The organism is Xanthomonas sp. NCPPB 1128 (assembly GCF_001043115.1).
Classification (GTDB): Bacteria; Pseudomonadota; Gammaproteobacteria; order Xanthomonadales; family Xanthomonadaceae; genus Xanthomonas_A.
In genome coordinates this window covers 1-56,494 of the sequence record NZ_LFME01000008.1, presented here as the reverse complement: position 1 = coordinate 56,494, position 56,494 = coordinate 1, and the positions used below count along the sequence as shown (strand labels likewise).

The 56,494-nt window shown below is 68.6% G+C and carries 48 protein-coding genes, 9 tRNA genes and 2 pseudogenes (1 of these 59 cut by a window edge); 17 read left to right on the top strand and 42 right to left on the bottom strand.

Features of this window, described 5'->3' with window-relative positions; translation table 11 throughout:
• Together ACP93_RS07765 and ACP93_RS07760 are read left to right on the top strand one after the other, a co-directional pair.
• A protein-coding gene (locus ACP93_RS07765; protein WP_048490135.1) for a glycosyltransferase family 9 protein crosses the window boundary here: on the top strand, positions 1–1,020 show its 3' portion. 30 nt of this gene lie to the left of the window's left edge; 1,020 of the gene's 1,050 nt are visible here — the last part of the coding sequence; the start codon falls outside the window, past its left edge; the stop codon is at positions 1,018–1,020.
• A 200-nt stretch (positions 1,021–1,220) separates the two neighbouring features.
• Complete coding sequence (locus ACP93_RS07760) at positions 1,221–1,475, top strand: DUF2798 domain-containing protein (RefSeq protein ID WP_048490134.1); 255 nt, start codon at positions 1,221–1,223, stop codon at positions 1,473–1,475.
• 48 nt (positions 1,476–1,523) lie between these two features.
• On the opposite strand, the gene ACP93_RS07755 is transcribed toward ACP93_RS07760, so the two are convergent.
• Both ACP93_RS07755 and ACP93_RS07750 read right to left on the bottom strand, forming a co-directional pair.
• Positions 1,524–1,928: a DUF6165 family protein gene (locus tag ACP93_RS07755; protein WP_048490133.1), complete on the bottom strand. Its 405-nt coding sequence runs from the start codon at positions 1,926–1,928 to the stop codon at positions 1,524–1,526.
• Positions 1,929–2,044: 116 nt separating this feature from the next.
• Positions 2,045–2,135: transfer RNA gene (locus ACP93_RS07750), tRNA-Ser, on the bottom strand.
• Between the two features lie 208 nt (positions 2,136–2,343).
• Here ACP93_RS07750 and ACP93_RS07745 point away from each other — a divergent pair.
• Entirely contained in the window at positions 2,344–3,048 is a 705-nt protein-coding gene (locus tag ACP93_RS07745; protein WP_048490132.1) for a PP2C family protein-serine/threonine phosphatase, read from the top strand.
• 187 nt (positions 3,049–3,235) lie between these two features.
• Here the strand turns inward: ACP93_RS07745 and dnaQ are convergent, their stop codons facing one another.
• Genes dnaQ through ACP93_RS07730 form a run of 3 tightly spaced genes read right to left on the bottom strand, consistent with a single transcriptional unit; the run spans position 3,236 to position 5,134 of the window.
• On the bottom strand, positions 3,236–3,973 hold the full coding sequence (dnaQ, locus tag ACP93_RS07740; protein WP_048490131.1) for a DNA polymerase III subunit epsilon: 738 nt from the start codon (positions 3,971–3,973) through the stop codon (positions 3,236–3,238).
• A gap of 29 nt (positions 3,974–4,002) precedes the next feature.
• Positions 4,003–4,461 (bottom strand): ribonuclease HI, encoded by a 459-nt coding sequence (gene rnhA / locus ACP93_RS07735; protein ID WP_017907823.1) that lies wholly within the window; start codon positions 4,459–4,461, stop codon positions 4,003–4,005.
• A gap of 13 nt (positions 4,462–4,474) precedes the next feature.
• A complete protein-coding gene (locus tag ACP93_RS07730) occupies positions 4,475–5,134 on the bottom strand; it encodes a class I SAM-dependent methyltransferase (protein ID WP_048490130.1) in 660 nt (219 codons plus the stop codon).
• A 12-nt stretch (positions 5,135–5,146) separates the two neighbouring features.
• Between ACP93_RS07730 and gloB the strand changes: the two genes are divergently transcribed.
• Entirely contained in the window at positions 5,147–5,914 is a 768-nt protein-coding gene (gloB, locus tag ACP93_RS07725; protein ID WP_048490129.1) for a hydroxyacylglutathione hydrolase, read from the top strand.
• On the top strand, positions 5,911–7,122 hold the full coding sequence (locus ACP93_RS07720; protein WP_048490128.1) for a lytic transglycosylase domain-containing protein: 1,212 nt from the start codon (positions 5,911–5,913) through the stop codon (positions 7,120–7,122). The genes gloB and ACP93_RS07720 overlap by 4 nt, the downstream gene beginning before the upstream one ends.
• Before the next feature lie 439 nt (positions 7,123–7,561).
• Here ACP93_RS07720 and ACP93_RS07715 read toward each other — a convergent pair whose 3' ends face one another.
• From ACP93_RS07715 to ACP93_RS07645, 15 genes are all read right to left on the bottom strand, one after another.
• On the bottom strand, positions 7,562–9,550 hold the full coding sequence (locus ACP93_RS07715) for a peptidylprolyl isomerase (protein ID WP_048490127.1): 1,989 nt from the start codon (positions 9,548–9,550) through the stop codon (positions 7,562–7,564).
• 175 nt (positions 9,551–9,725) lie between these two features.
• Positions 9,726–9,802: transfer RNA gene (locus ACP93_RS07710), tRNA-Asp, on the bottom strand.
• A 117-nt stretch (positions 9,803–9,919) separates the two neighbouring features.
• Positions 9,920–9,996 (bottom strand) — tRNA-Asp (locus ACP93_RS07705).
• A gap of 27 nt (positions 9,997–10,023) precedes the next feature.
• Positions 10,024–10,098, bottom strand: a tRNA-Val gene (locus ACP93_RS07700).
• Positions 10,099–10,109: 11 nt separating this feature from the next.
• Entirely contained in the window at positions 10,110–10,427 is a 318-nt protein-coding gene (locus ACP93_RS07695) for an HU family DNA-binding protein (RefSeq protein WP_228135976.1), read from the bottom strand.
• A gap of 183 nt (positions 10,428–10,610) precedes the next feature.
• Positions 10,611–13,079, bottom strand: a complete 2,469-nt coding sequence (gene lon, locus ACP93_RS07690) for an endopeptidase La (RefSeq protein ID WP_048490126.1) — start codon at positions 13,077–13,079, stop codon at positions 10,611–10,613.
• A 178-nt stretch (positions 13,080–13,257) separates the two neighbouring features.
• The gene (gene clpX, locus ACP93_RS07685; RefSeq protein ID WP_017907830.1) at positions 13,258–14,544 is read right to left on the bottom strand and encodes an ATP-dependent Clp protease ATP-binding subunit ClpX; all 1,287 of its coding nucleotides are present in this window, start codon (positions 14,542–14,544) and stop codon (positions 13,258–13,260) included.
• 128 nt (positions 14,545–14,672) lie between these two features.
• A complete protein-coding gene (gene clpP, locus ACP93_RS07680) occupies positions 14,673–15,299 on the bottom strand; it encodes an ATP-dependent Clp endopeptidase proteolytic subunit ClpP (protein WP_048490125.1) in 627 nt (208 codons plus the stop codon).
• A 141-nt stretch (positions 15,300–15,440) separates the two neighbouring features.
• Positions 15,441–16,736: a trigger factor gene (tig, locus tag ACP93_RS07675; RefSeq protein ID WP_048490124.1), complete on the bottom strand. Its 1,296-nt coding sequence runs from the start codon at positions 16,734–16,736 to the stop codon at positions 15,441–15,443.
• Between the two features lie 190 nt (positions 16,737–16,926).
• Positions 16,927–17,011, bottom strand: a tRNA-Leu gene (locus ACP93_RS07670).
• 195 nt (positions 17,012–17,206) lie between these two features.
• Positions 17,207–17,680 carry a hypothetical protein gene (locus tag ACP93_RS07665; protein WP_053069706.1) on the bottom strand — a complete coding sequence of 158 codons (474 nt, stop codon included), beginning with the start codon at positions 17,678–17,680 and terminating at the stop codon, positions 17,207–17,209.
• A gap of 495 nt (positions 17,681–18,175) precedes the next feature.
• Positions 18,176–18,251, bottom strand: a tRNA-Lys gene (locus ACP93_RS07660).
• A gap of 76 nt (positions 18,252–18,327) precedes the next feature.
• Positions 18,328–18,404 (bottom strand) — tRNA-His (locus ACP93_RS07655).
• Positions 18,405–18,438: 34 nt separating this feature from the next.
• Positions 18,439–18,515: transfer RNA gene (locus ACP93_RS07650), tRNA-Arg, on the bottom strand.
• Between the two features lie 44 nt (positions 18,516–18,559).
• Positions 18,560–18,636, bottom strand: a tRNA-Pro gene (locus ACP93_RS07645).
• 153 nt (positions 18,637–18,789) lie between these two features.
• Here ACP93_RS07645 and ACP93_RS07640 point away from each other — a divergent pair.
• The gene (locus ACP93_RS07640; protein WP_048490123.1) at positions 18,790–19,590 is read left to right on the top strand and encodes a Bax inhibitor-1/YccA family protein; all 801 of its coding nucleotides are present in this window, start codon (positions 18,790–18,792) and stop codon (positions 19,588–19,590) included.
• Positions 19,591–19,732: 142 nt separating this feature from the next.
• On the opposite strand, the gene ACP93_RS07635 is transcribed toward ACP93_RS07640, so the two are convergent.
• From ACP93_RS07635 to grxC, 3 genes are all read right to left on the bottom strand, one after another.
• Positions 19,733–20,740: an isocitrate dehydrogenase gene (locus ACP93_RS07635; protein WP_048490122.1), complete on the bottom strand. Its 1,008-nt coding sequence runs from the start codon at positions 20,738–20,740 to the stop codon at positions 19,733–19,735.
• Positions 20,741–20,906: 166 nt separating this feature from the next.
• Positions 20,907–21,320: a carboxymuconolactone decarboxylase family protein gene (locus tag ACP93_RS07630; protein WP_048490121.1), complete on the bottom strand. Its 414-nt coding sequence runs from the start codon at positions 21,318–21,320 to the stop codon at positions 20,907–20,909.
• Positions 21,317–21,628, bottom strand: coding sequence for a glutaredoxin 3 (grxC, locus tag ACP93_RS07625; RefSeq protein WP_048490120.1), 312 nt, complete (start codon positions 21,626–21,628; stop codon positions 21,317–21,319). The genes ACP93_RS07630 and grxC overlap by 4 nt, the downstream gene beginning before the upstream one ends.
• A gap of 148 nt (positions 21,629–21,776) precedes the next feature.
• Here grxC and ACP93_RS07620 point away from each other — a divergent pair, with 148 nt between their 5' ends.
• From ACP93_RS07620 to lpxH, 8 genes and pseudogenes are all read left to right on the top strand, one after another.
• Positions 21,777–23,420 (top strand): M48 family metalloprotease, encoded by a 1,644-nt coding sequence (locus ACP93_RS07620; protein WP_048490119.1) that lies wholly within the window; start codon positions 21,777–21,779, stop codon positions 23,418–23,420.
• 83 nt (positions 23,421–23,503) lie between these two features.
• Positions 23,504–24,193: a phosphate regulon transcriptional regulator PhoB gene (phoB, locus tag ACP93_RS07615; RefSeq protein WP_048490118.1), complete on the top strand. Its 690-nt coding sequence runs from the start codon at positions 23,504–23,506 to the stop codon at positions 24,191–24,193.
• Between the two features lie 64 nt (positions 24,194–24,257).
• Positions 24,258–25,583: a phosphate regulon sensor histidine kinase PhoR gene (phoR, locus tag ACP93_RS07610; protein ID WP_048490117.1), complete on the top strand. Its 1,326-nt coding sequence runs from the start codon at positions 24,258–24,260 to the stop codon at positions 25,581–25,583.
• Positions 25,584–25,594: 11 nt separating this feature from the next.
• Entirely contained in the window at positions 25,595–27,694 is a 2,100-nt protein-coding gene (ppk1, locus tag ACP93_RS07605; protein ID WP_048490116.1) for a polyphosphate kinase 1, read from the top strand.
• Positions 27,695–27,749: 55 nt separating this feature from the next.
• The gene (gene ppx, locus ACP93_RS07600; protein ID WP_048490115.1) at positions 27,750–29,276 is read left to right on the top strand and encodes an exopolyphosphatase; all 1,527 of its coding nucleotides are present in this window, start codon (positions 27,750–27,752) and stop codon (positions 29,274–29,276) included.
• 412 nt (positions 29,277–29,688) lie between these two features.
• Positions 29,689–30,822, top strand: a pseudogene (locus ACP93_RS07595) (glycosyltransferase family 1 protein).
• Positions 30,806–31,330 (top strand): phosphatase PAP2 family protein, encoded by a 525-nt coding sequence (locus tag ACP93_RS07590; RefSeq protein WP_048490114.1) that lies wholly within the window; start codon positions 30,806–30,808, stop codon positions 31,328–31,330. The pseudogene ACP93_RS07595 and the gene ACP93_RS07590 overlap by 17 nt, the downstream one beginning before the upstream one ends.
• 206 nt (positions 31,331–31,536) lie before the next feature.
• Positions 31,537–32,274: a UDP-2,3-diacylglucosamine diphosphatase gene (gene lpxH, locus ACP93_RS07585; RefSeq protein ID WP_048490113.1), complete on the top strand. Its 738-nt coding sequence runs from the start codon at positions 31,537–31,539 to the stop codon at positions 32,272–32,274.
• A 313-nt stretch (positions 32,275–32,587) separates the two neighbouring features.
• Here lpxH and ACP93_RS07580 read toward each other — a convergent pair whose 3' ends face one another.
• From ACP93_RS07580 to ACP93_RS07535, 10 genes are all read right to left on the bottom strand, one after another.
• Positions 32,588–33,088, bottom strand: coding sequence for a hypothetical protein (locus ACP93_RS07580; protein ID WP_048490199.1), 501 nt, complete (start codon positions 33,086–33,088; stop codon positions 32,588–32,590).
• A gap of 141 nt (positions 33,089–33,229) precedes the next feature.
• Positions 33,230–34,474, bottom strand: coding sequence for a zinc-dependent metalloprotease (locus ACP93_RS07575; RefSeq protein WP_048490112.1), 1,245 nt, complete (start codon positions 34,472–34,474; stop codon positions 33,230–33,232).
• 235 nt (positions 34,475–34,709) lie between these two features.
• Positions 34,710–35,561, bottom strand: a complete 852-nt coding sequence (locus tag ACP93_RS07570; RefSeq protein ID WP_048490111.1) for a ferritin-like domain-containing protein — start codon at positions 35,559–35,561, stop codon at positions 34,710–34,712.
• Complete coding sequence (locus tag ACP93_RS07565; RefSeq protein ID WP_228135974.1) at positions 35,513–36,100, bottom strand: hypothetical protein; 588 nt, start codon at positions 36,098–36,100, stop codon at positions 35,513–35,515. Before ACP93_RS07565 ends, ACP93_RS07570 begins: the two co-directional genes overlap by 49 nt.
• A complete protein-coding gene (purF, locus tag ACP93_RS07560; RefSeq protein WP_017913998.1) occupies positions 36,093–37,559 on the bottom strand; it encodes an amidophosphoribosyltransferase in 1,467 nt (488 codons plus the stop codon). The genes ACP93_RS07565 and purF overlap by 8 nt, the downstream gene beginning before the upstream one ends.
• Positions 37,560–37,587: 28 nt before the next feature.
• The gene (locus ACP93_RS07555) at positions 37,588–38,349 is read right to left on the bottom strand and encodes a CvpA family protein (RefSeq protein ID WP_048490110.1); all 762 of its coding nucleotides are present in this window, start codon (positions 38,347–38,349) and stop codon (positions 37,588–37,590) included.
• 95 nt (positions 38,350–38,444) lie between these two features.
• A complete protein-coding gene (locus tag ACP93_RS07550; protein ID WP_048490109.1) occupies positions 38,445–39,527 on the bottom strand; it encodes an SPOR domain-containing protein in 1,083 nt (360 codons plus the stop codon).
• 69 nt (positions 39,528–39,596) lie between these two features.
• Entirely contained in the window at positions 39,597–40,856 is a 1,260-nt protein-coding gene (folC, locus tag ACP93_RS07545; RefSeq protein WP_048490108.1) for a bifunctional tetrahydrofolate synthase/dihydrofolate synthase, read from the bottom strand.
• 430 nt (positions 40,857–41,286) lie between these two features.
• The gene (locus ACP93_RS07540) at positions 41,287–41,931 is read right to left on the bottom strand and encodes a histidine phosphatase family protein (protein ID WP_048490107.1); all 645 of its coding nucleotides are present in this window, start codon (positions 41,929–41,931) and stop codon (positions 41,287–41,289) included.
• Positions 41,932–42,095: 164 nt separating this feature from the next.
• Positions 42,096–44,255, bottom strand: coding sequence for a S46 family peptidase (locus ACP93_RS07535; RefSeq protein WP_048490106.1), 2,160 nt, complete (start codon positions 44,253–44,255; stop codon positions 42,096–42,098).
• Positions 44,256–44,406: 151 nt separating this feature from the next.
• On the opposite strand from ACP93_RS07535, the gene tdh reads away from it, so the two are divergent.
• Positions 44,407–45,438 (top strand): L-threonine 3-dehydrogenase, encoded by a 1,032-nt coding sequence (gene tdh, locus ACP93_RS07530; protein ID WP_026144724.1) that lies wholly within the window; start codon positions 44,407–44,409, stop codon positions 45,436–45,438.
• Between the two features lie 82 nt (positions 45,439–45,520).
• Here tdh and ACP93_RS07525 read toward each other — a convergent pair whose 3' ends face one another.
• The 5 genes from ACP93_RS07525 to ACP93_RS07505 form a co-directional block, all read right to left on the bottom strand.
• On the bottom strand, positions 45,521–46,219 hold the full coding sequence (locus ACP93_RS07525; protein ID WP_048490105.1) for a TorF family putative porin: 699 nt from the start codon (positions 46,217–46,219) through the stop codon (positions 45,521–45,523).
• Between the two features lie 302 nt (positions 46,220–46,521).
• Positions 46,522–47,562 (bottom strand): sulfate/molybdate ABC transporter ATP-binding protein, encoded by a 1,041-nt coding sequence (locus ACP93_RS07520; protein ID WP_048490104.1) that lies wholly within the window; start codon positions 47,560–47,562, stop codon positions 46,522–46,524.
• A gap of 7 nt (positions 47,563–47,569) precedes the next feature.
• Positions 47,570–48,526 carry a sulfate ABC transporter permease subunit CysW gene (gene cysW / locus ACP93_RS07515; protein WP_048490103.1) on the bottom strand — a complete coding sequence of 319 codons (957 nt, stop codon included), beginning with the start codon at positions 48,524–48,526 and terminating at the stop codon, positions 47,570–47,572.
• Entirely contained in the window at positions 48,526–49,626 is a 1,101-nt protein-coding gene (locus ACP93_RS22485) for an ABC transporter permease subunit (protein ID WP_048490102.1), read from the bottom strand. The genes cysW and ACP93_RS22485 overlap by 1 nt, the downstream gene beginning before the upstream one ends.
• Before the next feature lie 4 nt (positions 49,627–49,630).
• A complete protein-coding gene (locus tag ACP93_RS07505) occupies positions 49,631–50,653 on the bottom strand; it encodes a sulfate ABC transporter substrate-binding protein (RefSeq protein WP_048490101.1) in 1,023 nt (340 codons plus the stop codon).
• A gap of 194 nt (positions 50,654–50,847) precedes the next feature.
• Between ACP93_RS07505 and kbl the strand changes: the two genes are divergently transcribed.
• Together kbl and ACP93_RS07495 are read left to right on the top strand one after the other, a co-directional pair.
• A complete protein-coding gene (kbl, locus tag ACP93_RS07500; RefSeq protein ID WP_048490100.1) occupies positions 50,848–52,050 on the top strand; it encodes a glycine C-acetyltransferase in 1,203 nt (400 codons plus the stop codon).
• Between the two features lies 1 nt (position 52,051).
• Positions 52,052–52,444 carry a hypothetical protein gene (locus ACP93_RS07495; RefSeq protein WP_048490099.1) on the top strand — a complete coding sequence of 131 codons (393 nt, stop codon included), beginning with the start codon at positions 52,052–52,054 and terminating at the stop codon, positions 52,442–52,444.
• Here the strand turns inward: ACP93_RS07495 and ACP93_RS07490 are convergent.
• From ACP93_RS07490 to ACP93_RS07475, 4 genes and pseudogenes are all read right to left on the bottom strand, one after another.
• A pseudogene (locus ACP93_RS07490) lies at positions 52,395–53,141 on the bottom strand (pseudouridine synthase); the annotation flags it as partial. The gene ACP93_RS07495 and the pseudogene ACP93_RS07490 sit on opposite strands and share 50 nt — an antisense overlap.
• Before the next feature lie 133 nt (positions 53,142–53,274).
• Positions 53,275–53,775, bottom strand: coding sequence for a hypothetical protein (locus ACP93_RS07485; RefSeq protein ID WP_048490097.1), 501 nt, complete (start codon positions 53,773–53,775; stop codon positions 53,275–53,277).
• Between the two features lie 303 nt (positions 53,776–54,078).
• A complete protein-coding gene (locus ACP93_RS07480) occupies positions 54,079–55,176 on the bottom strand; it encodes an OmpA family protein (protein ID WP_048490096.1) in 1,098 nt (365 codons plus the stop codon).
• Between the two features lie 277 nt (positions 55,177–55,453).
• Positions 55,454–56,365 carry a LysR family transcriptional regulator gene (locus tag ACP93_RS07475; protein ID WP_048490095.1) on the bottom strand — a complete coding sequence of 304 codons (912 nt, stop codon included), beginning with the start codon at positions 56,363–56,365 and terminating at the stop codon, positions 55,454–55,456.
• Positions 56,366–56,494: the final 129 nt, after the last annotated feature.

The following is a 56,494-nucleotide window of genomic DNA, read 5'->3' as shown; positions in this document are numbered from 1 at the left end:
TTGCGCCTGTCGGCGCTGGGGGACGTGACCCACGTGGTGCCACTGGTGCGAACCCTACAGCGCGCCTGGCCGCAGGCGCCGGCCCTGCACTGGATCATCGACAAGGCCGGGCACAAGCTGCTGGAAGGCCTGCCGGGCGTGGTGTTCCACCCCTACGACAAGCGCAGCGGCGTGGCCGGCATGCGCGCATTGCGCCGTGACCTGCCGGCACAAGGTTTCGACGCGCTGCTGCAGATGCAGGTGGCGCTGCGCGCCAACGTGCTGTCGGCGTTCGTGCCGGCGCGCCGCCGCATCGGCTACGACCGCAGCCGCTCCAAGGACCTGCACGGGCTGTTCGTCAACGAACGCATCCCCGACCGCCCCGGCATCCACGTGCTGGACGCGATCGGCAGCTTCTGCGAGCCGCTGGGTCTGCGCCAGACCGAGGTGCACTGGGACCTGCCGGTACCCGAGGACGCCCATGCCTGGGCGCGCGCGCAATGGCCCGAGGATGGCCGCCCGGCGCTGCTGATCTCGCCCTGCTCCAGCCACCAGCGCCGCAACTGGTATGCCGATCGCTACGCCGCGGTGGCCGACCATGCGGCCGCGCAGGGCTGGCGGGTGGTGCTGTGCGGTGGGCGCAGCGATCTGGAGCGCAGTACCGCCGACGCCATCGTCGCGGCGGCACGCACGCCGGTGCTCGACCTGGTCGGCCGCGACACGCTCAAGCAACTGCCGGCGCTGCTGCAGCGGGCGGCACTGGTGCTGACTCCGGACTCTGGCCCCATGCACATCGCCAACGCGATGGGCACCAAGGTGCTGGGTCTGCACGCGGCCAGCAACCCGCGCCGCAGCGGCCCGTATTCGGACATCCGCTACTGCGTGGACAAGTACGACGCCGCCGCGCGTAAGTATCTCGGCAAGCCGGCCGCGCAGGTGAAGTGGGGCAGCAAGATCGAGTTCGACGGCGTGATGGACCTGATCGGCGTGGACGACGCGATCGCCGCGTTCGAACGTTACCGCGCCGACCACGGCCACTGAGCCCGGTTGCGGCGCGCCCGGCGCCGCTCTACCATCCGCCGCGCGTCCTGCCGCCGACCTGGCCTGCAGGAGCCGCCGTAAGCGTTTACGTCAATCAACGCGCCAACTGCGCCGGATCCGTCCGGGGCTGTTTCCCGCCCGGGCCTGGCAGGCCGCTGGTGGGTGGCGCCTTCGATCGACCGGCTTACGGAGAGTCCGCAATGTCACGTTCCCCGCTGTTTTCCCGCAAGCTGTCCGCGCGCCATGTCGCCTGGGTGACCCCGTTGCTGCTGTCGGTGCTGATGACCTGCATCGTCTCGATGATCAGCACCCTGCGCAGCGTCGGGCTGGCGCCCGGCGTTGGCACGCTCTGGCTCGGTGCCTGGGCGCTGTCCTGGCTGGTCGCCTTCCCTACCCTGCTGCTGGTCCTGCCACTGGTACGGCGCCTCACCGGCCTGCTGGTCGCGCGCGACTGAGGTGTGCGCGGCGTTCCGGGAGACGGCAACGTCTCCCGGTCAACGCGCTCACGCCGAGGCGTTGCGGTAGTCCTGGTAGGACTTCTCTTCCACGTAGCTGGAGCCCAGGGCCAGGTTGATGTCCTTCTTGAGCCGTGCGCGTTCGTCGTTTTCGTAGTACACGCTGCGCGCCAGCTTGATGAACTCCTCGTCGAAGGCCTGCGCCTTCTCCTTGATCCGGATCTCGTCTTCGATCACCCACAGGCGCTCGTTGACCGCCTTCAGCTCCGCACGCAGGCGCGCTACGTCGCCGCCGGCGGCCGGATGCGCCATCCAGGTCTTTTCCAGCGCCGACAATTCCGCGCGCACGTTGGCGAGCTTGCCCGGATCCTCGATACGCTCGGACTTGATCTGCAGGATGGCGATCTTGTCGAGCAATTCGCCGAAGGACACGGGCACCAGGATTTCGGACATGGCAGACACCACAAACAGGAGAAGGGGAAGTGTAACGGCCGCGTCTTAAAGCGGTGTCGGCACGCTGTCGCGATCGCCGAAAAACAAAAGGCCCCTGACGGGGCCTGATGCGAAACTGGCGGGAAGGGGGGGATTCGAACCCCCGAGGCGCTATAAACGCCTGCCTGATTTCGAGTCAGGTACATTCAACCACTCTGCCACCTTCCCGGGTGGTCCCCGGCGGACCGGGGGCGTGCATCATACGGTCCCCGCCGCGCGCGGACAAGCGGCACGGCGCAGAGGCCGTGCACGTGCCCGGCGGCGTAGGGCGATGAACCCCGCCTGCTGCGCGCCGCGCGCGGCGATTGCCTGATCTGCGCGCGACCGCGATGATGCCCGTCGACCCCAGAAAATACCGGCCGGCCGCAGGCGCGCAATGATCGAATTCGGACACCTCACCCACGTCGGCCTGCGCCGCGACCTCAACGAGGACACCTACTACGGCGACCACGAACTGGGGCTGTGGCTGGTGGCCGACGGCATGGGCGGCCACGCCTGTGGCGAGGTCGCCAGCGCCCTGGCGCGCGAGGCCATCGTGCGCGAAGTGCGCGGCGGCACCGCGCTGGCGCAGGCCATCCGCATCGCCGACGAGGAGATCATCCGCGCCTCGCAACGCCGCAACGACACCCTGCCGATGGGCACCACGGTGGTAGCCGCACGGGTACAGGGCAACCGCTTCGAGGTCGCCTGGGTCGGCGACAGTCGCGCTTACCTGTGGCGCGACGGCAAGCTGGCCCAGCTCAGCCAGGACCACAGCTACGTGCAGGAACTGATCGCGCAGGGCGCGCTCACCGCCGAGCAGGCGCGCGCGCATCCGCACCGCAACGTGGTCACCCAGGCGCTGGGCGTGACCGATCCACAGCACTTGAACGTGGCCACGATGACCGGCGAGCTGCGCCCGGGCATGCGCCTGCTGCTGTGCAGCGACGGGCTGACCGAGGAAGTGGACGATGCCGGTCTGGCCAGCGCGCTGGGCCACGACGACTGCAGCGCGCAGGAATGCGTGGACATGCTGGTCGCTGCCGCGCTCGACGAAGGCGGCTCTGACAACATCACCGCGATCCTGGTGCGCTGCCACTGAGGACGGTGCCGCTCCCGTGCGCGCAAACAGCTTCAGGGCACCGCTGGGCACTTGCATTCTTCACGCTCAAGCCAGCCGGGCTGCCCTGTAGGAGCGGCTTCAGCCGCGATGGGGCTTTACCGGGAACGCCCCATCGCGGCTGAAGCCGCTCCTACGACATAGGTCCCGTCGTCTTTCGAGACGCCCTTCAGCCGGCCACCGCTTCCGCCGCGACCGGTTCGGCGTCGTCCCACAGCGCGCGGCCGGCCTTCTTGCGCAGCTTCTCCAGCCGCGCCTGGTGCGCCTCCAGCTCCGACGCCGTCGGCAACACCCGCGGCCGTGGCAGCAGCATCGACATGTCAAACGCCGGCCCCTGCGCCGCCGCACGTGCGGCGCCGTTATCGGCCAGGGCGAAGCCGATCTCCTCCTGGCCGGAGGTCAGCGCGATGTACACGTCGCTGAGGATCTGCGCATCGAGCAGCGCGCCGTGCAGTTGCCGGTGCGAGTTGTCCACGCCCAGCCGCTTGCACAGCGCGTCCAGCGAATTGCGCTGGCCGGGGAAGCGCTCGCGCGCCAGCAGCAGGGTGTCGATCACCGTGGCGCGGTCGAGAATGCGGCCGTAGGACGCGCCCAGCCGCGACAGTTCGTAGTCGAGGAAGCCCAGGTCGAACGAGGCGTTGTGGATGATCAGCTCGGCGCCGTCGATGAACTCCAGGAATTCGTCGACCACCTCGTGGAACTCCGGCTTGTCGGCGAGGAAGTCCAGGGTCAGGCCGGTGACTTCCTGCGCGCCGGGTTCGAAATCGCAGTCCGGGCGCAGGTAGCGATGGAAATTGCGCCCGCTGGGGCGGCGCTCGAGCAGTTCCACCGCGCCGATTTCGACGACGCGGTTGCCCTTCTTCCATTCCAGGCCGGTGGTTTCGGTATCGAGGATGATCTGACGCATGGGACTCGCAGCGGAAAAGGAAGACAAGATCAGGTCGCGACCGCGGCGCCGCCGGCGCGCACGTGCAAGGCCTGGTTGCGCGCCAGCTGGTCGACCCGCTCGTTGTCCGGATCGCCGTTGTGGCCCTTGACCCAGCGCCAGTCGATCGTATGCCGCTGTGCCGCGGCGTGCAGCCGTTCCCACAGGTCGCGGTTCTTGACCGGATCGCCGCCGGCGGTCTTCCACTGCCGGCGCACCCAGCCCGGCATCCATTCGGTGATGCCCTGGCGCACGTACTGCGAGTCGGTGTGCAGCACGATCTGGCACGGCTCGTTGAGCGTTTCCAGCGCCATGATCGCGGCCATCAACTCCATGCGGTTGTTGGTGGTGTGCGCCTCGGCGCCGGCCACCTCGCGCTCCAGTCCCTTGTAGCGCAGCAGCGCGGCCCAGCCGCCGGGGCCGGGGTTGCCGAGGCAGGCGCCATCGGTATGGATGTCGACAGTTTTCATGAAACTCCGCGAATCAAATGGAAGCGACCGAGCCGCGCCAGCGGACCGGCGCGCGCAACGGAACGGGGCCGATGCCGGCGGCGGTGCGTTTCTCCGCCTGCAGCAGGCAGACCGCACGCAGCGGTGCGGTGGACGTGGCCGGGCCGACGCCGCCGCGGGTCGGCCATACCGGCCCGAGATAGCGCAGTTGCTCCACGCACGGCAGGCCGACCTGCTCCAGCAGGCCGCGCCAGCTGCCCGGCGGGCGCGCCACCAGACCCTGGCGTCGCCAGCGCAGCCGGTACGGGCTCATCGCGTTGAGCGCGAACAGCCACAGCCTCCCGCCCGGCATCAGGATGCGCTCGCATTCCTCCAGCAGTGCCGCTGCATCGGCGGCGAGCACGTGCTGCAGGACGATCGCGTTGACACTCTCCGACGGCAGCGGCAGCGGCAGCGTGCACACCAGGTCACCGGCATAGCCGCAGGCGCTGCGGTGCAGGCGCACGCCCCGCCCGGGCAGCTCGCGTCCCGGGGGCGGCAGCGGGACCGGCGCCAGCCATAGCCAGGGCTGCGCAGGACGCTTGAGCAAGGCATCGAGGATCAGAGGCTGCTCGGCCTGCAGCAGGGCCTGCGCCCCGGCCGTATCAAACCAGGATGAGACGTTGGCTTGACGAGGGAGCGACACGGCAGGCATGGTGCCAATTCTATGCGACTGATCGCCCTGCCCGCATTCCAGGATAACTACATCTGGGCGATCGCCACGGACGACGGGCGTGCGTTGCTGGTCGACCCGGGCCAGGCCGAACCGGTGCTGGAGGCCGCCGCGCAGGGCCTGCAGCCCGCCGCCATCCTGCTGACCCATCACCACGACGACCATATCGGCGGCGTCGCCGCGTTGTGCGAGCGCTGGCCGGGCATCCCGGTGTATGCGCCGGACGATCCGCGGATCGCTGGATTTTCGTGCGAGCGGGTCGGCGACGGCGATGTCGTGAAGGTGCTGGACTGGCAGTTCGATATCCTGGCCGTCCCTGGCCACACCCGCTCCCACCTGGCCTACGTCGGCCACGGCCACCTGTTCAGCGGCGATACGCTGTTCAGCCTGGGCTGTGGGCGCATGTTCGAAGGTACGCCCTCCCAGATGTTGGGTTCGCTGCAGCGCCTGTCCGCCCTCCCGGGGCAGACGCTGGTCTGCTGCGGACACGAATACACCTTGGCCAATGCGGCATTCGCCGTCACGGTCGATCCCACCAACGCTGCCCTGCGGCAGCGCCATCAGGAAGCCCAGGCCATGCGTCACGCTGCCCGCCCCACCGTTCCCGTCACTCTCGCCAGCGAACTGGCGACCAATCCGTTCCTGCGCACCGCTTCGGCGGCGATCCAGCAGGCGATCGGCGCCCGGCTCGGCCGGGGGGTGTCCGACGAGGTGGAAGTCTTCGCCGAATTGAGGCGCTGGAAAGACGATTTCCGCGCATGAGGGCGCTGGCGTTGACGGCGGCGCTGACGCTGGCGATGGCGTCGGCGGCGCCCCCCGCGGCGGCTTCTACCCCGCTCGCGGCGGCCCTCGAGCAGACCGTGGCCGGCCTGAACGGACTGCCGACGGACGCGGCGGCACTGCCGCCGCCGACCACCCGTAACGGACACGACATCCTCGCCCGCTTCCGGGATGGCCTGGCCGACGCGCGCTGCGACGCCGGCGCCACCGATGCGCGCTGGCAGCAGCAGTTCTCGCGCGCGCCTTCGCGCCTGGCCGACGAGGACGAGGACGTGCTGCCGCTGTTCGGTTACGTGGTCGACGAACTGCGCGCGGCCAACCTGCCGACCGAGTTCGCGCTGATCCCGTTCGTGGAAAGCGGCTACCGCCCGGCCGCGCGCAACAGCAGCGGCCCTGCCGGCCTGTGGCAGTTCATCCCCGGCACCGCACGCAACCACGATGTCCCGCTGGAGAACGGCTACGACGGCCGCCTGTCCGCGGTGGACTCCACCCGCGCCGCGGTGCGCTACCTGAAGACCTTGCACGGCATGTTCGGCGGCGACTGGCGCCTGGCGATCATGGCCTACAACGCCGGCGAGTACCGCGTGCTGCAGTCGATGCGCCGCGCCGGCATGAACGCGCAGAACGCGCAGCCGGACAAGCTGCCCGGGCTGTCCTCGGTCACCTACGCCTATGTCGAGAAACTGCACGCGCTGGCCTGCGTGCTGGAGCAGGCGCAGACCCGCGACGAATGGATGGCCTCGCTGGACCGCGACGTGCCGATCCTGCAGGCGCAGACCCTGCCGGCCGGCATGGCGCTGGACGAATGGGCCCGGCGCCAGGCGCTGCAGGGCAACCAGCTCGCACGGCTGAATCCGGCCCTGGGCAGCGGGCGCAGCACCAAGCGTGCGCTGCCGGTGCTGGCGCCGCGCAGCCTCGGCGGCCCCGTGCTGGCCCAAGACACGGCGTTGTCGGCGCAGGACGACACCCCGGTCGTCGCGACCGTGGCCAGCGCCGACGACGCTCCCGCACCGAACCGCGCCAAGCGTGCCGGCGTACGCTCCCGCCACACCCACACCGTGCGCGACGGCGACACCGCCTGGAACATCGCCAAGCGCTACGGCATCACCGTACAGGCGCTGCTGGTGAAGAACGGCCTGTCCGCGCGCAGCGTGCTGCGTCCCGGCATGGTGCTGAGCTACGAGGACTGATCGCGCTCCCGCTGCGGCGGGACAAAGGTCCGGCCCATGCTGCAACGTCCGCGGATGTGCAGCCACGCCGCGGGATGACCATCGTCTCCTCGGCCCGAATGGGCACCTACGATCAGCATGAGCGCCTGGAAGGCAGGCGTATCGCCACGTCCAGCACCTAGCGCAACTGCGCGCACGCGCCACTGGCAACAGGCTCTGTTTCGATGGCCGCCAGCACGCACAGCGCATCGCGCCGGCCAAGGTAGCGACGTAACTCGCTTGCCGCCCATTCGCGCCACCGGCCACCGGCAGGCGCGCGTGTGCACTTGCGCCACCATTGCGCGCCTCTCCCATTACGAATCGCGCACACCGATAAGACACGCACGTCGGGACCCTGAAACGCAACAGGCCCGGCGATGCCGGGCCTGTTGCGTGCCGCTTTGCGCTGACGACGCAGCCGTTACAGCTGCGATTCCTGCACGCTGATCTTGAAGTGCTTGCGCATCGCATCGACGTAGGCCTTGGCATCGGCCTCGCCCTCGATCCGCGCCAGCTGCTGCTGGAACATCGTCTGCTGTTCGGCGGGCACCTTGCTCAGGTCGCCCGGCGTCACCTTGGTGACCGCGAACAGCGCATAGCGCTTGCCCACCGTGCCCGGCGCTGCAGGCAGTTCGACCTTGCCCACAGACGGCTTGCCGTCGGCCGGCTGCGGCGCGCTGAAGATCGCCTGGCTGGCCTGCGCGCTCGGCATCGGCACGTTGCGCGGCAGACCCGGCATCGGGTTGATCTGCAGCTTTTCCGGACCTGCCAGGGCCTGCAGGGTCTCGCCCTTGCGCAAGCGCGCCAGCAGCGCGTCGGCCTTGGCGGCGGCGGCCTTGGCGGTGCGGTCGGCATGCACCGCGGCCACCACCTGCTCGTGCACCTTGGCCAGCGGCTGGATCTGCTCCGGCTGGTGCTGGGTCACGCGGATCAGCACGCTGTGATTCGGCCCCAGGTTGATCGGGTCGCTGACCGTGCCGTCCTGCACCAGGGTGTCGGAGAACGCGGCACGCAGCACCGCCGGCTGTGCGGCGATGCCGCTGGCGGTGGCGCGCGAGAACGGCCCCAGCGTCTGCACCGGCAGGCCCACTTCCTTCGCCGCCGAAGCCAGCGCGGTCGGGTTCTTGTAGACCAGGTCCACCAGCTTGCCGCTCAGCTCGCTGAAGGCCTTCTCGCTGTCGGCCTTCAGTTGCTCGCTGGCGAGCTGGTCGCGCACCTGCTCGAACGACTTGCCTTCGCCGCCCTTGACCTGGCGCAGTTGGATCACGTGATAGCCGAATTCGCTCTTGATCGGGCCAACGATCTCGCCGGGCTTCATCGCGAACAGTGCGTCCTCGAACGGCTTCACCATCACGCCCTTCTCCACCCAGCCCAGGTCGCCGCCGGCGTTCTTGGAGCCGGGGTCGTCGGAGTTGGCGCGGGCCAGCGCGGCGAAGTCGGCGCCTGGCTGCTTGGCTTCGGCCGCCAGCTTGGCCGCCTTGGCCTCGGCCGCCTTCTGCGAGGCCGCATCCTTGCCGGCGCTGATCAGGATGTGCGAAGCCAGCCGCTGGTCGGGCTCGACGAAGCGTGCCTTCTCGTCGTCGTAGCGCTTGCGCAGCGTCGCCTCGTCGGCCGGCTTGACCGGCGGCAGGTTGGCCGCATTGAGGTCGACATACTCGATCGTCACGGTTTCCGGCTGCTTGAAGTCGGACTTGTGCGCGTCGTACCACTGCTGCACCTGTGCGTCGCTGACCGGCGCGGTGTCGGCCGGCGTCTCCGGCAACAGGGCCATCTCCACGTCGCGGGTCTCGCCCAGCATCTTCAGCAGGCGCTCGGTCTCCTGCTTGGTGGCGAACGCCGATTCTGCGATGCCGGACGGAATCACCGACTGCTGCAGCGCGTCGCGCACCAGCTGCTGGAACATGGTCGGCGTACGCGGCGGCGTGCCCGAGGCCAGGGCCAGGCGGTAGCGCTCCGGGTCGAACTTGCCGTCGTTCTGGAACGCGGGCATGGAACTGATGTAGTCGCGCACCGCGGCGTCGCCGATGACCACGCCGGCGCGCTCGGCCGACAGCTTCGCCACCTGCTCGTCGATCAGCTGATCGAGCAGCTTGCGCTTGTTGTCGATGCTTTCGAACGCGCGCGGATCGAAATCCTCGCCCTGCTGCTCGCGCGCCTGGATGCGCGCCTGCTCGAAGCGGGTACGGAACTGCTCCGTGCTCACTTCGTGGTGCTGCCACAGCAGCGACACCGGCCACCACGACGGCGCCGACGACCACCACGACGGCGGCGCCTGCACCTTGGCGACGTTGTTGGCACCGACGCCACCGAGGTAGCTGTTGTCGATGACGAACAGGAACGGAATCATCAACAGACCGATGATCGCGGTGGCGATCCAGCCCGAGGTCTTTTCGCGAAGTTTCTGCAGCATTGGGAACCGACGGCCTATTGGCGAGCCGCGCAGTTTAACCCGCTTCACGCCTTGCGGCAGAACCGGCGGCCCGGCCGCCCGCGCCGCTCATGCGCCGCGGCGGCGAATCGGGGGACAAACCATCGCACTGCGGAAAAAAAGAAACCCCCGATCGCTCGGGGGTTTCGCGTACAAATGGCGGAGTGGACGGGACTCGAACCCGCGACCTCCGGCGTGACAGGCCAGCATTCTAACCGACTGAACTACCACTCCGCGTTTGAACGGAGGCGGGCGCGAGGCCCGCTTTCCCGAAGCGGCCGGGCCGACGCTGGCGCGTGGCGGCGACTGCGAGAAACGAAACCCCCGATCGCTCGGGGGCTTCGGTACAACTGGCGGAGTGGACGGGACTCGAACCCGCGACCTCCGGCGTGACAGGCCAGCATTCTAACCGACTGAACTACCACTCCGCTTTTGAAACTTGTCGCTTGGTGCTCTGGTGGGTGCTGAGGGTTTCGAACCCCCGACCCTCTCCGTGTAAAGGAGACGCTCTACCGCTGAGCTAAGCACCCTAGCGAGTCGATTAGTTTACGGCATCCTTCAGCGCTTTACCAGCCTTGAACGTCGGATTCTTCGACGCCGCGATCTTGATGGAGTCGCCGGTCTTCGGGTTGCGGCCGGTGCGCTCGGCACGGTCGCGCACCTGGAAGGTGCCGAAGCCCACGAGCGTGACGCTGTCGCCCTTCTTCAGGGCCTTGGTCACTTCCGACACGAAGGCGTCGATGGCACGACCGGCTTCGGCCTTGGAGATATCGGCGGCAGCGGCGATCGCGTCGTTCAGTTCGGCTTTATTCATTTCTTGATGACTCCATGTGCGGCAGAAGACCGCGGAATTGAGGATCGGGTGTCGGCGTGGCCTGTCCCGCGTTGGCGAGACCCCGATGGATGATTTGCACTACCAAGCACGCCCGTTCGCGGTGCTCGCAAGCGCTGCATTTATACCAGCGGGCCCATACCCGCGCAAGCCGAAAAGCCAGCAACGGCGCGGGTTTGAGCCGTTTGCGCGGGGACGGTTCAGCGCGCGTCAGTGCTTGACGCGCGGGTTCGAGGATGCTTTCTGCTTGCGCCGCGACGGTGCCTGTTCGGCCTCGGCGGCGGGCTTGGGCGTGAGCGGGCGCTCCAGGGCCAGATCCAGCACTTCGTCGATCCACTTCACCGGCACGATCTTCAGATCGCGGGTGACGTTCTCCGGGATGTCGGCCAGATCCTTGCGGTTTTCCTCGGGGATCAGCACGGTGCGGATGCCGCCGCGCAGCGCGGCCAGCAGCTTCTCCTTGAGTCCGCCGATCGCCGAGACACGGCCGCGCAGGGTGATCTCGCCGGTCATCGCCACCTCCGACCTGACCGGCACCTTGGTCAGCATCGACACCAGCGAAGTCACCATCGCGATGCCGGCGCTGGGGCCGTCCTTCGGCGTCGCGCCATCGGGCACGTGCAGGTGCACGTCGTGCTTCTGCAGGAAGTCCGCCTCGATGCCGAGCCGCTCGGCGCGCGAGCGCACCACCGACAACGCGGCCGACGCCGATTCCTTCATCACGTCGCCGAGCTGGCCGGTCAGGATCACCGCGCCCTTGCCCGGGACCAGAGTGGATTCGATCTGCAGCAGATCGCCGCCGACCTCGGTCCAGGCCAGGCCGGTCACCAGGCCGATCTCGTTCTGCTCCTCGGCGCGACCGAAGTCGTAGCGGCGCACGCCCAGGTACTTGTCCAGGTTCTTCGAGCCGACGCTGACGCGCGCCTTGTCCTTGCGCGCGGCGCCCTTCTTCGCTGCGGCCTTCTTCGCAGGCGCTGCCGGCTGCGGACCGGCCAGGGCGATCTCCTTGACCACCTTGCGGCAGATCTTGGCGACTTCGCGCTCGAGGTTGCGCACGCCGGATTCGCGCGTGTAGTAGCGCACGATGTCGCGGATCGCGTCGGCGCCGATCTCCAGTTCGTCCTGCTTCAGGCCATTGGCCTTGAGCTGCTTGGGCACCAGGTAGCGCGCGGCGATATTGAGCTTCTCGTCCTCGGTGTAGCCGGGGATGCGGATCACTTCCATGCGGTCCAGCAGCGGGCCGGGGATGTTCAGCGAATTGGAGGTCGCCACGAACATCACTTCGGACAGGTCCAGGTCCACTTCCAGGTAGTGGTCGTTGAAGGCGTTGTTCTGCTCGGGGTCGAGCACTTCCAGCAGCGCCGAGGACGGATCGCCGCGGAAATCCATCGACATCTTGTCGATCTCGTCGAGCACGAACAGCGGGTTCTTGCTGCCGACCTTATTGAGGTTCTGCACGATGCGGCCCGGCATCGAGCCGACGTAGGTACGGCGATGCCCGCGGATCTCCGCCTCGTCGCGCACGCCGCCCAGCGACATGCGCACGAACTTGCGGTTGGTGGCCTTGGCGATGGACTGGCCCAGCGAGGTCTTGCCCACGCCCGGCGGCCCCACCAGGCACAGGATCGGCCCCTTCATCTGCTTCACCCGCGACTGCACCGCGAGGTACTCGAGGATACGGTCCTTGACCTTCTCCAGGCCGTAGTGATCGGCATCGAGGGTTTCCTGCGCGACCTTCAGGTCCTTGCGCACCTTACTGCGCTTCTTCCACGGCACGCCCAGCAGCCAGTCGAGGTAGTTGCGCACCACCGCGGCCTCGGCCGACATCGGCGACATCTGCTTGAGCTTGTTGAGTTCGGCCTTGGCCTTGGTCTCCACCGGCTTGGGCATGCCGGCCTCGGCGATCTTGCGCGCCAGTTCCTCCAGCTCACCCGGTGCATCGTCGAGGTCGCCCAGTTCCTTCTGGATCGCCTTCATCTGCTCGTTGAGGTAGTACTCGCGCTGGCTCTTCTCCATCTGCGACTTGACCCGGCCGCGGATGCGCTTCTCCAGCTGCTGCACGTCGATCTCGCCGTCGACCAGGCCGACCAGCATCTCCAGGCGCTCGCCCACTTCCAGCGTTTCCAGCAGGCGCTGCTTGTCGGCCAGGCGCACGCCGATGTGCGCAGCGATGGTGTCGGCCAGGCGGCCGGGCTCGTCGATGCCGGACAGGGTCTGCAGCAACTCCGGCGGCAGCTTGCGATTGGTCTTGACGTACTGCTCGAACAGCGACATCAGCGAGCGCGCGATCGCCTCCACCTCGCGCTCCTCGCGCGATTCGGCGGCGTCGATCTCGCGGCCTTCGCCCTGCAGCGCGCCGTCGCGCTCGGCGACCTTGTCGACGCTGACCCGCGACAGACCTTCGACCAGCACCTTGATGGTGCCGTCGGGCAGCTTCAGCAGTTGCAGCACCTGCGCCAGGGTGCCGACGTTGTACAGGTCGGCCGCCGCCGGGTCGTCAGTCTCGGCAGACTTCTGCGCGACCAGCAGGATGCGCTTGTCGGCCTCCATCGCGTGCTCGAGCGCGCGCATGGACTTGTCGCGACCGACGAACAGCGGGATGACCATGTGCGGGAAGACCACGACGTCGCGCAACGGCAGGACCGGCAGGTCGAGGACTTCGGATTGGGACTGGGCCATGAGGATTCCGATTTGGGAGGCGGGAACGCGATGCGGGCGGCCATAAAAACGCCGATGGCCCCGTTATGGGGCCATCGGCTGGACGATGCAAGGGGAGCGCAGAACCCCTTTATGTTTCAGCGACTTACCGGCAAGCACGGGGCGCGCGACGGGGTCGCCGCGCACCGCCTGCCCAGGGTCACTCCGCGGAGGCGACCTTGGGCGCCGCCGGCGGGGTCTGGTAGATCAGGTACGGCTCGGACTTGTGCTCGATCACCGACTCGTCCACCACCACCTTACTGACGTTTTCCTGCGACGGCAGTTCGTACATCGTGTCCAGCAGCACCGACTCGACGATGGTGCGCAGGCCGCGCGCGCCGGTCTTGCGCTTGAGCGCCTTCTTGGCGATGGCCAGCAGCGCGTCCTGGCGGAACTCCAGCTCCACGCCTTCCATCTCGAACAGCTTCTTGAACTGCTTGGTGATGGCGTTCTTCGGCTCGGTGAGGATCTTGATCAGCGCCGGCTCGTCCAGTTCCTCGAGCGTGGCGACCACCGGCAGGCGGCCGACGAACTCGGGGATCAGGCCGAACTTGATCAGGTCTTCCGGCTCGACGTCGGCGAGGATCTTGCCGACCTCGCGCTTGCGCTCCGAGCTCTTGACCTTGGCGCCGAAGCCGATGCCGCCGGCGTCGTTGGAACGCTGCTGGATGACCTTGTCCAGGCCGGCGAACGCGCCGCCGCAGATGAACAGGATGTTCTTGGTGTCCACCTGCAGGAATTCCTGCTGCGGATGCTTGCGACCGCCCTGCGGCGGCACCGAGGCGACCGTGCCTTCGATCAGCTTCAGCAACGCCTGCTGCACGCCTTCGCCGGACACGTCGCGGGTGATCGACGGGTTCTCGCTCTTGCGCGAGATCTTGTCGATCTCGTCGATGTAGACGATGCCCTGCTGCGCCTTGTCGACGTCGTAGTCGCACTTCTGCAGCAGCTTCTGGATGATGTTCTCCACGTCTTCGCCGACGTAGCCGGCTTCGGTCAGTGTGGTCGCATCGGCGATGGTGAACGGCACGTTGAGCAGGCGCGCCAGCGTCTCCGCCAGCAGCGTCTTGCCCGAACCGGTCGGACCGACCAGCAGGATGTTGGACTTGGCCAGTTCGACCTCGTCGTTCTTCTGCCGGCTCTCGATGCGCTTGTAGTGGTTGTACACGGCCACGGCGAGCGTGCGCTTGGCGCGCTGCTGGCCGATCACGTACTGGTCGAGCACTTCCAGGATCTCGCGCGGCTTGGGCAGGCTGCTGCGTGCCGACTGCGCCTTCTCCTCGAGCTCCTCGCGGATGATGTCGTTGCACAACTCGACGCATTCGTCGCAGATGAACACGCTGGGCCCGGCGATCAGCTTACGGACCTCGTGTTGACTCTTGCCGCAGAACGAGCAGTACAGGATCTTGTTGCTGTCGCCGGAACGGCCTTGCCGGTCTTCGCTCATTGCTTCGCTTACCCAGTTACCCCACCCGATGAACGGGGGTTCGATTTCGAGAATAGCACAGGGCCGGGAGGACGCTAGCCCGACCCCGGCCCTGCGGAATACGCTGCGTTTTGCAGTACATGCAAGCCTTATGCCGGCTGGATGGACTCATCCGGACGACGCTCCAGCACTTGGTCGACGAGGCCGTAGGCCTGCGCGTCGATGGCGCTCTTGAAGTTGTCGCGCTCGGTGTCGCGGGCGATGGTTTCCAGCGACTGGCCGGTGTGCTTGGCCAGGATTTCGTTCAGCCGCGCACGCAGGGTCAGGATCTCGCGCGCGTGGATGTCGATGTCGGTGGCCTGGCCCTGGAAGCCGCCCAGCGGCTGGTGGATCATCACCCGCGAGTTCGGCAGCGCATAGCGCTTGCCGGCCGCACCCGACGCCAGCAGCAGCGCGCCCATCGAGGCGGCCTGGCCGACGCAGATGGTGCTCACATCCGGCTTGATGTACTGCATGGTGTCGTAGATCGCCATGCCGGCGGTGACCACGCCACCCGGCGAGTTGATGTAGATGCTGATGTCCTTCTCCGGATTGTCCGCTTCCAGGAACAACAGCTGGGCCACGATCACATTGGCCATGTGGTCGTCGATCGGGCCGACCAGGAAGATCAGGCGCTCCTTCAACAAGCGCGAATAGCTGTCGTAGGCGCGCTCGCCGCGGCTGGTCTGCTCGACCACCATCGGAACCAGATTCAAGGCCTTGGTCACATTGTCCACGCGGTGATCTCCTGCTGCTCGGGGTCCGTCCCTGCACGGGGGTGTACAGGGCTTCGCATCGTGTTGCGCCCCGCCGCCGCGGGGAGTGGAACGGGATCCGTCTCGCGCACGCCGGGATGCGCGAGACGATGACGCGCCGTCTTATTGACGGATCGCGTCCTGGAACGACATCGCCTGCTCGGTGTGCTGGGCGCGCTCGGCGATCCAGTCGATCACCTGCTCTTCCATCACGCGGCTCTGCAGTCCCCCCATCAATTGGGGATCGTTGCGGTACATCTCAATGACCTGCTCCGGCTCTTCGTAGGTCGAGGCGATCAGGCGCAGCGTCTCCGAGACCCGCTTCGGGTCCAGGCGCAGTTCGTTGCGGCGGGCCACCTCGCCGACCAGCAGGCCGACCAGCACGCGCTTGCGCGCGGCGTCCATGAAGCCCTGGTGGGCGTCGTCCGGCACCTGGCCCGGGTCGCGGCCGGAACGGCGCAGCTGCTCGACCTGCTGCGCCAGCATGGCGCGCGCTTCGTTCTCGACCAGGCGCGGCGGCATTTCCACCGAGGCGTAGGCGGCAATCAGCTGCTCGCCGACTTCGCGACGCAGGCGGTTCATCAGCGCGCCCTTCAGCTCGCGCTCCAGGTTGATGCGGATGTCCTTGCGGAACTGCTCGGCATCGCCGCTCTTCACGCCAAAGCTCTTGATGAACTCCTTGTCCACCTCCGGCAGCACCGGCGCGGCCACGTCGACCGCCTTCACGTGCACCTGGACCTGCTTGCCGGCGAACTGCGGCACGCGCCAGTCGGCCGGGAAGTCGACCGTCAGGGTCTTCTCTTCGTCCTTGGACAGGCCGACCAGGCCCTGCTCGATCGCCGGGAACATGACGCCCGAGCCGATCACGCTGCTGCCCTTCTCCACGCCCTCGGCCGGCAGACGCTCGTCGCCAACCTGCGACCAGGTCTCCAGGGTCACCAGGTCGCCGTCCTGCGCCGGACGCGCGGCCGGCTGCCAGGTGCGGCGCTGCAGGCGCAGGTTCTCGATCATCTGCTCGATGTCGGCGTCGGTGACCTCGGCGGTGTGGCGGATCACCTGCAGCGTCGAGACGTCGATGTCGCCGAAGTCCGGCACCACTTCGAAGGTGGCCACGAACTGCAGTTCGTTGTCGCCGGCGCGGTCGATGCGCGGATTGCCGGCCAGGCGCAGTTCGTGCTCGCGCACGGCCGAGTCGAAGGTCTCGCGCAGCAGGCCATCCAGCGCCTCGGCGCGGATCTGCGGTCCGAAGCGCTGCTCGATCACCTTGGCCGGAATCTTGCCCGGACGGAAGCCCTTGATCCGCGCGGTGCGCGCGACTTCGCGCAGGCGGCCGCCGACATGGCTTTCCAGGCGATCCTCCGGCAGGGTGAAGGTCAGACGCCGTTCCAGGGTACCGGTAGTTTCGATCGAAGCTTGCATGTGGACTCCTGCCACCGGGAGCCCACGGCTCTCGGCACGATGTAGAAAAGTACGGGTTGGCGCGGGCACGGGACAGCCGCCGCAGCCGGATAGTTTCGCCTATTCCCGCGGCGCCTGCCAGCGCAGGGCCGGGAGGCCGCCGTGGCGACGCCGAACCCGCCATCGCCACGAGGGGCCACCGGGGGCTGGATGGTGCGAAAGAGGGGACTCGAACCCCTACGCCTTGCGGCACTGGTACCTAAAACCAGGGCGTCTACCAATTCCGCCACTTTCGCGCTGCGGCGCCGGAAGGCGCCTGCCGGCACATTGTTGCAGGCCGGACGGCAAAGAAAAAGGCACCTGCCGGAGCAGGTGCCTTTTCGTTTTGGTGGGCCGTCAAGTGCGGGGCGCCTCGCAAGGGGCCGCTAGGCGGGCCACAAAAAAGCCGCCCCGTAGGGCGGCTTAGAGAGGATTACAGCTGGCGGCGAGATCTAGGCGCCGCTGCTACCACACGACTTCGTGCGGGTGGCGTGGTAATCGGTGACAACCCAAGTCCCACCGCTGCTGTTGGGCACCCACATGTAGGACCACGATTGGCTGACGCCACCACCGCAGCTACTTACGGAGAAGGTTCCGCCTGGAGCGCCGGAAGCAGGCAGCGGCACTGGCGGCGGCGGCGCGGACACCGCATCTGCGGCCGAGGCCTTGGAAGAGATAACCTCGGTGTACTTCACGCTGACCGTGCCGAGGTGATAGGGATCGCCGGACATTCTCCCCGTCGGATCGGAGTGCAGCAGCAACCACTGCTGGATCTGCTTGACCTCCTTCGAACCCGGGAGGTAGGTGGCCTCGACAACTCGGGTCGTCGTAGTCGTAGCGTCGTCAGCGTGCGCAGTCGAAGCCACGCCCCCAGCAGCCAAGGCCAGTACGAAAGCGACACCCGTGAAGAAGCGTGGAAATTCCATTTCGATCCTCTAGAGTTAGGTTGGGACACCGATCTCGATGCGCATACTAGGCCTGCGGGGGGGACGCCCGGCGGAGCACCACGTAGACAACTTGGCGCCATTGCCGAAAGTCCGGCCGGTAATCGCCCGCAGAAGCCATTGACCGGTTCAGTCAGGGCGGGAGGCGGGCCTCACGCTACGCGACAGCTGCCGATAGCATGTTCGGATGGCTCTACCAGACGGCTTCTGCTGGGAAACTGACCGATGGGAAAAGACTGGCTGCGCTCTGCAGCAGACAGATCGTGGCCAGCGTCAGCATGACCGCTATCCCGGGGAAATGGCTCGCGAACGTCAATCGGCACGACGAGCGCACAACGGGGCACCCGCACGCCTATTTTCGATCGCGAGGTGCCGCCGCCCAAGCGTAAGCAGTGCATTCCCGGGTTATTTTTCCCGGGAGTTTCCCCGGCACATAGAAAAACAGCCACTTGGCTTGCGCTAAGTGGCTGTTTTATTTGGTGGGCCGTCAAGGATTCGAACCTTGGACCTATTGATTAAGAGTCAACTGCTCTACCAACTGAGCTAACGGCCCTGAAACTGAGTCGCACATTCTATGTGCTTTTTTGCTTCGTTGCAACACCCCGCGAAGCATCGGGTCACGCGATCAATGGGGTGGCTGAGGGGACTCGAACCCCCGACATCTGGAATCACAATCCAGTACTCTAACCAACTGAGCTACAGCCACCATTGAAACCTTGCATCTCCTGCCTGGCGCCATGTGGCGCGCCCGACAGGAATCGAACCTGTAACCGCCGGCTTAGAAGGCCGGTGCTCTATCCAGTTGAGCTACGGGCGCCCTGGCTGGATTGTCGCATTCCTTTCCGCCGTTGGACATCGGATTGGTCGGGGTAGAGGGATTCGAACCCCCGACATCCTGCTCCCAAAGCAGGCGCGCTACCAGACTGCGCTATACCCCGGCGGAACATCCCTCGCGGCCAAGGCCGGAAAGGTCGGCTATTGTGGGAAGCTTGCGGCCCGCTGTCAACGTCGCATGCACGCAACATCGCCTGCGCTATGCTCGAACCTTGCCATCGGCATCGGCCGAGCGCCATTTTGAAGGAGAAAACAGCATGCTTCGCAGCGGCAACCCCGCCCTGAAGGAATCCACCTTCCTCGACCTGCACAGCGGCAACGTGGTCTCGCCCGGCAGCAGCACGGTCGTCGCGCGCGACAGCGGCGCGATGACCCTCAACGGTACCGCCAACAAGACCGGCGTGCTGTTGATGCTGACCGTGCTCACCGCCGTGTTCGCCTGGAGCCAGTCGCTCTCGGTCGACGCGGCGGGCAACGAGATGGTCGCACCCGGCGTCGTCGGCTACGCACTGGGCGGCGCCATCGGCGGCCTCATCCTCGCCCTGATCACGATCTTCAAGAAGGAGTGGTCGCCGATCACCGCGCCGCTGTACGCACTGGTGGAAGGTTTCTTCCTCGGCTCGATCTCGGCTGTGTATGAGCACCGCTTCAACGGCATCGTGCTGCAGGCGGTGCTGCTGACCTTCGGCACCCTGTTCGCGATGCTGTTCGCCTATCGCAGCGGCATGATCAAAGCCACCGAGAACTTCAAGCTGGGTGTGGTGGCAGCCACCGGCGGCATCTTCCTGGTGTACCTGGCGACCTTCGTGCTGGGCCTGTTCAACATCCAGATTCCGTACATCCACGCCTCCGGCACGGTCGGCATCCTGTTCAGCCTGTTCGTGGTGGTGGTGGCCGCGCTGAACCTGGTGCTGGACTTCGACTTCATCGAGAGCGGCGTCGAACAGGGCGCGCCCAAGTACATGGAGTGGTACGGCGCGTTCGGCCTGATGGTCACGCTGGTGTGGCTGTATGTGGAGTTCCTGCGCCTGCTGTCGAAGCTGCAGTCGCGGAATTGAAGCCGGGAGTCGGGAATCGGGATTGGGGAATCGTAAGAGCGACTCCCCTTGACCGATCTGCGGATGTGGCTTCGGACAACTTCCTAGCAAAAGAAAGGGCGCCCTGGGGCGCCCTTTCTTTTTGTGCGATCGTCCGGCGCGCTCAGAGCCGGCTGGCGATGGCCTTGGCGAAGCCCATGGTGTTGCCGCTGCCGCCCAGGTCCGGGGTCAGCCCGTCCTTGGCTTCCAGGGTGGCGACGATGGCGTTGCGCAGGCGCTCGGCGTTCTGCGGCTGGCCGATATGGTCCAGCAGCTGCGCCGCGCCCAGCAGCAGCGCGCACGGGTTGGCCTTGCCCTGCCCGGCGATGTCCGGGGCCGAGCCGTGCACGGCCTCGAAGATCGCCGCGTCCACGCCGATGTTGGCGCCCGGGGCCAGACCCAGGCCACCGACCAGGCCGGCGCACAGGTCCGACAGGATGTCGCCGAACAGGTTGGTGGTGACGATGATGTCGAACTGCTCCGGGCGCATCACCAGCTGCATGCACGCGTTGTCGACGATCATTTCCTGGAACTCGATCTCCGGGTACTGCGCCGCCACGTCGCGCGCCACCTTCAGGAACAGGCCGGAGGTGGACTTGATGATGTTGGCCTTGTGCACCGCGGTGACCTTCTTGCGGCCGGTCGCACGGGCCAGGTCGAAGGCGTAGCGGACGATGCGCTCGGAGCCCTTGCGGGTCACCTTGGCCATCGACAGCGCGGTCTCGCCGTCGGCGGACACTTCCTGGCCTTCGCTCAGGTAGGCACCTTCGGTGTTCTCGCGCACGGTGATCAGGTCCACGCCGGCGCCGAAGCGCGACTTGGTGTTCGGGAACGACTTGGCCGGACGCACGTTGGCGTACAGGTCGAACTGGCGGCGCATGGCCACGTTGATCGAGCTGAAGCCCTCGCCCACCGGCGTGGTCAGCGGGCTCTTCAGCGCCACCTTGTTCTTGCGGATCGACTCCAGCGTGGCGGCCGGCAGCAGGTCGCCGTGCTTCTCCAGCGCCACCAGGCCCGCGTCGGCGTATTCGTAGGTGAGGCCGGCGTTCAGCGCGTCGAGCACGAACAGCGTGGCGTCCATGATCTCCGGGCCGATGCCATCGCCACGGATGACCGTGATTGTCTGCGTCATAGGGTTGCGGTTTCCGTACAAGAGGGGGGAGCGCCGCCCGGGAACCGGGGCTGCAGGCGCAAGGAGGTTTCAGCCGTAATTATGCCCGAAGCCGGTGAAGACGCCCAAAACCGGGGGCTTCCGGCGCAGGGCGCCGGCAGCCATCGGGGCAGCAGCCCGAGACGGCTCAGTCGTGCGCGTGCTGCGCCGGGGCGGCGGCGTCGCCGGCCTCCAGCGTGTCGAGGAAGTCCACGGCGCGGCGCAGGTGCGGGATCACGATCGAGCCGCCGACCACCAGGCCGACCGAGAAGGTCTCGAAGAACTCCTCGCGGCTGACCCCGGCCTCCTTGCACTGGGCCACGTGGTAGCTGATGCAGTCGTCGCAGCGCAGCACCAGCGAGGCGACCAGGCCGAGCAGTTCCTTGGTCTTCACGTCCAGCGCGCCCGCCTGGTAGGTCTGGGTGTCCAGCGCGAAGAAGCGCCGCACCACCTGGTTCGGCTCGGCCAGGATGCGCTGGTTCATGCGCTGGCGGAACTCGGTGAATTCACGCACCCGATCTTCCCCGGCCGCGCCGCCCTCGCCCGTCGCGGCGCCGCTCATGCCTGCGCCTCGGGCGCGCTGCCGTCGAGCAGCGGCTCCAGCTTGCCGGCGCGGTGCAGCGCCATCATGTCGTCGTAGCCGCCGACGTGGACATCGCCGACGAAGATCTGCGGCACGCTGGTGCGCCGCGCCAGCGCGACCATCTTCTCGCGCTCGACCGGGTCCAGGTCGATGCGCACTTCGTTCCAGGTACGGCCCTTGCTCTTGAGGAAGTTCTTGGCCGCCACGCAGTACGGGCAGATCGCGGTGGAATAGAGGGTGATCGGCGGGCCGCCGGCGTGGCCGGTGTCGGCAGTTGGGTTGTCCACGGGAAACTCCGGGCGGTGTAGAAGGTCCAAGCCACTATGGTAGCGGCCGGGTGGATTTTCGAGGCCGCTGCCGCAACACTGCGAATCATCCCGGATTCACCGTCGTCCCGGACGCTCCCCGGCGTCCGCCAGCCCCTTGGAGCCCGTCTTGCGCCTGCTGCCGCTCGCCTTCGCGATCACCCTGGCCACCGCCTGCGCCGTGGCGCCAGCCCAGGAGAACAAGCTGCCGGACATCGGCTCCTCGGCCGGCGAGTTGCTGACCCCGGCGCGCCAGGCGGAGTACGGCAAGATGATGCTGGCCGAACTGCGCAGCTACGGTTACGTGCTCGAGGACCCGCTGATCGACGACTGGCTGCAGACCATGGGCACCCGGCTCGGCGCCAACAGCGACCAACCGCAGCAGAAGTTCACCTTCTTCATGCTGCGCGACCGCCAGATCAACGCCTTCGCCACCCTCGGCGGCTACGTCGCGGTCAATGCCGGCCTGGTGTTGACCGCCGAGCGCGAGGACGAGGTGGCCGCGGTGCTGTCGCACGAAATCGCCCACGTCACCCAGCAGCACGTGTTGCGCGGGGTGGAGCGGGCGCAGCGCGACCAGATCCCGATCCTGCTCGGCATGCTCGCCGCGGTGGTCGCGGCGCAGCAGGCCGGCGGGCGCTCCAGCGGCGACGCCACCCAGGCAGCGATCGCCAGCGGCCTGGGACTGATGCAGCAGCGGCAGATCGACTACACCCGCTCCAACGAATCGGAAGCCGACCGCCTGGGCATCCGCACCCTGGCCCGCAGCGGCTACGACGTCGATGCGATGGCCGGTTTCTTCGAGCGCATGTCGCTGGCGATGCGCGGCAACCAGGGCGGCTACAGCACCCCCGACTTCCTGATGACCCACCCGGTCACCACCACCCGCATCAGCGAGGCCCGTGAGCGCGCCGAGCAGATGAAGAAGAACACCCTGACCCTGACCACCAGCGTGCCCGGCGGCACCCTGCAGGAGCGGGTCGATCCGAACGACGTGTCGCTGAGCCAGCCGCTGGGTGCGCCCAGCAACCCGCTGCTGCCTGGCGGCCTGCAGCTGCCGTTCGCCAACTACGCGCGCGGCCCCAGCGGCCAGTTCGAGTGGGCCCGCGAGCGGCTGCGGGTGTTCAGCGCCAACACCCCGGCCGATGCGATCCGCGAGTACGAAGGGCTGCGCCAGGGCAGCAAGCAGGGCCTGAGCGATGCCCAGCGCTATGGCCTGGCGCTGGCCCGGCTGCGCGGCGGCGGCAGCGCGCAAGACGTCGCGCAGACGCTGGAGGGCCTGCTGCAGGCGCACCCGGACAACTGGTGGCTGACCGTGGCGGTAGCCGAGGCCGAAGCCAAGGCCGGTCGCAACCAGGCCGCCGACCAGCGCTTCGAGGCGCTGGTCAAGCGCATGCCCAGCAATCGGGCGGTGGCGCTGAGTTACGCGACCGCCCTCAACGAACAGGGCGGCCGCCAGGCCGGCCAGCGCGCCCAGGCGGTGCTGCGGCCGCTGCTCGGGGCGGCGTCGGAAGATCCGGTGTTCCAGCGCACCTTCGCCCGCGCCTGCGAACTGGCCGGCGACGACACCCGCGCCGGCGAGGCCTACGCCGAGGCGGCCTACCTGAACGGGCACCCGGAGCAGGCCCTGATCCAGCTCAGCAACCTGAAGAAGCGCAGCGACCTGGACTACGTGGCGCGCGCGCGCATCGACGCGCGCATCGCCGCGATCACCCCGACCGTGCTGGAACTGCGCCGCCAGGGCGTGCAGGACCCGGACATGCAACGGCGCTGAAACGCGCCCGTGTCAGGCGTCACTCAAACGTAATAAAACCGTAGTCTACTGGCGACCTTCCTCCCCAGTTCCACGGTGCCGTTGTGCAGAAACGCATCCTGATCGTCGACGACGAACCGGCCATCCGCGACATGGTCGCGTTCGCCCTGCGCAAGGGCGACTTCGAGCCGGTGCATGCCGGCGATGCCCGCGAAGCGCAGACCTCGATCGCCGACCGGGTCCCGGACCTGATCCTGCTGGACTGGATGCTGCCCGGGACCAGCGGCCTGGAACTGGCCCGGCGCTGGCGCAAGGATGCGATGACCCGCGAAGTGCCGATCATCATGCTCACCGCCCGCGGCGAGGAGAACGACCGCGTCGGCGGCCTCGAGGCCGGCGTCGACGACTACGTGGTCAAGCCGTTCTCCGCGCGCGAGCTGCTGGCGCGGATCCGCGCAGTGATGCGTCGCACCCGCGAGGACGACGAGGACGGCAGCGTCTCGGTCGGCAGCCTGCGCATCGACGGCGCCGCGCACCGCGTGTTCGCCGGCGAGGCGGCGGTGCCGATCGGTCCGACCGAGTACCGCCTGCTGCACTTCTTCATGACCCATCCCGAGCGCGTGTACAGCCGCGCGCAACTGCTCGACCACGTCTGGGGCGGCAGCGTCTACGTGGAGGAGCGCACCATCGACGTGCACATCCGCCGCCTGCGCAAGACGCTGGAGCCGTTCGCGGTGGAAAACATGGTGCAGACCGTCCGCGGTTCCGGCTATCGCTTCTCTGCGTCCATCTGACCGCCGGCTACGCCTGCTATAACGGCGGACGGATCACGATCCTTTGCGACAGAGTGCGTTCCCGATGCCCCGCCACATCCGCTCCGCCTGGTTGAAGACCCTCGGCACGCTCGCCGGCCTGCTGTTGCTGGCGTTGCTGGTCGGCTGGATCGGCGGCCACGTGTGGATGGCGCTGACCCTGATGTCGCTGGGGGTAATGGGCTGGCACTACTGGCGGCTGCGGCGCGTGCTGCGGCGGCTGACCGCGCGCCAGCGCTGGGAGCCGCCGGCCGGCACCGGGGTGTGGAACGAGCTGGACCGGCTGCTGTACCGCAGCCAGGCGGAAATGCGCGTGCGCAAGCGGCGCCTGCTGGACATGCTGCGCGCCTACCGCGCCGCCGCCGCGGCGCTGCCGGACGCGGTGGTGGTGGTGGACCGCAACAGCCAGCGCATCCAGTGGTTCAACGAAGCGGCCGGCACCCTGCTCGGCCTGCGCCACCCCGGCGACCTCGGCGCGCCGGTGGTGGAGCGGCTGCAGCCGATGCCGCTGGCGCACTGGCTCAGCGGCGGCCGCAACGCCGAGCCGATGCTGGACATGCCCTCGCCGGTCGACGACCGCCTGCGCCTGAACCTGCGCCTGATCCCGTATTCCGACGACCACTGGCTGCTGGTCGCGCGCGACGTCAGCAAGCTGCTGCAGCTGGAGCAGGTGCGCCGCGATTTCGTCGCCAACGTCTCGCACGAGCTGCGCACGCCATTGACCGTGGTCCACGGCTACCTGGACATGCTCGACCCGGAGGACTTCCCGGATTCGGGGCCGATGATCGCCGAGATGCGCAAGCAGTCGCAGCGCATGACCCAACTGGTCGAAGACCTGCTGACCCTGTCCCGGCTGGAATCGCAGGAGCACGCCAACGAGGAGTCGATCGCGATGGCGCCGATGCTGGCCACGCTGCGCCGCGAGGCCGAGGCGCACAGCCAGGGCCGGCACCGCATCGAGGTGCACGACGACGCCGATTGCGACCTGGTCGGCTCCAACAAGGAACTGCACAGCGCCTTCTCCAACCTGGTCACCAACGCGGTGCGCTATACCGCGGCCGGCGGCACCATCCGCATCACCTTTGCCCGCGAGGGCGATGGCGCGGTGCTGGCGGTGCGCGACAGCGGCTACGGCATTCCCGCGCATCACCTGCCGCGGATCACCGAGCGCTTCTACCGCGTCTCCAGCAGCCGCTCGCGCGAAAGCGGCGGCACCGGCCTGGGCCTGTCGATCGTCAAGCACGTGCTCGGCCTGCACCAGGCGCGGCTGGAGATCGAGAGCGAAGTCGGCAAGGGCAGCACCTTTTCCTGTCACTTCGGCGCCGGGCGCGTGCATCCGCGGCACGACCATGCCACCCTGACCTCCGCCTAACGAGTAACGCCATGCCCCGCCGCGCCCCTGCCCTGCCGCCCACGCCGCCCCCGGACATTCCCAGCGACCCGCTGCGCGACCCCGCGCTGTACATCAACCGCGAGTTGTCGCAACTGGACTTCAATTTCCGGGTCCTGGCGCAGGCGCAGGACCCGCAGGTGCCGTTGCTGGAGCGCTTGCGCTTCCTGTGCATCTCCTGCACCAACCTCGACGAATTCTTCGAGATCCGCGCCGCCACCGTGCGCCACGCGCAGGAATTCGGGCTGCCGCCAGCGCCGGACGGGATGAGCCCCAGCGCCATCCTCACCTCCATCCACGACCGCGCCGCGCAACTGGTCGACCAGCAGTACCGCTGCTGGAACGAAGTGCTGCGCCCGGCGCTGAAGGACGCCGGCATCGGCGTGCTCGGCCGCCACTCCTGGAACGCGCGGCAGAAGCGCTGGCTACGCGCCTACTTCCGCAACGAGATCATGCCGGTGCTGTCGCCGCTGGGCCTGGACCCGGCGCATCCGTTCCCGAAGATCCTCAACAAGTCGCTGAACATCGTGGTGGTGCTCAAGGGCACCGACGCGTTCGGCCGTGTCGGCCACCTGGCGATCGTGCGCGCGCCGCGCTCGCTGCCGCGCATCATCCAGTTGCCGGAAAGCCTGGCCGAGGGCGGCCAGAGCTTCGTGTTCCTGTCCTCGGTGCTGTCCACCTTCGTCGACGAGCTGTTCCCGGGCATGGAGGTGATGGGCTCCTACCAGTTCCGCGTCACCCGCAACTCGGAACTGGTGGTGGACGAGGAGGAAGTGGAGAACCTGGCGCTGGCGCTGCGCGACGAACTGGTCAACCGCGGCTACCGGCCGGCGGTGCGGCTGGAGATCGCCGAGGACTGTCCGAAGTCGATCGTGCGCACCCTGCTGCAGAACTTCGAACTGCCGGAAAATGCGGTCTACCGCATCAACGGTCCAGTCAACCTCAGCCGCGTCAATCAGGTCTACGACCTGGTGCAGCGCCCGGACCTGAAGTATCCGGCGATGAATCCGCGCACCCTGCGCGACAGCGAAGGCATCTTCGAGATCGCCGCCGCTGGCGACGTGCTGCTGCACCACCCATTCGACGCCTTCACCGCGGTGCTCGACCTGATCAAGCAGGCCGCGACCGACCCGAACGTGCTGGCGATCAAGCAGACCCTGTACCGCACCGGCAAGGACTCGGCGATCGTCGATGCGCTGGTGCTGGCCGCGCGCAACGGCAAGGACGTCACCGTGGTGGTGGAACTGCGCGCGCGCTTCGACGAAGAGGCCAACCTGGGCCTGGCCGACCGCCTGCAGGAAGCCGGTGTGCAGGTGGTGTACGGCGTGGTCGGCTACAAGACCCACGCCAAGATGCTGCTGATCGTGCGCCGCGAAGGCCGCAAGCTGCGCCGCTACGTGCACCTGGGCACCGGCAATTACCACAGCGGCACCGCGCGGGCCTATACCGACCTGAGCCTGATCACCGCCGACGTGGACATCGGCAACGACGTGCACCTGCTGTTCCAGCAGTTGTCCGGGCTGGCGCCGAAGATCCGCCTCAAACGCCTGCTGCAATCGCCCTTCACCCTGCACCCGGGCGTGCTGCACCGGATCGAACGCGAGACCAAGCTGGCCACGGCCGGCCGCCCGGGCCGGATCATCGCCAAGATGAACGCGCTCAACGAGCCGCAGGTGATCCGCGCGCTGTACGCCGCCTCGCAGGCTGGCGTGAAGATCGACTTGATCGTGCGCGGCGCCTGCACCCTGCGCCCCGGCGTGCCGGGCGTGTCCGACAACATCCGGGTGCGCTCGATCGTCGGCCGTTTCCTCGAGCACAGCCGGGTCTACTGGTTCGGCAACGACGGTGCGCCGGAACTGTTCTGCGCCAGCGCCGACTGGCTGGAACGCAACCTGCTGCGGCGCGTGGAGACCGGCTTCCCGATCCTGGATCCGGACCTAGTCAAGCGCATCCACCGCGAGGTGCTGCAGAACTACCTGGCCGACAATCTCAACGCCTGGGAACTGGACGCCGACGGCAACTACCGCAAGCTGGCCCCCGGCCAGGACCAGCCGCCGCATTCGGCGCAGCTGGCCCTGCTCGACGGGCTCTGAGCACACCGCGGCGCCGTCTCCACGGCGCGCGCCGCGCATCGGCTACCATTCCGCCATGCCTGCCACCTCCCCCACTCATCCGCCGCTGCGCGACGGCGACCTGCTGGCCGCCATCGACCTGGGTTCCAACAGTTTCCACATGGTCATCGCCCGCTATCAGCTGGGGCAACTGCGGGTGGTGGACCGCCTGCGCGAGACCGTGCGCATGGCCGACGGCCTGGACAACAAGGGCGGGCTGTCCGCGGAGGCACGGCAGCGCGCGCTGGAATGCCTGGCGCGCTTCGGCCAGCGCATCCGCGACCTGCCTTCGCTGCGGGTGCGCGCGTTGGCCACCAACACCGTGCGCCAGTTGCGCTCGCCGCAGACCTTCCTGATTCCCGGCGAGACCGCGCTCGGCCATCCGATCGAAGTGGTCAGCGGCCGCGAGGAAGCGCGCCTGATCTACCTGGGCGTGGCCCACGCGCAGCCACCCAAGCCGAACGAGCGCCGCCTGGTGATCGACATCGGCGGCGGCTCCACCGAGTTCATCATCGGCAGCGGCTTCCAGACCCTGGAACGCGAGAGCCTGCAGGCCGGCTGCATCGCCAGCACCCGGCGCTTCTTCCCCGGCGGCAAGCTGTCCAGGAAGAAGTGGAAGGACGCGCTGACCGAGATCGGCGCCGAGTTCCAGCAGTTCGCCGGGCAGTACCGTGCGCTGGGCTGGCACGAGGCGTTGGGTTCGTCCGGCACGCACAAGGCCATCGGCGAGATCTGCGCGGCGATGAAGCTGACCAAGGGCGCGATCACCGCCGAAGCGCTGCCGCAATTGCGCGATCGCCTGCTGCTGGCCAAGCGCATCGAGGACATCGACCTGCCGGGCCTGTCCGCCGACCGCCGGCCGATCATCGCCGGCGGCGTGCTGGTGCTGGAGGCGGCGTTCCAGGCGCTGGGCCTGCAACGGCTGATGGTGAGCAAGGCGGCCATGCGCGAAGGCATCCTCTACGACATGCTCGGCCGCGGCGGCGAGAACGATCCGCGCGAAACCGCGATCGCCGCGCTGACCCAGCGCTACGGCATCGACGAGGCGCAGGCCGCGCGCGTGGAGCAGACCGCGATGGCGCTGTTCGAGCAGGTCGCCGCCGACTGGACGCTGGATGCCGACGACGCGCGCATGCTCGGCTGGGCCGCGCGCCTGCACGAACTCGGCCAGGCCATCGCGCACAGCCAGTACCACGTGCACGGCGCCTACGTGCTGGAGCACTCGGACATCGCCGGCTTCTCGCGGCAGGAGCAGCAGGTGCTGGCCACGCTGGTGCGCACGCACCGCCGCAACGTCTCCAAGACCGCGTTCGACGCGCTGCCCGACCGCCTGCTGCTCAGCGCCAAGCGCAAGGCCGCGCTGCTGCGCCTGGCGGTGCTGCTGCACCGCGCGCACGAGGCCGACCCGATCCCGGCGCTGGAACTGAAGGCCGACGGCGCCAACCTGCACCTGATCCTGTCGCAACCGTGGATCGAGTCGCGGCCGCTGCAGCGCGCCGACCTGATCGGCGAGGTCGAGGGCATGGCGGGGTTGGGGATCAATTTCCGCCCATTTGTGGCTTGAGGGCCGGGATTCGGGATTCGGGATTCGGGATTCGGGATTCGGGATTCGGGATTCGGGATTCGGGATTCGGGATGGCAACATGCTGTCCGGAGTGAAATCGCCGTCAAGCGATTTGATGAAAAAGTAGCAACTTTTTAAAGAAAACAGGTCTTTCCGAAGCCGCGATCCATCCGCTTTTTGTGGGAGGGACTTCAGTCCCGACGGGCTTTACCGGTAGAGCCCGTCGGGACTGAAGTCCCTCCCACAGTGCAATCGCAACCGCCGTGCACTCGCGAAAAATCCCGAATCCCGGCTTTCAACAGCCGCAGGCTGGTCATCCCGAATCCCGGCTTTTGGCGTCATCGTTCCTACATACGCTGGACATGTTCGCTTCACTGCATTGCGCGAGGCTTTGTCAAACCGGAGCCCCCGCATGCGCTACGCGATCGTCACCGAGACGTATCCCCCTGAGGTCAACGGCGTCGCGCTGACCGTGCAGGGGCTGGAACTGGGGCTGCGCGCGCGCGGCCATACCGTCGACGTGGTGCGCCCGCGCCAGGCCGGCGACGCCGACCAGGAGGATCTGCGGCTGGTGCGCGGTGCGGCGCTGCCGCGCTACCCCGGGCTGAAGTTCGGCCTGCCCGCGCCGCGGCGCCTGACCCGACTGTGGCAGGCCGCGCCGCCGGATGCGGTCTACATCGCCACCGAAGGCCCGCTGGGCTGGTCGGCGCTGCGCAGCGCGCGGCGCCTGGGCATTCCGATCGCCACCGGCTTCCACACCCGCTTCGACGAATACCTGCCGCAGTACGGCGCGGCCTGGCTGCAGTCGACCGCGCTGCGCTGGATGCGGCGCTTCCACAACCAGGCGCAAGCGACCCTGGTGCCGACCCGCGAGCTGCGCGACTTCCTCGCCACCCAGGGCTTCGAGCGGGTGCGCCTGCTGGCGCGCGCGGTGGACAGCAAGCAGTTCGAGCCGCAGCGCCGCGATCCGCAGCTGCGCCAGCAATAGGGCCTGCAGGACGACGATTGCGCGGTGCTGTACGTGGGCCGCATCGCCTCGGAGAAGAACCTGCCGCTGGCGGTGCGCGCGTTCCGCCAGTTGCAGCAGCAGCGTCCGCGGGCGCGCTTCGTCTGGGTCGGCGATGGCCCGCTGCGCGAGCGCCTGGCGCAGGAGAATCCCGACTTCATTTTCTGCGGCATCCAGCGCGGCGACGCGCTGGCGCGGCATTTCGCCAGCGGCGACCTGTTCCTGTTCCCCAGCCGCAGCGAGACCTTCGGCAACGTGACCCTGGAGGCGATGGCCAGCGGCGTGGTCACCGTCGCCTTCGACTACGGCGCGGCGCGCGAGTACCTGCGCGACGGCCGCAATGGCGCAGCCGTGGCCGACGACGAGGCCTTCATCGCCGCCGCGCTGCGCCTGGGCAGCGACGACGCGCTGCGCCAGCGCCTCGGCGAGGCCGCCTGCGCGTCGATGCAGCAGCTGCGCCCGGAGCGCGTGGTGGCCGATTTCGATGCCCTGCTCAACCAACTGGCGGACACCCGGAGGACGCATGTCGACGCGGCTTGAGATCCTGCGCGGGCACGAGACCCGCTGGTGCCGGCGCGCCAACCACTGGTGCCGGCGGCGCTCGGTGCGACGCTTCTTCGCGCTAATCAGCCGCCTCGGCGACGGCGTGTTCTGGTACGCGCTGATGACCCTGCTGGTGCTGTGCGACGGCATGGACGGCGTGTTCGCCTCCGCGCACATGGCCGCCACCGGTGTGGTCGCGCTTAGCCTGTACAAGGGCCTGAAGCGCTGGACCCGACGCCCGCGCCCGTACGCCGCCGACCTGCGCATCCGTGCGTGGGTGGCGCCGCTGGACGAATTCAGTTTCCCCTCCGGCCACACCCTGCACGCGGTGTCCTTCGGCATCGTCGCCCTCGCCTACTACCCCTGGCTGGCCCCGCTGCTGGTGCCCTTCATCGCCTGCGTGGCGCTGTCGCGCGTGGTGCTGGGCCTGCACTACCCCAGCGACGTGCTCGCCGCCACTGGCATCGGCGCGCTGCTGGCGGGCGTGTCGTTGTGGTTGATTTGATGAGGAGCCGGAATTCGGGAGTGGAGATTCGGGATGGTGTCCGGCCATCCCAGCGGTCAGCGTAGGAGCGGCTTCAGCCGCGACGCATGCGAGGCCAACGGGTCGCGGCTGAAGCCGCTCCTACGAAAAGCACGGCGACGCCTGCGCTCGCGGCTACCATCCAATCCCAAATCCCGAATCCCCAATCCCGGCCGTACAATGGCCAAATGACCACGCTGTTCATCTCCGACCTGCATCTGGATCCGGCACGGCCGGCGATCACCGCGCTGTTTCTCGACTTCCTGCGCGGCGAGGCGCGGCGGGCCGAGGCGTTGTACATCCTCGGCGACCTGTTCGAGGCCTGGATCGGCGACGATACGCCGTCCGAGGCGGCCGATGCGGTGGCGCTTGAGCTGCACGCGCTGCATGAGGCCGGGGTGCCGGTGTTCTTCATGCACGGCAACCGCGACTTCCTGCTCGGCGCCGACTACGCGCAGCGCGCCGGCCTGCGCCTGCTGCCCGATCCCTGCGTGATCGATCTGTACGGCGAGCCGACCCTGCTGCTGCACGGCGACCTGCTGTGCACCGACGACACCGCCTACCAGGCGTTCCGCGCGCAGACCCGCGATCCGGCCTTCCAGCAGCAGTTCCTGGCGCAGCCGCTGGCCGCGGGCATCGCCTACGCGCAGCAGGCGCGCGCCGCCAGCCAGGCGCGCCAGGCCGACCTGAAACAGGGCGACCGCGCGCAGTTCGAGACCGTTACCGACGTGGCTCCGGGCGAAGTCGTCGCCACCTTCGCCCGCTACGGCGTGGCGCGGATGATCCATGGCCACACCCATCGGCCGGCGGTGCATGCGCTGGACGTGGAAGGCCGCGCCTGCACCCGCATCGTGCTCGGCGACTGGTACGAACAGGGTTCGGTGCTGCGCGTGGACGCGCAGGGCTGCGCGCTGCAACAGCTCTAGCGCCAATGTCCGGCGCGGCCGCACGCAGTCCGGCAACGCGTACTCGGCATTCGCGGCACGGCATTCCCCTGCGGTAACGGCACGGCTGCAGGACGGCACCGAGCTGCGCTCCGGCCCCGGGATTGCGCAGGGCCGCTGATCGCGGCAGTTAGACGCACCGGGCCGTCACTGCCGGCTTCAGAACGTCGCAATCAACTGTATCCGGGCACGTAGCGGACCTCGCCCACGTTCGGGCCGTCTCCGCCTTCCCCCCGCATGTGCTTGCCGCACACCGTGACAACCACGCATGCGGCACTGCGCGATGACCCACCTCTCAAGGCAGACCGCCGCCGGCGTGCTGCTGCCGCCACTGCGCGTACTCGACGAAGTCACCGTCGACCACGTCGTACCACTGGATCGCGCCGGAGCGCTCGACGCGGAAGCGGTCGCGGACCGGCTCGGTCTGCGGGTCGCCCGGGCAGCCGTCGCCGTGCTTCTCGCGTACGGCGATCTCGATCGCCGCTGGCGCGGCGGCCTTGGGTGCGGCCGCTGCAGGCGCTGTCGCGGCGGCGGCGGCGTCCTCGCCGTCCTCGACGGCGTAGCCCAGGCACTGCAGGTCGGGATAGGCATGATCGGCGGACAGGCGCGCCTGCAACATGTCCATCGCGCGGTTCTCGTCGAAGCTGTCGGCCGCTGCGGACGGCGGGGTCGCCCTCGGCGCGTCCGTCTTGGCGGTCGGCGACGGGCCATCGGTCTGCCGATCGGGAGCGGGGCCGCAGCCCGCGCTCAGCATCGCCAGCAGCAGCGCGGCCGGCAGTCGCATGCGCTTGAACATCGTCGATCCCAGGAAGTCGGTCGGCACCGGCCGTGCCGGCACCGTTTCCCAGCATAGCCGAAGCGAACGCCGCCGCGCCCGCCCCGGCCGTCTTCGCCGCGCGTGGCGCAGGCAGGCGGCCTGCACCACGTGCGGGCCGGCTCAACGGAACCCGGCCACCGTCGCCTTGGTGTTGACCAGCACGCGCTGGTTGTCGGCGGTGCTGGCATTGCCCATCGGCACGCCGTTGTAGGACACGTTGGGGTTGGACCAGTAGTTCAGCCGCGGGCAACTGCTGGTGCAGTTGTAGGCCATGATCGTGCGCCAGCTGTTGCCGTAGCGATAGCCGTGGCCATAGGCGTACGGCGAGGTGCTGGAGTCGGTGGCCACGTCATGGCGCGCGCTCTGCAGGTGGCCGATCTCGTGGGCGAAGCTGTAGTAGCCGGTGGCGCAGTCCCAGTACACCGCCGCGAACGCGGTGGCGGCGGTGGAACCGATGCCCGAGGCGAGGCCGCAATAGGCGGAGTTGTCGATGATCAGCACGCCGACGTCGGCCGCGGTGCTGTTGCGCGAGGTATGGATGCTGTCCATGTAGCCGTCGCTGGTGCCGCGGAAACGGGTCAGGTCGGTATTGAAGTCGCCGGATTCGGTGTAGTTGGTGGTCTCGTAGCCGGCCAGCTGCATGGTGATGCCGACATTGCTGTTGGTGTAGCCCTGGTTGGACTCGGCCACCGCCAGTTGCACCAGCGACTGCATGTTGCCGCCGTAGCTGGTCACCGCCTTGTTGGTCGCCACCACCAGCACGCGGATGGTCGCGGGCGAGCCGGACGAGGCACCGGCAGCGGTCATGCGCTCGTCGATCACCGACTGCGGCATCTGCACGGTCGGCAGCAAGGCGTAGTCGGACGGATGCTCGGCCGGCATGCGCCGCTCGTCGACCTCCACCAGCACATGGCCGCCGCCGGCGACCGGACGCAGATGGAACAGCGTGCCGTTGCTGCGGATGCTGCCGGTGATGGTGTCACCGCTACGCACCAGAATCGCCGAGTTCAGCGGATCCAGGCCGGAGGGCGCACGGGTGCGGGCCACCGCGGCATTACCGAGATTGCCGTACCAGATGCTGTTGCCGCCTTCCAACTGCTCGGTCTTCAGCTGCGTGGCGGTGATGCGCTTGCCCAGCAGGTCCAGCTCGAGTTGCTTCTGTCCGGCGGTGACGGCGGCGGCATTCACGCCGACCCGCTGCACCGCGGCGGTGGCGGGATTGGTCAGCAGGCGGTTCAACGCGGGCTCGCCGGCAATGGACTTGGATACGTACTGGCTGCTCTGGAACAGGGGCGTTCCGGCCGCGGAGGCGGAACCGGCGACGCACAGGGCAAGCATCGCGGTCAGGCTGCACATCGACTTCATGTCGGACTCCTGGGTGGTGAGTAGGGACGAACGTCGCCCCGCGCGTGGCCGAAAACGGGGGAGGCCACGCGGGGGAGTTCGATTAGCCGCTCAGCCACCGTTCAGCGCAAGCAACAAATGCAGTCGCCGCATCACTCGGAGATAGGCATCACAAAACCTGCGCAACGCGGTGCGCATGCCGCCCACGCAAGACGCCTCGTTGCAGCACACGTCCCGCCCTGTCGGCGACGGCGCCTCAGCCGGCCTGCTGCTGCAGGGCCAGCAGTTCGTCCTCGTCGAACCCGGCGAGCAGGCGCGCCTGCAGATTGAACGGCCCGTGCAGGTAGCCGCCGGCGTACTCGCGCAGCAGGGCGGCGAAGCGGGCGCGCGGCTCGATCCCGGCCTGCGCGCAATACCAGCGGTACCAGCGCGAGCCGGCGGCCACGTGCGCCACTTCCTCGCGCAGGATGATCTCCAGGATGTCGGCGGTGGCGTCGTCGCCGAGCGCGCGCAGCTTGGCGATCATGCCCGGGGTCACGTCCAGGCCGCGCGCCTCCAGCACCCGCGGCACCAACGCCATTCGCGCCAGGCCGTCGTGCGCGGTCTTCTCGCACATTTCCCACAGGCCATTGTGCGCGGCGAAATCGCCGTAGGCGTGGCCCAGCGTGCGCAGACGGTCGCGCAGCAGCACGAAATGGCGCGACTCGTCGTCCGCCACCGCCACCCAATCGGCATAGAACGCCGTCGGCAGGCCGCGGAAGCGGTAGACCGCGTCCCAGGCCAGGTCGATGGCGTTGAGTTCGATGTGGGCGATGGCGTGGATGAACGCCGCACGGCCCTCGGCACTGCCCAGGCCGCGCCGCGGCAGTTCGCGCGGATGCACCAGCAACGGCCGCGGCGGCCGTCCCGGCATGCGGATCGGCGCGGGCGCTGGCGCCGTGGCCGGCACCGCCAGGGCGCCATCGCGCCAGGCGGCGGCATGGCGCTGGGTCAGCGCGACCTTTTCGTCGGGGTCGGCAGCGTCCAGGCAGGCACGCGCGGCCCGGTACAGGTCGCCGCTCACGGCGCCGCCGCCGGCGACTCGGCCGCCTGGCGCCGCTCCAGCCAGGTCCGCTCGGCCTGCTCGCAGCGGTTGCCGGGCACCTTGAACACACAGTCCACGCGATGCGCGCAGGCCAGGGCGAAGGCACTGCGGCGGTCGGCCTCAGGCGGTTCGGGAATGTTGGCCAGCGGCGCGGTCGACGGCCAGCCGGCGTCGACGCCGATGCCGGCGGCGAGCAGGCGCGCCGCACCGTCGCGGCAATCGACCGCATAGCCCCACTGCGGGGCATCGGCGCGCACGTCGGCGGAGGAACGCTGCGCGCGCAGGCGCAGGATCAGCAGGTCCTCGCCGATGCGCTGCGCGCCGGCGATCGCCAGCGGCGCGCGATAGCCCGGCTGCAGCACCGCCAACTGCTCCGGATCCATGTACAGCTGCAACATGGTCAGCTGCGCGCCCGGCACGCTGCCGTCGCGCAGGCGCGGATCGTCCAGCGAGTGCACCGGCCGCGTGGCGTCGTCAGCAGTGCAGCCGCCGCAGAGCGCGGCCAGGCCCGCCAGCGCGCGCAGGCGCCACGCCCGCGCGCGGCCGCCGCGCGGCTCAGGCACGGCGCTTGCGCTTGGCCTCGTCCGAGCGCAGCTGCATGATCCGCTCGAAATAGCCGGGTTCGATGCCGGTGGTGTACTGGCCGTTGAAGCACGAGGAGTCGAACGCCTTCAGTTCCGGGTTGCCCTCGCGCACCGCGGTCTCCAGGTCTTCCAGATCCTGGTAGATCAGCCAGTCACAACCGAGGAATTCCTGGATCTCCTGCTCGCTGCGGCCGTGCGCGACCAGTTCGTCGGCGGCCGGCATGTCGATGCCGTAGATGTTGGGATAGCGCACCGGCGGCGCCGCGCTGGCCAGGTACACCTTGCGCGCGCCGGCGTCGCGCGCCATCTGCACGATCTGCCGGCTGGTGGTGCCGCGCACGATCGAATCGTCGACCAGCAGCACCACGCGGTTGCGGAATTCCAGGTGGATCGGGTTGAGCTTGCGGCGCACCGACTTCACCCGCTCGCCCTGCCCCGGCATGATGAAGGTGCGGCCGATGTAGCGGTTCTTGACGAAGCCCTCGCGGTACTTCACCCCGAGCACGTTGGAGATCTCCAGCGCGGCATCGCGCGAGGTGTCCGGGATCGGGATGATGGTGTCGATGTCGTGGTCCGGGCGCAGGCGCAGGATCTTCTCGCCCAGCTTCATGCCCATGCGCATGCGCGCCTTGTGCACCGAGACGTTGTCGATCATCGAGTCCGGACGCGCGAAGTACACGTACTCGAAGATGCACGGAGTGTGGTCGGTGGGCGAGGCGCAGACCTCGGAGAACAGCTCGCCGCGGCCGGTGATCACCAGCGCTTCGCCGGGGCGCACGTCGCGCACGCGGGTGAAGCCGAGGATGTCCAGCGCCGAGGACTCGGAGGCGACGATGTACTCGTCGCCCTCCACGCTCTCGCGCTTGCCCAGCACCAGCGGGCGGATGCCGTGCGGATCGCGGAACGCGACCAGGCCCAGCCCCAGCACCACGCTGACCACCGCGTAGCCGCCCTTGCAGCGGCGGTGGACGCCGGCCACCGCGCGGATCGCCGCCTCCGGGGTCAGCATGCGCTGCGCGTCCAGCTCGTAGGCGAACACGTTCAGCAGCACTTCGCTGTCAGAATCGGTGTTGATGTTGCGGCGGTCGGCCTCGAACACCTGCTGGCGCAAGGCCTCGGTATTGACCAGGTTGCCGTTGTGGGCCAGCGCGATGCCGTACGGCGAATTCACGTAGAACGGCTGCGCCTCGTCCATGCCTTCCGAGCCGGCGGTCGGATAGCGGCAATGGGCGATGCCGACGCGGCCTTCCAGCACCGCCATGCGCTTCTCGTCGAAGACGTCGCGGACCAGGCCGTTGGCCTTCTGCACGCGCAGGCGGGTGCCGTCGGCGGTGGCGATGCCCGCCGCGTCCTGGCCACGGTGCTGCAGTACGGCCAGGCCGTCATAGAGTTGCCCGGCCACGTTCTGGTTGCCGACGATTCCGACGATGCCACACATGTCAACGCTCTCCGCGGCGGGGACGCCGCTATTGGGAAGGTGGCCGTGCCTGGCCGTTGGATTCGACCCGTGCTGGGTCGGATTGCGCCGGACGCGCCTGCGCCGGATCGATGTTCGCCGGCATCAGTTGCGACGGATCGCTCCCGGGCTGCGCGGACCGCACCCCGGGACGTCCCAGGGCCTTGGACATCATCTCCTGCAGCCCGCTGGCCTGCAGGGCGTTGCCCAGCGCGGCATTATCGCCTGCCGCGGGCAAGTTGCCCAAATCCATCTGCGACACGTTCAGTTGCGGCATCTGCGACAGGTTCAACTGCGGCATCTGCGGCATGCGCCAGTCCGGCATCTGCGCGCGCATCCAGCCCACGCCGGGGCTGAGCACCGGCAGCACCATCGAATGGCGCCAGTCCGGCTCGCGGGTCAGCGGCGTGAAACTCATCAGGAACGCCAGCACTGCGGCGAAGAAGCCGCCGCGCGCCGCGCCCAGGCCGAAGCCGAGCGCGCGGTCGGTGCCCGACAGCGCGGTCGAGCGCACCGCGGTGCGGATCACCATGCCGACGATGGCGACCACCGCCATCACCGTCACGAAGGTCAGCGCGTAGCCGCCCAGGTAGTAGCTCATGCTCGGCCGCGCCCCGTCCGCGAGCCAGCGCCCGGCATTGCCGCCGAACTGGAACGTGGCCCAGCCGGCCAGGAACCAGGACAGCGTGCCGACCACGATGCCGACGAACCCGCGCAGCGCCCCGAGCAGGGCCGAGACCAGGATCACCGTCAACAGCACCATGTCGATCATGCGCGCCTCCCGCGGCCGAGCCGCTGCATCGCGCCGATCGCGCGTCGCGCCTGCCTTCCCTGGACCATCGTGCTACTCCATGGGCCGAGGCCCGATCAAGGATGTGGACGTACCATACCGCTGATGCCGACCTTGGCCGCCACCTGGGCGCGCAACTGCTCGGCATCGGCGCGGTTGGCGACCGGGCCGACCCGCACCCGGTTCAGCGCGCCCTTGTCGGTGCGGACCTGCTCGACGAAGGCGCTGAAGCCGGCCGCGCGCACCTTGTCGCGCAGGGCATTGGCGTCCTCGGCCTTGCCGAAGGCGCCCAGTTGCACGGCAAAGCCGGTGCCGGAGGCCGCCGGCGCCGCCGGCACGCTTGGCGCCGGCTTGGCCGCTGCCGTGGTGGCCGCAGTGGCCGCCGGCTTGGTGGGTTCGGGCTTGGCCGGCTCCGGCTTGGGCGCCGGTGGCGTCGCCGGCTTGGTGGTGGCGACCGGCTTGGCCGGCTCCGGCGGCAGCGCCTCGGTCCTGGCCGGGGCGGCGGGCGCGGCAGCGGCGACATGGCTGGCGGCGGCCGGCGCGGTGCTGGCCGGGGTGGCGTTGCTCGGCGCCGCATCCAGGGTCACCACCTGGGCATTGACGTCGTTGCGGACCTTGACCGCCTGCAGACGCACGGATTCGGCCTGGGCGCGATCGGCATACGGCCCGATCCGCACCCGCCAGGCCTGCCGCCCACCGATCGTGGCCTGCTCGCGGAAGCCCGGCAGCTGCGCCTGCTTGAGCCGCGCGATCACCGCATCGGCATCGGCGGCGGTGGCATAGGCGCCGAAATTCACCGCGTAGTTGCCGGCGGCCGTGCTCGGCGGCAGCGGCTGCGCGGCGCTGCCGGCGGCCGGGTCGGCCAGGTCTGCGGCATCGGGATTGTTCTGGACCGGCGCCGGCGCGGCGGCCGGCGCGGATGCGGCACCCGGCGCCTTGGCCATGCCGACCGCCCCACCGCTGGGTGCGTCGCCCGGGGTCACCAGCGGCAGCTCGCGGGTCTCGAACTGGCCGTCGGCCGGTGCCTCGGGCGCCTTCAGCGGCACATTGGCCACGCCGCTGTCGGGCGCAGGCCCCTTCACCAGCATCGGCAGGAAGATCACGGCGAGCGCTACCAGGACGAGGGCGCCAATCAATCGCTGTTTCAGGACGGTATCCACGGAAAGGCTGAGGGGGCGGCGTGGCGGAGTGCCGTGCCGATTATAAGGTCGGCCCGCGCGGAGGCGGGATCAGCCGGCTGAATGCAGCCAGTGCAGCGCCTCGGCGACGGTATGGAACGAACCGAATACCAGTACCCGGTCGCCCGGCTGCGCCTGCGCCAGTGCCGATTGCAGCGCCTGCACCACGCTCTCGGCGATGTCGGCCGCGGCAGCGACCGTGTCCGCCAGCCGCGCGCGCAGCTGCGCGCCGCTCTGGCCGCGGTTGCCGCCCAAGCCGGCCAGGTGCCAGGCATCGACCTGCGCGGACAGTGCCTCCACCACCCCGGCGGCGTCCTTGTCGGCCAGCGCCGCGAACACCGCGCGGGTACGGCCGGCGACCGGCTGCGCCTGCAGCGCGGCGGCCAACTCGCGGGCGGCCTGCGGGTTGTGGCCGACGTCGACCAGCACCTCCACGCCGTCGCGCACACACGCCTGCAGCCGTCCGCGCAGGCGCGCGGCGGCGATGCCGTCGGCGTAGGCGTTGCGCGGCAGCGACCGGCGCAGCGCGCGCAGCGCGGCGATGGCGGTGGCGGCGTTGGCGCGCTGCACCGGCGCGCGCAGCTGCGGCAAAGGCAACTGCAGTTCGGTGCCGACGTCACGCCAGCGCCAGCGATCGGCGTCGATCGGCTCGTGGAAGAAGTCGCTGCCGGCGCGCAGCGCATTGGCGCCGATCGCGTAGGCGCGGCGCAGCACGCTGGACGGCGGATCGATCTCGCCCAGCACCAGCGGCTTCCACGGCCGCGCGATGCCGGCCTTCTCCGCGCCGATCGCCTCGCGGTCGTTGCCGAGCCAGTCGGTATGGTCGATGTCCACGGTGGTGATCACCGCGACATCGGCATCGACCAGGTTGACCGCATCGAGCCGGCCGCCGAGGCCGACTTCCAGCACCGCCAGGTCCAACTTGACCTGCTGGAACAGCCACAGCGCCGCCAGCGCCCCGTACTCGAAGTAGGTCAGCGCGGTGTCGCCGCGCGCGGCCTCCACTGCCGCGAAGGCGGTCACCAGGTCGGCATCGCTGGCCTCTTCGCCGTCGATGCGCACGCGCTCGTTGTAGCGCAGCAGGTGCGGCGAGGTGTAACTGCCCACGCGCCAGCCGGCGGCACGCGCGATCGCCTCGATGAAGGCGACGGTCGAGCCCTTGCCGTTGGTGCCGCCGACGGTGATGACGTGCTTGGCCGGCCGGGTCAGGCGCATGCGCGCGGCGACCGCACGCACCCGCTCCAGGCCCATGGCGATGTCCTGGGGGTGTTGGCGCTCGATGTAGGCGAGCCATTCGGAGAGGGTGTTCATTTGTGTATTTTCAGCCTTTCGATGACGTGCGTCTCGATCGCGTCACATCGAAGAAGCACAAGCTTTCGCGCTGACGCGCGAGTCACTTTTCTTTGCTTGTGCAAAGAAAAGTAACCAAAAGAAAGCACACCCGGGCGCCGCGCCCTCCGCGCTACGCGCTCCGGGTTCGCACTTGCCCTGGGCATTTTTCGACGGCACATCCATGTGCCGGCGAAAAACGGCGCGCTTCCTGCGCGCCGCCCCTTCGGGGTTTTTGCCCAGGCCAAGTGCCGCGGCTCACGGGATCCCGAAAAGCAGAGCAACGGCAACGGCACGGCAAAGGCAAAGGTAACGGCAACGGCAACGGCAATGGCCAAGCGGCACGCATCGGATGCGAAACGGAACAGGCAGCCGATCGGACGGCGCACGTTACACGCGCATCATGTTCTTCCTACAGCGCCCGATGCTTCGCCTCGCCGAAGAACGGCGTGTGGTGCGCGCAATCGTTCAAGCGCACCACCTCCAGATGCTCCACGTCCGGCCCTTCCAGCAGGTTCAGCGTGGTCGGCGCCTGGCGGAAGCTCCACAGCCGCGCGATCGGCAGGCCCAGCACCCGGCACAGGATCACCCGGTTGACCGCATCGTGGGCGACCACCAGCAGCGTGTCGTGCTCGCCCAGGCCCTCGGCGGCGCGGGTCAGGCCGCGCCAGGAACGCTCCAGCACCTGCCGCAGCGACTCGCCGCCCGGCATCAGCACCGTGTCCGGCTCTTCGCGCCAGGCACGCAGGCGCGCCGGATCCTTCTCGTGGATCTCGCTGGCCAGCAGGCCTTCCCACTCGCCATGGGCGATTTCCTGCAGGTCCGGATCGGTCTGCAGCAACGCCTCGCGCTCAGCGCCCAGGGCGAAGCGTGCGGTGCGTTGCGCACGGGCCAGCGGCGAGGCCACGGCGCGGGTCAGCGGCACCTCGCGCAGGCGTGCGCCCAGCGCCTGCGCCTGAACGTCGCCGACCGGCGACAGCGGGATGTCGATCTGGCCCTGGTAGCGGCCTTCGGCGTTCCACGGGGTTTCGCCATGGCGGGCGAGCAGAATGCGCATGCGCTGGATTCCTTGGGGGGAAGGGCCCGTCTCGCAAACGAAAACGGAGCGGCATGATACCCGCTCCGTCGCCGGAAACCCTGCGCTGCATCCCCGTGCCTCGCCGCGGCGCACCGGGGCGGACACGCGGACGGCGGCCGCAGCCGCCGCCCGCCGGGCCTGGCTCACTTGGCCAGGTTCAACTCCTTCAACAGCCGCGGCGCCGGCATCACTTCCTGCATGATCCAGTGCAGGTAGCGCGAATCGACCGCGATCATGCGGGTCATCGCCGGATCGAACACCCAGTTCGAACTCACCGACTCCCAGTTGCCGTCGAAGGCCAGGCCGACCAGCTTGCCGTGCGCGTCCATCACCGGCGAGCCGGAATTGCCGCCGGTGATGTCCAGGTCGGACAGGAAGTTGACCGGCACCGTGCCCAGCCGCTTGTCCTCCAGCCCACCGTAGCGCTTGGCCTTGGCCGCCTCCAGCAGCGCCTTGGGCGAGTTGAACGGCTCCACCCCGGTGTCCTTGGCGACCACCCCTTCCAGCGTGGTGAACGGGGTGTATTCCACGCCGTCCTTGGGCGCATAGCCCTTGACATTGCCGAAGGTGATGCGCAGCGAGGAGTTGGCGTCCGGATACACGAACTCGCCCTGGCTCTTCTTGTAGTCGGCCACGGCCTGCAGGTAGCGCGGACGCGCCAGCAGTTCCTCACCCTCACGGCGCTTCTGATCCTGCTCGATCTGCAGCAGGGTCGGCATCAGCGCCACCGCATAGCGCAGCGCCGGGTCGTCGCTGGCCTCGAACGCGGCGCGGTCGGCATGCAGCCACTTCAGGCGCGCGTCGGTGTTGCCCAACTGGGTACCGGCCAGGCGCGCGGCGGCGGCTTGCGCGTCGGCGCCGGCCAGCCACTGGTCCAGCGCCGGCAGGCGCTGCGCCTTCGGCAGCTTCAGGTACTGGTCGAACCAGTAGCGCTGCAGCTGGCTGTCCATGGCCGCGACGTAGCGGTGCTCCATCTGCTTCATCGCGCCCTCGATCTCGGGCAGGTCGCGGTCCTGGTAGCCCGGCTCGCGCGCGGCGTCCGGCTTGGCGCGTTCGATCGACAGGCGATACAGGGTTACCGCGCTGCCGAGCACGCCGGTGCGCTGCATCTGCCGCAGCACCAGGTCGCGATCGCGGGTGGCCTTGGCCTGCTCGCCCAGCGCCAGCAGTTGCGCATGCGCCTGCAGCGCCGCCTTGCCCTCGCCGCCCTGGCGCTTGAGCCAGGCCAGCACCGCGTCTTCCTCGGCGTGCTTCTTGGCCGCCGCGTCGATGCGCTTGAAGCCTTCCAACTGGCCCTCGTAGTTCTTGGCGACGTTGTTCCAGCTGGCCATGGTCGCCGCGTACTTCACCTGGATGTCCGGGTTCTGCTTGCCGGCCTGCTCGACCAGCGCGATCAGGTCGCGGTACTGGCGCGCGGCGGTGGGATAGCCCCAGCTCGCGGTGGCGTCGAATTCGGAGGCCAGCGCATAGCGATTGGTGCGGCCCGGGTAGCCGGCGACCATGACGAAATCGCCGGCGCCCAGCGGCTGGTCGGCGAACTTCAGGAAGTGCTTGGGCTGGTACGGCACATTGTCCTTGGCGTAGGCGGCCGGCTTGCCGTCCTTGCCGACGTAGGCGCGGTAGAACGAGAAGTCGCCGGTGTGGCGCGGCCACATCCAGTTATCGACGTCGCCGCCGAACTTGCCGATGCCCGAGGGCGGCGCATAGGCCAGGCGCACGTCGCGGATTTCCAGGGTGCGGAACAGGCGGTAGGTGTTGCCGCCGGAGAAGCTGTACAGCTCGCAGCGGTAGCCGGCGTCGGCTTCGCACGCGGCGACCTGGGCCTTGTCGAAGTCCTCCAGCGCCTGCGTGCGCTTGAGCGCGTCGTTGCCGGCAGCGGCCATCGCCGCCTTGGCCTGCGCGGTGACGTCGGTGATGCGGTCGAGCACATAGATGCGTGCGTTCGGGCCGGCGCTCAGTTCGGCGCCCTGGCTGGCGGCGCTGAAACCGTCGCGGATCAGGTTCTTCTGCGGGGTCGAGTTGAGCTGGATCGCGCCGTAGGCGCAGTGGTGGTTGGTCACCACCAGGCCCTGCGGCGAAACGAAGCTGGCGGTGCAGCCGCCCAGCGAGACCACCGCGCCCATCGGGTCGCCGGTGAGATCGGACAATTGCTGCGGCGACAGCTTCAGGCCGGCCTGCTGGAGCGGCCCGGCGATATCCGGCAACTGCTGCGGCACCCACATGCCCTCGCCGGCATGGGCGGCGGAGGCGCCGGACAGGGCGGCCACGGCGGCGATGGCGACAGCCAACGAATTCGAACGCATCGAATAGCTTCCTTGATGACAGACGTTAGAGTGTAACGGCTGTCACCAAGCGCCCGGACCGTGACCAATGGCACACTGACCGCGCCGCAACATGGGCGCGTGGGCCGGGCGCTTATACTGCGCGCCCTCTTCCCATCGAATCTGCACCGACATGGCGCAAACAATGAAGGCGCTGGTCAAGCGCGAGGCCGCCAAGGGCATCTGGCTGGAACAGGTGCCGGTGCCGGTCCCCGGTCCCAACGAGGTGCTGATCAAGCTGGAAAAGACCGCGATCTGCGGCACCGACCTGCACATCTACCTGTGGGACGAGTGGAGCCAGCGCACCATCAAGCCCGGCCTGACCATCGGCCACGAATTCGTCGGCCGCATCGCCCAGCTCGGCTCGGCGGTCACCGGCTACGAGGTCGGCCAACGCGTCTCGGCCGAAGGCCACATCGTCTGCGGCCACTGCCGCAACTGCCGCGGCGGGCGTCCACACCTGTGCCCGAACACGGTCGGCATCGGCGTCAACGTCAACGGCGCCTTCGCCGAGTACATGGTGATGCCGGCCTCGAACCTATGGCCGATCCCCGACCAGATCCCCTCCGAACTGGCCGCGTTCTTCGACCCTTACGGCAACGCCGCGCACTGCGCGCTGGAGTTCGACGTGATCGGCGAGGACGTGCTGATCACCGGCGCCGGCCCGATCGGCATCATCGCCGCGGGCATCTGCAAGCACATCGGCGCGCGCAACGTGGTGGTCACCGACGTCAACGACTTCCGCCTGAAGCTGGCCGCGGACATGGGCGCGACCCGCGTGGTCAACGTCGCCAACACCTCGCTCAAGGACGTGATGGCCGACCTGCACATGGAAGGCTTCGACGTGGGCCTGGAGATGAGCGGCAACCCGCGCGCCTTCAACGACATGCTCGACTGCATGTACCACGGCGGCAAGATCGCCATGCTCGGCATCATGCCGCGCGGCGCCGGCGCCGACTGGGACAAGATCATCTTCAAGGGCTTGACCGTGCAGGGCATCTACGGCCGCAAGATGTACGAGACCTGGTACAAGATGACCCAGTTGGTACTGTCCGGCTTCCCGCTGGGCAAGGTGCTGACCCATCAGCTGACCATCGACGAATTCCAGAAGGGCTTCGACCTGATGGAAGAAGGCAAGGCCGGCAAGGTCGTGCTGAGCTGGTAAGGCGCGCCGCGGCAACGCGGCGGTGCCGGAAAACACGAAGGGCGCCTCGCGGCGCCCTTCGTCGTTTAACGAGACGATGCGATCAGAACGCGATCGTGCCCGAGACCACCACGCGGTGACCGGCCAGGCGCTCGGTGAAGTTCGCCGGGCCCTTGTTGTCGGTGTCGTAGTAACCCACGCTCAACGCCAGCGGACCGACCATCTTGCCCACGCTGACGTTGTAGTCGGTGTAGTCCTGGTACGCGGTCAGCGCGCTTTCGTAGGTGGTGCGGCCGACGTGCGCGCCGACGCTGAAGCCCTGCGGCAGCGACCAGTTCCCGTCCAGCGCGTAGTAGAAGCTGTCCCGGTCCAGGTTGTACACGTCGTCGGTGTAGGCGACGGTCAGGGTGTAGGTCTTGAGGAACTTGGTCTTGGTGATCAGTTCGTTGTAGTTCGACTTGCCGGCGCCCGGATAACCGTAGCGGTTGACCATCACGTCGAAGTTCCAGTCCGGGGAGAAATCGACGTTGTAGCCGACGAAGCCGTCCACTTCCCAATCCGGATCGCCTGCGCCGAAGTCGACGTTGGAGCCCCAGGTGCCCACGTACAGGCCGAACGGCGAGGTGTAGGTGAGGCCGGCCTGGAACGCCGGGCCCTTGTTGGTCTGGGAGACGCCACGGAACACGTAGTCGCTGACCACGCCGTAGGAGCCGGTGACCGGAGAAGCGGGCTCGTCCTGAGCCAGGACGGTGAGCGGCGAAGCGGCCAGTGCGACGGCCAGGGCGAGAGTGGTCTTGTTCACCGGTCATTCTCCTAGGGTTGACGAGGGATGGGGTACAGCAACGAGGCGGGCGCCTTTACGGTTTTTTAACTGCTTTGATCGTGCAGTGCAACAACTTTTCACCTGCCGCATGCCAGGTCCAGACACAAAAACCGAGGATTCGCGCCAAGGGCGGACATAGCGGGCCGCCCTCGGTGGCTGCCGGCCCGTCAAAACGGTCTCCGGCTCGCGGCCCTGGCGGTCAGACCGCGACCGACCGGACAGCCGGCGACGGCACCGACGCGCGAGCGCGGCAGTGGGCGAGCGGCATGACACGATGGACCTCAGTCGGGCCGGGCGAAGATCCCGAAGCGGCGTGCGTGCAGGTGCAGCGGCTGGCCCGGCACGTAGTCGGGTACCCCCTCGCCCGCCGGAAGTTCCACTTCCACCTCATCGTGGCCGTGCGCCAATTGCGCGCGCAGGCGCAGGCGCGGGCCGCTGCGCTGGATCGACAGCACCGTCGCCGCCCAGCCGTCACTGCCGGGCGCTAGGTCTTCCGGCCGCACATACAGCTCGACCGGACCACTGGACAGCGGCGTCGACGGCGCCGGCAACGCCAGCCCGCCGACCTGGACCGCACCGTCGTGCAGACGCGCCGGCAGTCGGTTCACTGCGCCGACGAAGGCGTACACGAAGGGCGAAGCAGGCTGCTCGTAGACCTGCGCCGGGCTGCCGATCTGTTCGATCCGACCGCGGTTGAGGATCGCCACGCGGTCGGCCAGTTCCAGCGCCTCTTCCTGGTCGTGGGTGACGAACACCGTGGTCAGGCCGGTGCGTTCGTGCAGCTCGCGCAGCCAGCGCCGCAGGTCGCGGCGGACCTGCGCGTCGAGCGCGCCGAACGGTTCGTCGAGCAACAGCACGCGCGGCTCGATCGCCAGCGCGCGGGCCAGCGCCACGCGCTGGCGCTGGCCGCCGGACAGTTGCGCCGGGTAGCGCCGCTCCAGGTCGTGCAACTGCACCAGCGCCAGCAATTCCTGCACCCGCGCGCGGATGCGCGACTCGCTCCAGCGCCCTTCACGACCCACGCGCAGGCCGAAGGCGATGTTCTCGTACACGCTCATATGCTTGAACAAGGCGTAGTGCTGGAACACGAAGCCGACCCGGCGCGCCTGCACCGACAGTGCGGTGGCATCCTCGCCGTGGATCAGCACGCGTCCGCGATCGGCATGTTCCAGTCCCGCGATCACCCGCAGCAGTGTGGTCTTGCCGGAGCCGGACGGCCCCAGCAACGCCAGCAGTTCGCCCTGACGGATGTCCAGGCCGATGTCGTCGAGTGCGGCGAAATCGCCGAAACGCTTGCCCAGGTGCTGTACGCGGATGCTCATGGCAACCTCAGTGTCGGTGAATGGCGGCCAGCGCCGCGCCATGGCGCCAGTGCAGCCAGGACTTCACGGCGAGGGTCAGCAGCGCGGTCAGCGCCAGCAGGCTGGCGCAGGCGAAGGCGGCGCTGTAGGCGTATTCGTTGTAGAGGATCTCCACATGCAGCGGCAGCGTGTTGGTGCGCCCGCGGATGTGCCCGGACACCACCGACACCGCACCGAACTCGCCCATCGCCCGCGCACTGCACAACAGCACGCCATACAGCAGGCCCCAGCGGATGTTCGGCAGGGTGACCCGGCAGAAGGTCTGCCAGCCACTGGCGCCCAGGCTCAGCGCCGCCAGTTCCTCGTCGTCGCCCTGCTGCTCCATCAGCGGCATCAGTTCGCGAGCGATGAAGGGAAAGGTGACGAAGGTGGTCGCCAGCACGATGCCCGGCAGCGCGAACACGATGCGCGGCAGGCGCAGCAACACCTCGCCGAGCAGCGGCAACTGCAACCGCACGCCCTCGTCGATCAGCGGCCAGGCCCAGCCGTTGCGGCCGAAGATCAGGATGAACAACAACCCGGCGACCACCGGCGACACCGAGAACGGCAGATCGATCAGGCTCACCAGCAAGCGCTTGCCAGGGAAGCGGTGCTTGCTGACCGCCCAGGCCGCGGCCACGCCGAACACCAGGTTCAACGGCACCACGATCGCCGCGACCAGCAAGGTCAGGCGGATCGCCGCCAGCGCGTCCGGATCGGAGATCGCGCGCCAGAACACGTCGGCACCGCCGCGCAGTGCCTCGGTGAATACCAGCAGCAAGGGCAGCAGCAGGAACGCCAGCAGGAAGCCGAGCGCGCCGCCGATCAGCAACCGCCGCACCCAACGTGGCTCGTCGACCACCGAGGCCTGCGCATGCGCAGGCACGGCCGCATCGTCGGCTCGCCCGGGGACGCGCGCGGCCAGCGCGGACACGACCGACGCCATCACGCCACCGCCCTGCCGCGCCGCGCGAACCAGGCCTGCGCCGCGTTGACCAGCAGCAACGACAGCAGCGACAACAGCAGCATCGCCGCGGCGATCGCGCTGGCGCCGCCGTAATCGAATTCCTCCAGGCGAATGGTGATCAGCAGCGGCGCAATCTCGGTGGCGTTGGGCAGGTTGCCGGCGATGAAGATCACCGAGCCGTACTCGCCGACGCCGCGCGCGAAGGCCAGCGCGAATCCGGTTAGCACCGCCGGCCACAGCGTCGGCAGCAGCACCCGGCGCACGGTCTGCCAGCGCCCGGCGCCGAGCGTGGCCGCCGCCTCTTCCAGCTCGCGTTCGGCCTCGGCCAGCACCGGCTGCACGATCCGCACCACGAACGGCAGCCCCACGAACACCAGCGCCACCACGATGCCCAGCGGCGTGTAGGCAACCTTGACCCCGCCCGCGCCGCTGCTCTGCATCAGCCCGGCATAGCCGATCAGCAGGCCACCGACGCCCAGCGCGGCCAGGCTGAGCATGCCGAGCGTGCCGAGCAGGCGCTGCAGCGCGCGCAGCGGTGCCGGCAACACGGCCTGGCTACGCCGCAACAGCGTGTGGCCGATGGCCGACAGCGCCAGCAGCAGCGCCAGCCGCGGCCACCACCAGGCCAGTGCCGGCAGGCTGGCCGCCAGCGCCTGCGCCGGCTGCTCCAGCCAGCGTCCGATCCAGCCATTGCTGCCGTACAGCGCGGTCAGGGCGATGCCCGCCACCGCGGTCGGCAATGCGAACGGCAGGTCGATCATCGCGTCGAACAGGCGCTTGCCGGGGAAGCGATAGCGCACGAACACCCACGCCACCCAGGTACCCATCACCGCATTGAATGCGGCCGCGGCCAGCGCGGTGCCGAAACTCAAGCGCAACGCCGCCAGCACCCGCGGCTCGCTCCACACCCGCCACACGCCGTCCCAGCCCAGTCCGCTGGTCTTGAGCAGCACCGCGAGCAAGGGGATCAGCACCACCAGCCCCAGCCAGGCCAGGGTGATGCCCAGGCTCAGCCCCAGGCCCGGCATCACCCGGCGCTGGCGCGGTGCGCGGGCAACGGCGGCGGCGGTCACGGCCATCGCGTCACTTGCTCGCCTGGATCTGGTCGAACAGGCCGCCGTCGTCGAAGTGCGTGGCCTGCGCCTTGGCCCAGGACCCGAACGCCTGCTCGATGGTGACCAGGCGCACCTTCGGCAGCCGCGCCAGATCGGCGCGGTCGGCGTACTCGGGATGACGCGGCCGGTAGTAATGCCTGGCCGCGATCTTCTGCCCTTCCGGCGAATACAGATACTTCAGGTATTCCTCGGCCACCGCGCGGGTGCCGTGCTTGTCCACATTCTTGTCGACCAGCGCCACCGACGGCTCGGCCAGGATCGACAGCTTCGGCACCACGATCTCGAATTTGTCTTGGCCCAGTTCCTGCTGCGCCAGGAAGGCCTCGTTCTCCCAGGCCAGCAGCACGTCGCCGATGCCGCGCTGGACGAAGGTGGTGGTGGCGCCGCGCGCGCCGGTGTCCAGCACCGGCACGTTGCGGAACAGCGCGCGCATGTAGGCGAGGATGCGCTCGCGGTCGCCCTTGAAGATGTGGTCGGCGTAGGCCCAGGCGGCCAGGTAGTTCCAGCGCGCGCCGCCGGAGGTCTTGGGATTGGGCGTGATCACCGACACGCCGCTTCGCAGCAGGTCGGGCCAGTCCTTGATCCCCTTCGGATTGCCCTTGCGCACCAGGAACACGATGGTCGAGGTGTACGGCGCGCTGTTGTCCGGCAGGCGCGTGGCCCAGTTCGCATCGATCAGCTTGCTCTTGGCCGCGATCGCATCGACGTCGTAGGCCAGCGCCAGCGTCACCACATCGGCCTCGACCCCGTCGATCACCGCACGCGCCTGCTTGCCGGAGCCGCCGTGCGAGGTCTCCACCGCGACCTGCGCGCCGGGATGCAACTGCGCCCAGTGTTTGGCGAAGGCGGCGTTGTAGTCCCGATACAGTTCGCGGGTGGGATCGTAGGAGACGTTGAGCAGTTGCGTCTCGGCGGCGGCCGCGGCCCCGGCGAACACGCACAGCGCGAGCGCGAGCAGCGGGCGCCAGCGGCGCGGCGGAAGGCTGGACATGGACGGTTCTCCGAAAGACACACAGACCGACGCCGCAGCCGATGCCCGCCGCGGACCATGACGCATGCTGCGCAGCGGCAGGCGGCGGGTGAAATGACTTCCCGGCAGCGGCTCATGCCATTTGCGCATGACGACCCCGGCGTTCGCGGACGCCGCGGTAAAATCGCCGCTTCTTTCCGCCGCGCGTGCCCGTCATGACCGACTCCCGCCTCACCCAGCACTACGCCGAGGAACTGGACGCGATACGCGCCCAGGGCCTGTTCAAGTCCGAGCGCATCATCGTCGGCCCGCAGGCAGCGGAGATCGTCCTCGCCGACGGCCGCCGCGTGCTCAACTTCTGCGCCAACAACTACCTGGGCCTGGCCGATCACCCGGCGCTGATCCAGGCCGCCAAGGACGCGCTGGACACGCACGGCTTCGGCATGGCCTCGGTGCGCTTCATCTGCGGCACCCAGGACCTGCACAAGCAGTTGGAAGCACAGATCGCCGCGTTCTTCGGCACCGAGGACACCATCCTCTACGCCGCCTGCTTCGACGCCAACGGCGGCCTGTTCGAGCCACTGCTGGGCGAGCACGACGCGATCATCTCCGACGCGCTCAACCACGCCTCGATCATCGACGGCGTGCGCCTGTGCAAGGCCAAGCGCTTCCGCTACGCCAACTGCGACATGGCCGACCTGGAAGCGCAGCTGCAGGCGGCCGATGCCGCCGGCTGCAAGACCAAGCTGATCACCAGCGACGGCGTGTTCTCGATGGACGGCTTCATCGCCCCGCTGGACGAGATCACCGCGCTGGCGAAGAAATACAACGCGCTGGTACACATCGACGAATGCCATGCCACCGGCTTCCTCGGCGCCAGCGGCCGCGGCTCGGCCGAGGTCAAGGGCGTGCTGGACAAGATCGACATCGTCACCGGCACCCTGGGTAAGGCCATGGGCGGCGCGCTGGGCGGCTTCACCACCGGCCGCCGCGAGGTGATCGAACTGCTGCGCCAGCGCTCGCGGCCCTACCTGTTCTCCAACTCGCTGCCGCCGCACGTGGTCGCCGCCGGGATCAAGGCCTTCGCGATGCTCGATGCCGCCGACGACCTGCGCGCGCGCCTGGTCGAGAACACCGCCTACTTCCGCGAGCGCATGGCCGCCGCCGGGTTCGACATCAAGCCCGGCACCCATCCCATCTGCCCGGTGATGCTGTACGACGCGCCGCTGGCGCAGCGCTTCGCCGAACGGCTGCTGGAGGAAGGCATCTACGCCATCGGCTTCTTCTTCCCGGTGGTGCCCAAGGGCCAGGCGCGGATCCGCACCCAGATCAGCGCCGCACACACCCGCGAGCACCTGGATCGGGCGATCGATGCGTTCACCCGCATCGGCCGCGAACTGGGCGTCATCACCGCCTGAGATGCGCGCCGCGCTGCGCCAACGGCTGTTGCTGGCGGCGCAGACCGACGCCCAGGCGCAGCCGGCGGCTGGCGGTTGGCACAGCCGCTGCCTGCATTGCCGGCGACGTCTTGACTTGCGCAGCGATGGCGAGCCGCTGGGCCATTGTTCGCTCGAACACGTGGTGCCGCAGGCCTGGTTCGGACGCCGGGCCGCGGCGGCGCTGTGCGCCCAGGTCGGCGACGATCCCAACGATGCGCGCAACCTGGCGCTGGCCTGCGCCGGCTGCAATCACGCCAAGGGTCGCCACCACGATGCGCACGGACCACAAAACGCGCGCGCCCGCGAAGTGGTCGCCGCGTTGCTCAGCGCACGGCTGGCGCGCTGGCGTCCGCCGCCGGCGCCAACGCCGTGACTTCGGCGGCGCTGAGTGCGCGCCACGCGCCCTTGCCCAACTCGCCCAGCACCAGCTCGCCGATCGCCACCCGCACCAGCCGCAGCACGTCCAGGCCGAGCGCGGCGAGCAGCCGCCGGATCTGCCGGTTGCGGCCTTCGTCCAGCACCACTTCCAGCCAGGCATGGCGCTCGCCCTGGCGCAGCAGGCGCACCTGCTTGGCCCGCAGCGGCTCGCCATCGTCGACCACGCCGGCACACATCCGTGCCAGCAGCGCCGCGTCGGGCACCGCATCCACCTGCACGTGATAGGTCTTGTCCGGACCGCTGCCCGGATCGGTGACCCGCGCCGCCCACTGCGGGTCGTTGCTGAACAGCAACAGGCCCTCGCTGGCCTTGTCCAGGCGCCCGACCGGTGCCAGCCACGGCAGGCCGGCACCGTCGAAACAGCGATACACGGTGTCGCGGCCGCGTTCGTCCTGCGCACTGGTGACCAGCCCACGCGGCTTGTTGAGCATCAGGTACAGACGCGCGGTGTCGGCCAGCGGCGCGCCATCCACGGCCAACCGGTGGCGGCCCTGCAGGATCGGGAATTCGGGATCGGTGACGATGCGCCCGTCGACCGCGACGCGACCGGCAGCGATCCAGCGCGCGGCCTCGGTGCGCGAGCACAGGCCCAGCTTGGACAGGGTGCGGGCCAGGCCGTGGCGCGGGGCGGCCGGCGTGGCGCCGCGCGCAGGCGAGCGCGGACGCACGGGCGCCGCCGGGGACGACGCCGGACGGCGGGAACGCGGCGGCTTGGCCCCTCGCACGGCGTGAACGGACGCGGCCGCAGGCGGCCGCGCGCCGGACTTACTGCTTGTTGGCGTCGGCCGGCGCCGGCGCCTCGGCGGCGGCAGCGGGTGCAGCGGCCGGCGCCGGACGCGCCTTGACCACGCGGACGCCGCGCGCCTTCATCCAGGCGTCGAACTCCTCGGCGGTCATGCGCTTGCCGTTCTGGCTCATGTCGAACCGCCAAGGCGTGTTGTCGAACGCGGTGGCCGGCTTGTAGGCGGCCGGATCGTTCGGCTTCACCGCACCCGGGGTCGCGTTGGCCAGGCTCTGGCAGCCTTCGGCGCGCAGCCGCAGCAGCACGCGGTCCAGCGACTGGTCGCTGCTGTAGGACTGGGTCAGCACGCCGCTGGGCATGCCCAGCTGCACGTTGCGGCTGAACAGTTCGGACGCGACCGGCGCGGCGACCGTCGCCGGCAGCGCCAGCGGCTTGGGCAGCAGATCGCCGGAGCAATCCGGTGCGGCGTGGGCCGCAGGAACCAGGGCGAGCGCAAGCAGGCTGGCCGTCACGATACGCAACATCGGTTTTTTTCCATTCAGGCGAGTCGACGAGCGAGTGTAGGCAGGCCCCGGCGTGCTTTCAACTGTTACCGGCACTACATGCGCTAAATAATTGGGATTGCTGAAAAAGTTCAGCTTGGAGCGGGTGTGGACATCGTCAGCGTCCGGTGTCCCGCGTAGGAGCGGCTTCAGCCGCGACAGGCTCTCACAGGAAAGCTCATCGCGGCTGAAGCCGCTCCTACGGCAATACCGAATCCATTCGCCGTCCCACAAAAACAAAGCCCGGCGCGAGGCCGGGCTTTGCTTGAGACTGGAAGCGTCCGATTAGTTCTGGACGTTCAGCTCGGTACGACGGTTCTTCGCGCGGCCTTCCGGATTGTCCGAACCATCCGGGTTGGTGTTCGGGGCAATCGGACGGCTCTCGCCGTAGCCGATCGGACCGACCAGACGCGACGCGTCCACACCGTTCTTCACCAGGTAGTCGTACACGACGCGGGCGCGGCGCTCGGACAGCTTCTGGTTGTAGGCTTCGGTACCCTTCGAGTCGGTGTGACCGGCAACCTCGACGCGCAGGTCGGGGTAGCGCTTCAGGATCTCGGTGGCCTCGCCCAGGATCGCCACGGCGTCCGGACGCAGGTTCGCCTTGTTGAAGTCGAAGTTGACGCCCTTCAGGTCGATCGACACCGGCACCGGGCAGCCGTCCGGACCGATGGTCTGGCCAGGCTGGGAGTTCGGGCACTTGTCGTCGCAGTTGTTGACGCCGTCACCATCGTCGTCCAGGTCGGCGCAGCTCGGCGCAGCGGCCGGCGGCGGCGGCGGGGCGACCGGGGCAGCCGGCGGCGGGCCAAGCGGGATCACGACGCCGACCGAAGCCAGCACGTCGCCGAACCAGTTCTGCGACGGAGCGGCAACGCTCTGGTCGTCGAAGTCAGCGCGGTAGGCCACTTCGGCACGCACGGCAACGCGCTTGTCGAAGGTGGTCTGCAGACCGACGCCGGCCTTGGCGGCAAAGTTGCCGTCCTTGCGCTGGCCCGGGGAGACCGGACCGCCGGTGTCGAACTCTTCTTCCGAGCGCTGGTAGCCCAGGCCGAACAGCAGGTACGGGTTCCAGCCGCGGCCTTCCTGGATGAAGTGGCGACGCAGGTCGAACGAGATGCCGTACTGGCTCCAGTTCAGGTCCTGGTTCTTGTCGAAGTTCGGGTTCTGATAGTTCAGCTCACCGTCCAGCGACCAGTTCGGGTTGATGAACTTGCCCAGGCCCAGGGTGACGAACGGCGCATCGTTGGTGGTGCGGTCCTTGTCCTGGAAGTTGAAACCAGCCGAACCGGTCAGGTACCAGCGGTCGTCGAATTCGTGCGCGGACGCTGCCTGGGCGACGGCCAGACCGCCCAGCAACGCGGCGGTGAGAATTTTCTTGTTCATTAATACAACTCCTTGTTTCGGGGAGATAGAAACCGGTAGAGGCATGGTTCAGTACAGATGTCTCGTCACATCCAGACGGCCGTTTCCGCATGCCATCGCCGCGCACATTATGCGCGACATAGTGAAGATGGCGTTAACGAGCACGTAACATGTGAAAGTCAACGCCAGGCGCTTCTAGGCCGTGGATACACCCTATACAGCTTGATGAAATCACGCAATGCGGCAGGCACGTGACCGTTTGCGGTCGTAGACAAGGACCCGCAGGACGACCCAGGTCTCACTGCGGCCGTGCCCATGGCGGCGGGTCGGCCAACGCGTCCTGCATGAACTCGACGAAGGCCCGCACCCGCGGCGGCACCAGCCGGCGCTGCGGCATCACCGCGTAGATGCCGGTCTCGGTCAGCGGATAGTCGGCCAGCACCTGGCACAGCCGCCCCTGCCGCAGGTCCTCGGCCACGTGCCACTCCGAATGCAGGGCGATGCCCTGGCCGTTGACCGCGGCATCGCGCAGCACTTCGCCGAAGTTGGTCTCCAGCGGCCCGGCCACGCGGACGGCGATCTCGCCGTCGGGTCCCTGCAGCCGCCAGGTGTCCTGCCGACCGTCGCTGCCGGTCAGCAGCAGGCAGGCGTGCGCGGCCAGGTCGGCCGGCGTGGCCGGGGTGCCGTGGCGGCGCAGGTAGTCGGGCGAGGCGCAGAGCATGCGCCGGTTGCCGGCCAGGCGCCGTGCGACCAGGCTGGAGTCGCGCAGGGTGCCGATGCGGATCGCCAGGTCGAAGCCATCGCTGACCAGGTCCACGACGTTGTCGCTCAGGTGCACGCTCAGCCGCACCTGCGGGTGCAGCGCCATGAACCGCGGCAGCAGCGGTGAGACGTAGAGGCGCCCGAACGCCGCCGACATGGTCACCCGCAAGGTGCCGGCGGCAGCGACGCCGGCCTGGCGCAGGCCACCGGCCAGCGATTCCAGGTCCTCGACCAGCGGCCGCCCCTGCTCGGCCAGTTGCAGGCCCTCCGGCGTCGGGTGCAGGCGCCGCGTGGTCCGGTGCAGCAGGCGCACGCCGAGCGCGCGTTCCAGCCGCTGCAGCCGCTGGCTGGCCACCGCCACCGAGATGTCCAGGCTGCGCGCGGCGGCGCTGATCGAGCCGAGATCGAGCACGCGCAGGAACAGGGCGATGTCCCCGATCCGGTCCATTGTGTGGATTCCATTGAAAGTCGTTAAATATTTTTACTGTTTTTGCTGAGAACCTGCAGGCCTAGGCTGCCGTCCTCCTGCCACTTCCGGAGCCGCCGCATGGCCGCCTCGCTCGCCCCGCCTCCCCAC

Coding starts and splice junctions, on each gene's coding strand:
- ACP93_RS07760 (WP_048490134.1), top strand. CDS start 1,221: ATGTCACGTTCCCCGCTGTTTTCCCGCAAGCTGTCCGCGCGCCATGTC.
- ACP93_RS07755 (WP_048490133.1), bottom strand. CDS start 1,928: ATGTCCGAAATCCTGGTGCCCGTGTCCTTCGGCGAATTGCTCGACAAG.
- ACP93_RS07745 (WP_048490132.1), top strand. CDS start 2,344: ATGATCGAATTCGGACACCTCACCCACGTCGGCCTGCGCCGCGACCTC.
- dnaQ (WP_048490131.1), bottom strand. CDS start 3,973: ATGCGTCAGATCATCCTCGATACCGAAACCACCGGCCTGGAATGGAAG.
- rnhA (WP_017907823.1), bottom strand. CDS start 4,461: ATGAAAACTGTCGACATCCATACCGATGGCGCCTGCCTCGGCAACCCC.
- ACP93_RS07730 (WP_048490130.1), bottom strand. CDS start 5,134: ATGCCTGCCGTGTCGCTCCCTCGTCAAGCCAACGTCTCATCCTGGTTT.
- gloB (WP_048490129.1), top strand. CDS start 5,147: ATGCGACTGATCGCCCTGCCCGCATTCCAGGATAACTACATCTGGGCG.
- ACP93_RS07720 (WP_048490128.1), top strand. CDS start 5,911: ATGAGGGCGCTGGCGTTGACGGCGGCGCTGACGCTGGCGATGGCGTCG.
- ACP93_RS07715 (WP_048490127.1), bottom strand. CDS start 9,550: ATGCTGCAGAAACTTCGCGAAAAGACCTCGGGCTGGATCGCCACCGCG.
- lon (WP_048490126.1), bottom strand. CDS start 13,079: ATGGCCCAGTCCCAATCCGAAGTCCTCGACCTGCCGGTCCTGCCGTTG.
- clpX (WP_017907830.1), bottom strand. CDS start 14,544: ATGAGCGAAGACCGGCAAGGCCGTTCCGGCGACAGCAACAAGATCCTG.
- tig (WP_048490124.1), bottom strand. CDS start 16,736: ATGCAAGCTTCGATCGAAACTACCGGTACCCTGGAACGGCGTCTGACC.
- ACP93_RS07665 (WP_053069706.1), bottom strand. CDS start 17,680: ATGGAATTTCCACGCTTCTTCACGGGTGTCGCTTTCGTACTGGCCTTG.
- ACP93_RS07640 (WP_048490123.1), top strand. CDS start 18,790: ATGCTTCGCAGCGGCAACCCCGCCCTGAAGGAATCCACCTTCCTCGAC.
- ACP93_RS07635 (WP_048490122.1), bottom strand. CDS start 20,740: ATGACGCAGACAATCACGGTCATCCGTGGCGATGGCATCGGCCCGGAG.
- ACP93_RS07630 (WP_048490121.1), bottom strand. CDS start 21,320: ATGAGCGGCGCCGCGACGGGCGAGGGCGGCGCGGCCGGGGAAGATCGG.
- phoR (WP_048490117.1), top strand. CDS start 24,258: ATGCCCCGCCACATCCGCTCCGCCTGGTTGAAGACCCTCGGCACGCTC.
- ppk1 (WP_048490116.1), top strand. CDS start 25,595: ATGCCCCGCCGCGCCCCTGCCCTGCCGCCCACGCCGCCCCCGGACATT.
- ppx (WP_048490115.1), top strand. CDS start 27,750: ATGCCTGCCACCTCCCCCACTCATCCGCCGCTGCGCGACGGCGACCTG.
- ACP93_RS07590 (WP_048490114.1), top strand. CDS start 30,806: ATGTCGACGCGGCTTGAGATCCTGCGCGGGCACGAGACCCGCTGGTGC.
- lpxH (WP_048490113.1), top strand. CDS start 31,537: ATGACCACGCTGTTCATCTCCGACCTGCATCTGGATCCGGCACGGCCG.
- ACP93_RS07580 (WP_048490199.1), bottom strand. CDS start 33,088: ATGTTCAAGCGCATGCGACTGCCGGCCGCGCTGCTGCTGGCGATGCTG.
- ACP93_RS07575 (WP_048490112.1), bottom strand. CDS start 34,474: ATGAAGTCGATGTGCAGCCTGACCGCGATGCTTGCCCTGTGCGTCGCC.
- purF (WP_017913998.1), bottom strand. CDS start 37,559: ATGTGTGGCATCGTCGGAATCGTCGGCAACCAGAACGTGGCCGGGCAA.
- ACP93_RS07555 (WP_048490110.1), bottom strand. CDS start 38,349: ATGATCGACATGGTGCTGTTGACGGTGATCCTGGTCTCGGCCCTGCTC.
- folC (WP_048490108.1), bottom strand. CDS start 40,856: ATGAACACCCTCTCCGAATGGCTCGCCTACATCGAGCGCCAACACCCC.
- ACP93_RS07540 (WP_048490107.1), bottom strand. CDS start 41,931: ATGCGCATTCTGCTCGCCCGCCATGGCGAAACCCCGTGGAACGCCGAA.
- ACP93_RS07535 (WP_048490106.1), bottom strand. CDS start 44,255: ATGCGTTCGAATTCGTTGGCTGTCGCCATCGCCGCCGTGGCCGCCCTG.
- tdh (WP_026144724.1), top strand. CDS start 44,407: ATGGCGCAAACAATGAAGGCGCTGGTCAAGCGCGAGGCCGCCAAGGGC.
- ACP93_RS07520 (WP_048490104.1), bottom strand. CDS start 47,562: ATGAGCATCCGCGTACAGCACCTGGGCAAGCGTTTCGGCGATTTCGCC.
- cysW (WP_048490103.1), bottom strand. CDS start 48,526: ATGGCGTCGGTCGTGTCCGCGCTGGCCGCGCGCGTCCCCGGGCGAGCC.
- ACP93_RS22485 (WP_048490102.1), bottom strand. CDS start 49,626: ATGGCCGTGACCGCCGCCGCCGTTGCCCGCGCACCGCGCCAGCGCCGG.
- ACP93_RS07505 (WP_048490101.1), bottom strand. CDS start 50,653: ATGTCCAGCCTTCCGCCGCGCCGCTGGCGCCCGCTGCTCGCGCTCGCG.
- kbl (WP_048490100.1), top strand. CDS start 50,848: ATGACCGACTCCCGCCTCACCCAGCACTACGCCGAGGAACTGGACGCG.
- ACP93_RS07495 (WP_048490099.1), top strand. CDS start 52,052: ATGCGCGCCGCGCTGCGCCAACGGCTGTTGCTGGCGGCGCAGACCGAC.
- ACP93_RS07485 (WP_048490097.1), bottom strand. CDS start 53,775: ATGTTGCGTATCGTGACGGCCAGCCTGCTTGCGCTCGCCCTGGTTCCT.
- ACP93_RS07480 (WP_048490096.1), bottom strand. CDS start 55,176: ATGAACAAGAAAATTCTCACCGCCGCGTTGCTGGGCGGTCTGGCCGTC.
- ACP93_RS07475 (WP_048490095.1), bottom strand. CDS start 56,365: ATGGACCGGATCGGGGACATCGCCCTGTTCCTGCGCGTGCTCGATCTC.